This is a genomic window from Anaerolinea thermophila, assembly GCF_020723905.1.
GTDB classification, from domain to species: Bacteria; Chloroflexota; Anaerolineae; order Anaerolineales; family Anaerolineaceae; genus Anaerolinea; species Anaerolinea thermophila_A.
This window is the reverse complement of sequence record NZ_DYHZ01000002.1, coordinates 230,686-288,356: the sequence shown is the minus strand read 5'-3', so window position 1 is coordinate 288,356 and position 57,671 is coordinate 230,686. Positions and strand designations below refer to the sequence as shown.

50 protein-coding genes and 2 tRNA genes (2 of these 52 only partly in view) are annotated in these 57,671 nt (G+C 56.9%); 23 read left to right on the top strand and 29 right to left on the bottom strand.

Features of this window, described 5'->3' with window-relative positions; all coding sequences use genetic code 11:
* From LHF31_RS03905 to icd, 9 genes are all read left to right on the top strand, one after another.
* Positions 1 to 867, top strand: the 3' portion of a protein-coding gene (locus LHF31_RS03905; RefSeq protein WP_298008434.1) for a sugar ABC transporter substrate-binding protein. Its footprint begins 414 nt before the window's first position; the window shows 867 of its 1,281 coding nt (coding positions 415-1,281); its start codon lies off the left edge, out of view; the stop codon is at positions 865 to 867.
* Between the two features lie 71 nt (positions 868 to 938).
* On the top strand, positions 939 to 1,826 hold the full coding sequence (locus LHF31_RS03900) for a carbohydrate ABC transporter permease (protein ID WP_298008431.1): 888 nt from the start codon (positions 939 to 941) through the stop codon (positions 1,824 to 1,826).
* A gap of 13 nt (positions 1,827 to 1,839) precedes the next feature.
* Complete coding sequence (locus LHF31_RS03895) at positions 1,840 to 2,682, top strand: carbohydrate ABC transporter permease (RefSeq protein WP_298008428.1); 843 nt, start codon at positions 1,840 to 1,842, stop codon at positions 2,680 to 2,682.
* 25 nt (positions 2,683 to 2,707) lie between these two features.
* On the top strand, positions 2,708 to 4,039 hold the full coding sequence (gene melA / locus LHF31_RS03890; RefSeq protein WP_298008425.1) for an alpha-galactosidase: 1,332 nt from the start codon (positions 2,708 to 2,710) through the stop codon (positions 4,037 to 4,039).
* Between the two features lie 109 nt (positions 4,040 to 4,148).
* Positions 4,149 to 4,904, top strand: coding sequence for an endo alpha-1,4 polygalactosaminidase (locus LHF31_RS03885; RefSeq protein ID WP_298008416.1), 756 nt, complete (start codon positions 4,149 to 4,151; stop codon positions 4,902 to 4,904).
* Between the two features lie 26 nt (positions 4,905 to 4,930).
* On the top strand, positions 4,931 to 5,878 hold the full coding sequence (locus LHF31_RS03880; RefSeq protein ID WP_303773610.1) for a tagatose 1,6-diphosphate aldolase: 948 nt from the start codon (positions 4,931 to 4,933) through the stop codon (positions 5,876 to 5,878).
* Positions 5,879 to 5,884: 6 nt separating this feature from the next.
* Positions 5,885 to 6,835, top strand: coding sequence for a carbohydrate kinase family protein (locus tag LHF31_RS03875; RefSeq protein ID WP_298010285.1), 951 nt, complete (start codon positions 5,885 to 5,887; stop codon positions 6,833 to 6,835).
* On the top strand, positions 6,832 to 8,154 hold the full coding sequence (locus LHF31_RS03870; RefSeq protein ID WP_298010288.1) for a class II D-tagatose-bisphosphate aldolase, non-catalytic subunit: 1,323 nt from the start codon (positions 6,832 to 6,834) through the stop codon (positions 8,152 to 8,154). Before LHF31_RS03875 ends, LHF31_RS03870 begins: the two co-directional genes overlap by 4 nt.
* Before the next feature lie 274 nt (positions 8,155 to 8,428).
* Positions 8,429 to 9,709: an NADP-dependent isocitrate dehydrogenase gene (gene icd / locus LHF31_RS03865; protein WP_298010290.1), complete on the top strand. Its 1,281-nt coding sequence runs from the start codon at positions 8,429 to 8,431 to the stop codon at positions 9,707 to 9,709.
* An 86-nt stretch (positions 9,710 to 9,795) separates the two neighbouring features.
* Here icd and cysE read toward each other — a convergent pair whose 3' ends face one another.
* The gene (cysE, locus tag LHF31_RS03860; RefSeq protein ID WP_363324801.1) at positions 9,796 to 10,626 is read right to left on the bottom strand and encodes a serine O-acetyltransferase; all 831 of its coding nucleotides are present in this window, start codon (positions 10,624 to 10,626) and stop codon (positions 9,796 to 9,798) included.
* A 21-nt stretch (positions 10,627 to 10,647) separates the two neighbouring features.
* Positions 10,648 to 11,586, bottom strand: a complete 939-nt coding sequence (gene cysK, locus LHF31_RS03855) for a cysteine synthase A (protein ID WP_298010293.1) — start codon at positions 11,584 to 11,586, stop codon at positions 10,648 to 10,650.
* Between the two features lie 375 nt (positions 11,587 to 11,961).
* Here cysK and LHF31_RS03850 point away from each other — a divergent pair, with 375 nt between their 5' ends.
* From LHF31_RS03850 to LHF31_RS03835, 4 genes are all read left to right on the top strand, one after another.
* A complete protein-coding gene (locus LHF31_RS03850; RefSeq protein WP_298010296.1) occupies positions 11,962 to 12,354 on the top strand; it encodes a nuclear transport factor 2 family protein in 393 nt (130 codons plus the stop codon).
* 31 nt (positions 12,355 to 12,385) lie between these two features.
* Complete coding sequence (locus LHF31_RS03845; RefSeq protein WP_298010298.1) at positions 12,386 to 13,243, top strand: ROK family protein; 858 nt, start codon at positions 12,386 to 12,388, stop codon at positions 13,241 to 13,243.
* A 126-nt stretch (positions 13,244 to 13,369) separates the two neighbouring features.
* Positions 13,370 to 14,551 carry a hypothetical protein gene (locus tag LHF31_RS03840; RefSeq protein ID WP_298010301.1) on the top strand — a complete coding sequence of 394 codons (1,182 nt, stop codon included), beginning with the start codon at positions 13,370 to 13,372 and terminating at the stop codon, positions 14,549 to 14,551.
* A 14-nt stretch (positions 14,552 to 14,565) separates the two neighbouring features.
* Positions 14,566 to 15,081, top strand: coding sequence for a CopD family protein (locus LHF31_RS03835; RefSeq protein ID WP_298010304.1), 516 nt, complete (start codon positions 14,566 to 14,568; stop codon positions 15,079 to 15,081).
* A gap of 1 nt (position 15,082) precedes the next feature.
* On the opposite strand, the gene LHF31_RS03830 is transcribed toward LHF31_RS03835, so the two are convergent.
* From LHF31_RS03830 to LHF31_RS03810, 5 genes are all read right to left on the bottom strand, one after another.
* On the bottom strand, positions 15,083 to 16,621 hold the full coding sequence (locus LHF31_RS03830; protein ID WP_298010306.1) for a glycosyltransferase family 39 protein: 1,539 nt from the start codon (positions 16,619 to 16,621) through the stop codon (positions 15,083 to 15,085).
* Between the two features lie 12 nt (positions 16,622 to 16,633).
* Positions 16,634 to 17,968, bottom strand: coding sequence for a 30S ribosomal protein S12 methylthiotransferase RimO (gene rimO / locus LHF31_RS03825; RefSeq protein WP_298010308.1), 1,335 nt, complete (start codon positions 17,966 to 17,968; stop codon positions 16,634 to 16,636).
* A 16-nt stretch (positions 17,969 to 17,984) separates the two neighbouring features.
* Positions 17,985 to 19,349, bottom strand: coding sequence for a RodZ domain-containing protein (locus LHF31_RS03820; protein ID WP_298010311.1), 1,365 nt, complete (start codon positions 19,347 to 19,349; stop codon positions 17,985 to 17,987).
* 123 nt (positions 19,350 to 19,472) lie between these two features.
* Positions 19,473 to 19,973, bottom strand: a complete 501-nt coding sequence (rplI, locus tag LHF31_RS03815; RefSeq protein WP_298010313.1) for a 50S ribosomal protein L9 — start codon at positions 19,971 to 19,973, stop codon at positions 19,473 to 19,475.
* Positions 19,974 to 20,336: 363 nt separating this feature from the next.
* Positions 20,337 to 20,409: transfer RNA gene (locus tag LHF31_RS03810), tRNA-Asn, on the bottom strand.
* 458 nt (positions 20,410 to 20,867) lie between these two features.
* Here LHF31_RS03810 and LHF31_RS03805 point away from each other — a divergent pair.
* From LHF31_RS03805 to LHF31_RS03785, 5 genes are all read left to right on the top strand, one after another.
* Positions 20,868 to 23,576, top strand: coding sequence for a valine--tRNA ligase (locus LHF31_RS03805; RefSeq protein WP_303773602.1), 2,709 nt, complete (start codon positions 20,868 to 20,870; stop codon positions 23,574 to 23,576).
* Positions 23,577 to 23,792: 216 nt separating this feature from the next.
* On the top strand, positions 23,793 to 24,713 hold the full coding sequence (locus LHF31_RS03800; RefSeq protein WP_298004198.1) for a CPBP family intramembrane glutamic endopeptidase: 921 nt from the start codon (positions 23,793 to 23,795) through the stop codon (positions 24,711 to 24,713).
* A gap of 153 nt (positions 24,714 to 24,866) precedes the next feature.
* A complete protein-coding gene (locus tag LHF31_RS03795; protein WP_298004201.1) occupies positions 24,867 to 25,202 on the top strand; it encodes an STAS domain-containing protein in 336 nt (111 codons plus the stop codon).
* A gap of 6 nt (positions 25,203 to 25,208) precedes the next feature.
* Complete coding sequence (locus LHF31_RS03790) at positions 25,209 to 25,649, top strand: ATP-binding protein (RefSeq protein WP_298004204.1); 441 nt, start codon at positions 25,209 to 25,211, stop codon at positions 25,647 to 25,649.
* Positions 25,646 to 29,509 (top strand): GAF domain-containing protein, encoded by a 3,864-nt coding sequence (locus tag LHF31_RS03785; protein WP_303773599.1) that lies wholly within the window; start codon positions 25,646 to 25,648, stop codon positions 29,507 to 29,509. The genes LHF31_RS03790 and LHF31_RS03785 overlap by 4 nt, the downstream gene beginning before the upstream one ends.
* A 25-nt stretch (positions 29,510 to 29,534) precedes the next feature.
* Here LHF31_RS03785 and LHF31_RS03780 read toward each other — a convergent pair whose 3' ends face one another.
* Positions 29,535 to 29,999, bottom strand: a complete 465-nt coding sequence (locus tag LHF31_RS03780) for a septum formation initiator family protein (protein WP_303773597.1) — start codon at positions 29,997 to 29,999, stop codon at positions 29,535 to 29,537.
* Positions 30,000 to 30,062: 63 nt separating this feature from the next.
* Positions 30,063 to 30,146 (bottom strand) — tRNA-Leu (locus LHF31_RS03775).
* 332 nt (positions 30,147 to 30,478) lie between these two features.
* On the opposite strand from LHF31_RS03775, the gene LHF31_RS03770 reads away from it, so the two are divergent.
* Positions 30,479 to 32,941, top strand: a complete 2,463-nt coding sequence (locus LHF31_RS03770) for a GGDEF and EAL domain-containing protein (protein ID WP_298006227.1) — start codon at positions 30,479 to 30,481, stop codon at positions 32,939 to 32,941.
* Here the strand turns inward: LHF31_RS03770 and LHF31_RS03765 are convergent.
* The 17 genes from LHF31_RS03765 to LHF31_RS03685 form a co-directional block, all read right to left on the bottom strand.
* Positions 32,928 to 34,139, bottom strand: a complete 1,212-nt coding sequence (locus LHF31_RS03765; protein WP_298006230.1) for a hypothetical protein — start codon at positions 34,137 to 34,139, stop codon at positions 32,928 to 32,930. The two genes, LHF31_RS03770 and LHF31_RS03765, sit on opposite strands and share 14 nt — an antisense overlap.
* Positions 34,140 to 34,196: 57 nt before the next feature.
* Positions 34,197 to 37,013, bottom strand: a complete 2,817-nt coding sequence (locus tag LHF31_RS03760; protein ID WP_298006232.1) for a DEAD/DEAH box helicase — start codon at positions 37,011 to 37,013, stop codon at positions 34,197 to 34,199.
* Positions 37,013 to 38,938, bottom strand: coding sequence for a tetratricopeptide repeat protein (locus LHF31_RS03755; protein ID WP_298006235.1), 1,926 nt, complete (start codon positions 38,936 to 38,938; stop codon positions 37,013 to 37,015). The genes LHF31_RS03760 and LHF31_RS03755 overlap by 1 nt, the downstream gene beginning before the upstream one ends.
* Before the next feature lie 98 nt (positions 38,939 to 39,036).
* On the bottom strand, positions 39,037 to 39,423 hold the full coding sequence (locus LHF31_RS03750) for a hypothetical protein (RefSeq protein ID WP_303773595.1): 387 nt from the start codon (positions 39,421 to 39,423) through the stop codon (positions 39,037 to 39,039).
* 1 nt (position 39,424) lies between these two features.
* Complete coding sequence (locus tag LHF31_RS03745) at positions 39,425 to 39,997, bottom strand: hypothetical protein (protein WP_298003612.1); 573 nt, start codon at positions 39,995 to 39,997, stop codon at positions 39,425 to 39,427.
* A gap of 6 nt (positions 39,998 to 40,003) precedes the next feature.
* Positions 40,004 to 41,032 (bottom strand): homoserine dehydrogenase, encoded by a 1,029-nt coding sequence (locus LHF31_RS03740; protein ID WP_298003614.1) that lies wholly within the window; start codon positions 41,030 to 41,032, stop codon positions 40,004 to 40,006.
* Positions 41,033 to 41,106: 74 nt separating this feature from the next.
* Positions 41,107 to 41,826, bottom strand: a complete 720-nt coding sequence (locus tag LHF31_RS03735; RefSeq protein WP_298003616.1) for an SCO1664 family protein — start codon at positions 41,824 to 41,826, stop codon at positions 41,107 to 41,109.
* A gap of 72 nt (positions 41,827 to 41,898) precedes the next feature.
* Positions 41,899 to 42,174, bottom strand: coding sequence for a hypothetical protein (locus LHF31_RS03730; RefSeq protein ID WP_298003619.1), 276 nt, complete (start codon positions 42,172 to 42,174; stop codon positions 41,899 to 41,901).
* Positions 42,175 to 42,240: 66 nt separating this feature from the next.
* Positions 42,241 to 42,621, bottom strand: a complete 381-nt coding sequence (locus LHF31_RS03725) for a hypothetical protein (protein WP_298003622.1) — start codon at positions 42,619 to 42,621, stop codon at positions 42,241 to 42,243.
* 10 nt (positions 42,622 to 42,631) lie between these two features.
* On the bottom strand, positions 42,632 to 43,024 hold the full coding sequence (locus tag LHF31_RS03720) for a hypothetical protein (RefSeq protein WP_303773589.1): 393 nt from the start codon (positions 43,022 to 43,024) through the stop codon (positions 42,632 to 42,634).
* 17 nt (positions 43,025 to 43,041) lie between these two features.
* Complete coding sequence (locus LHF31_RS03715) at positions 43,042 to 43,791, bottom strand: succinate dehydrogenase/fumarate reductase iron-sulfur subunit (RefSeq protein ID WP_298010338.1); 750 nt, start codon at positions 43,789 to 43,791, stop codon at positions 43,042 to 43,044.
* A gap of 16 nt (positions 43,792 to 43,807) precedes the next feature.
* Positions 43,808 to 44,968, bottom strand: a complete 1,161-nt coding sequence (locus LHF31_RS03710; RefSeq protein WP_298010336.1) for an FAD-dependent oxidoreductase — start codon at positions 44,966 to 44,968, stop codon at positions 43,808 to 43,810.
* Positions 44,969 to 45,036: 68 nt separating this feature from the next.
* Positions 45,037 to 46,524 carry a glycerol kinase GlpK gene (gene glpK, locus LHF31_RS03705; RefSeq protein WP_298010333.1) on the bottom strand — a complete coding sequence of 496 codons (1,488 nt, stop codon included), beginning with the start codon at positions 46,522 to 46,524 and terminating at the stop codon, positions 45,037 to 45,039.
* A gap of 296 nt (positions 46,525 to 46,820) precedes the next feature.
* Positions 46,821 to 47,321 carry a DsrE/DsrF/DrsH-like family protein gene (locus LHF31_RS03700; RefSeq protein WP_298010330.1) on the bottom strand — a complete coding sequence of 167 codons (501 nt, stop codon included), beginning with the start codon at positions 47,319 to 47,321 and terminating at the stop codon, positions 46,821 to 46,823.
* Between the two features lie 82 nt (positions 47,322 to 47,403).
* Positions 47,404 to 47,721 carry a TusE/DsrC/DsvC family sulfur relay protein gene (locus tag LHF31_RS03695; RefSeq protein WP_298010327.1) on the bottom strand — a complete coding sequence of 106 codons (318 nt, stop codon included), beginning with the start codon at positions 47,719 to 47,721 and terminating at the stop codon, positions 47,404 to 47,406.
* 54 nt (positions 47,722 to 47,775) lie between these two features.
* Positions 47,776 to 49,014, bottom strand: coding sequence for an NAD(P)/FAD-dependent oxidoreductase (locus tag LHF31_RS03690; protein WP_298010324.1), 1,239 nt, complete (start codon positions 49,012 to 49,014; stop codon positions 47,776 to 47,778).
* Between the two features lie 26 nt (positions 49,015 to 49,040).
* A complete protein-coding gene (locus tag LHF31_RS03685) occupies positions 49,041 to 49,391 on the bottom strand; it encodes a helix-turn-helix transcriptional regulator (protein ID WP_298010321.1) in 351 nt (116 codons plus the stop codon).
* A gap of 147 nt (positions 49,392 to 49,538) precedes the next feature.
* Between LHF31_RS03685 and LHF31_RS03680 the strand changes: the two genes are divergently transcribed.
* Both LHF31_RS03680 and LHF31_RS03675 read left to right on the top strand, forming a co-directional pair.
* Complete coding sequence (locus LHF31_RS03680) at positions 49,539 to 50,048, top strand: GNAT family N-acetyltransferase (RefSeq protein ID WP_303773587.1); 510 nt, start codon at positions 49,539 to 49,541, stop codon at positions 50,046 to 50,048.
* 9 nt (positions 50,049 to 50,057) lie between these two features.
* The gene (locus LHF31_RS03675; protein WP_298010380.1) at positions 50,058 to 51,905 is read left to right on the top strand and encodes a DUF2142 domain-containing protein; all 1,848 of its coding nucleotides are present in this window, start codon (positions 50,058 to 50,060) and stop codon (positions 51,903 to 51,905) included.
* On the opposite strand, the gene LHF31_RS03670 is transcribed toward LHF31_RS03675, so the two are convergent.
* From LHF31_RS03670 to LHF31_RS03660, 3 genes are all read right to left on the bottom strand, one after another.
* Complete coding sequence (locus LHF31_RS03670) at positions 51,883 to 52,884, bottom strand: lysylphosphatidylglycerol synthase transmembrane domain-containing protein (RefSeq protein ID WP_298010382.1); 1,002 nt, start codon at positions 52,882 to 52,884, stop codon at positions 51,883 to 51,885. The two genes, LHF31_RS03675 and LHF31_RS03670, sit on opposite strands and share 23 nt — an antisense overlap.
* Entirely contained in the window at positions 52,881 to 53,798 is a 918-nt protein-coding gene (locus tag LHF31_RS03665) for a glycosyltransferase family 2 protein (protein WP_303773584.1), read from the bottom strand. Before LHF31_RS03665 ends, LHF31_RS03670 begins: the two co-directional genes overlap by 4 nt.
* Positions 53,799 to 53,902: 104 nt before the next feature.
* A complete protein-coding gene (locus tag LHF31_RS03660; RefSeq protein ID WP_298009767.1) occupies positions 53,903 to 54,586 on the bottom strand; it encodes a metal-dependent hydrolase in 684 nt (227 codons plus the stop codon).
* Between the two features lie 147 nt (positions 54,587 to 54,733).
* On the opposite strand from LHF31_RS03660, the gene LHF31_RS03655 reads away from it, so the two are divergent.
* Both LHF31_RS03655 and LHF31_RS03650 read left to right on the top strand, forming a co-directional pair.
* Positions 54,734 to 56,797 carry a cytochrome D1 domain-containing protein gene (locus tag LHF31_RS03655; protein ID WP_298009770.1) on the top strand — a complete coding sequence of 688 codons (2,064 nt, stop codon included), beginning with the start codon at positions 54,734 to 54,736 and terminating at the stop codon, positions 56,795 to 56,797.
* A 192-nt stretch (positions 56,798 to 56,989) separates the two neighbouring features.
* Positions 56,990 to 57,671: the 5' portion of a PstS family phosphate ABC transporter substrate-binding protein gene (locus LHF31_RS03650; protein ID WP_298009772.1), read on the top strand. Its footprint extends 386 nt past the window's final position; 682 of the gene's 1,068 nt are visible here — the first part of the coding sequence; it begins with the start codon at positions 56,990 to 56,992; its stop codon lies off the right edge, out of view.

Genomic DNA, 57,671 nt, shown 5'->3' with positions numbered 1-57,671 from the left:
TACTTCGGCTTGCCGCGTGACTTTCAGACCATCGTGGTCTTCTACAACAAGGATATGTTCGACGCCGCCGGCGTCCCATACCCACAACAGGGCTGGACATATGACGACCTGCGCGAAATTGCCAGGAAACTGACCAGAGACACCAATGGCGATGGCAAAGTGGATCAGTACGGCTTCTATGCCGACCTGTGGGACATGGAATTGATCTGGAGCGAAGGCATCTGGGCATATGGCGGTGATGTAATCAATGCGGACGCTACCAGGACCCTCATCGGCACGCCGGAAGCCCGCAAAGCCTGGAAACTCTTCCATGACATGATTTTCGTGGATGGTTCCTGGCCCGATGCCAATACGGCTGCGCAGTACGGCGGTGATCCCTTCCTGGCTGGCGTTGCCGCCATGACCACCATCGGTCACTGGGCAATTCCAGGATATGCGGAAGCGTCCTTCAAGTGGGATGTGGCGCCCATGCCTGCCGGACCTGCCGGACAAGCCACCAGCGTCAACAGCGCCGGATTTGTGGTTGCCAAAGCCACCAAATACCCGCAGGAAAGTTTCAACTTCATCAAGTTTGTGTTGAGCGAGAAGGGTCAGACCCGCCTGGCGGAACTGGGGTTTGCCTGCCCGGTGCTTAAATCGGTTGCCGAAAGCCCCGCCTTCCTCGAGCAGGAAGTTAAGGTGAACCATCAGGTCTTCCTGGATTCGCTGGCGTTCGCCCGCATGAAGCCATCCTTCAAGGGCTACGAGGAATGGTCCTCGGTGATCGGCGACGGGATGAGCGTGGTATGGACCGGCGAAGCCGACCTGGACGCCACGCTGGATGAAGTCGTCAAACAGGCTGACGAAGTGCTGGCGAAGAACAAGTAACCCTTTCCAGTTTCCCTGCCCCCCGCACTGGCGCACCTGAGCCTGCGGGGGGCAGGCTTGGAGCAACTTTTATGGAAGCCGGTCTCAAACCTCTGGGTCGGGAAAAATTCTGGCTGTGGGCAATGCTCACCCCCACACTGTTTGGGCTCTTTTTCAGCGCTTTTGGATCGCTGCTGGCAACGCTTGCGCTCTCCTTTACCCGTTGGGATTTGCTCACCCCACCGCAATGGGCTGGCTTTGCCAACTACGTAGCCCTGTTCAAGGATCCCAAGTACCTTACAGCGCTGATCAACACGGTGCGGTTTACCGCCATGTACGTTCCGGGAGTGGTGATCGTCTCCCTGCTGGTGGCAGTGCTGATGAACCGTGGACTGAAGGGCATTTCTTTTTTCCGCACGGCTTACTATTTGCCCGCGGTAACCTCGGCAGTCGCCACCGCACTGGTCTGGCAGATGATTTACGGCAAGGATACCGGTATACTCAACTATCTTCTAGAAAGCATGGGACTGCAACCGGTGTGCTGGTTATGCACCGATATGGCGCTGTACTCGGTCACCATCGTGAATATCTGGGGTGCCATCGGTGAGGGTATGATCATCTTTCTGGCGGGTCTGACGGCCATCCCCAAAGAGTACTATGAAGCCGCCGAAATGGATGGCGCAAAGGGCATTCAAAAATTCTTTCGCATTACCCTGCCGTTGATCACGCCAAGTATTTTCTTTCAGACCCTCATCTCGACCATCAACGCCTTTCAGGCGTACGACTATATTTATATGCTCACCCGCCGCGGTCAGGGCGATAGTTCTGTGCCGGTGGTGGTGTTTTCCATCTACCGCAATGCCTGGCATTTTTCCAATTACGGCGGCGCCAGCGCCCAAGCCATCGAACTGACCCTCATTGTGGCAGTCTTGATGGGACTGTATCTGTGGCTGGAAAAGCGTTTTGTGGTGTATGAGTAGGGAGGAGACCTTTATGGGAAAACGCGCACAAACCCGAATGATAGACGCCCTGACCTACCTCATTCTGCTCATCGGCGCGGTAGGTATGGTCACCCCCTTCCTGTGGATGGTCTCCACGTCCTTTAAACTGCCCGCCGATCAGTTCACGAAAACGTTTATTCCGCCCACCTTTACCCTCAAAAATTTTCAGGCGCTCTTTGCTTACCGCGACATCAGTTTCCCGCTGTTGTTCCTCAACAGCACAGTGATTGCTCTCCTTACCACCATCGGGCAACTGCTCACCTGCTCTATGGCGGCATTTTGCTTTGCCGTGGTGCGCTTTAAAGGCAGGGAAGTGCTTTTCACCCTGCTTTTGCTCACCCTGCTGATTCCGTTTCATGTCACCCTGATTCCCAACTTCATCATTTTCTCATGGCTGGGACTGGTAGGAACCAGCGTACCGCTGTGGTTGCCTGCTTTCTGGGGAGGTGCCTTCGGTACCTTCCTTTTACGGCAGTACTTCCTCACCATCCCACGGGATCTGGTGGATGCGGCGCGGGTAGATGGTGCCACCCTGCCGCAAATCTACTGGCAGGTGTACCTGCCGCTTGCCAAACCCGCCCTGGCGGCGCTGGCAATCTTTTCCTTTCAGGGGGCGTGGAACGATCTGTTAAGACCTCTGGTGTACATGCCCGCTGCTCCCAACACCACCCTGACCGTTGGGCTGGCGTTGTTCCAGACTCAGATGACCCGCGGCGGCAACTTTACCGTGCTGATGGCAGGCGCGCTGATCAGCATCCTGCCTCTGCTCATCGTCTTCTTCTTTGCACAGCGCTTCTTCATCGAGGGCATTGCCCTGACCGGCGTCAAACGCTAAATTCATTTTCATCACAGGAGAGGTTATGACCAAGATCACCTTTATTGGCGCAGGCAGTCTGGGATTTACCAGTGAACTGGTGCGCGACATCCTCACCTTCCCCCTGCTGGAAGATGCCCACATCGCCCTGATGGACATTCACCCCGAACGGCTGGAATGGGCAAAGCGACAGGTGGAAAAACTCATCGCCGCAGGCAACCGCCCTGCCACCGTCTCTGCCACCCTTGACCGCGCCGAAGCCCTGAAAGGCGCCGACGTGGTGCTGACAACCATCCTGGCAGGCAGTACCGAGGTCTGGCGGCACGATATTGAAATCCCCAAGAAATACGGCGTAGATATCAATGTGGGCGATACCCGCGGACCCAGCGGCATTTTCCGCTTCCTGCGCACCATCAACCCGATGATGGACATCGTCCGCGACATGGAAAAGTACTGCCCCAATGCCGTCTTGCTCAACTACACGAACCCCATGGCAATGCTGGTCTCTGCCATTCAAAAGCAGTCTTTCATTACCGTCACCGGCCTGTGCCATTCGGTGCAGGGCACTGCCATGATGCTGGCGCGCTGGATTGGCGCCCCTTACGAAGAAATTGATTACCTGTGCGCGGGCATCAACCATCAGGCGTGGTATCTGGAGTTTAAATGGAACGGACAGGACGCCTATCCGCTCATCCGTAAAGCCGTGACCGAACGCCCCGAAGTGTACAACGAAGAAATTGTGCGCAACGAGATGTTCCTGGCACTGGGCTATTACGTGACCGAATCCAGCGGACACAACTCAGAATACAACTGGTGGTTCCGCAAACGCCCCGACCTGATCGAGAAGTACTGCACGCACGGCACCGGCTGGAACCCGGGCGAGTATGCCTACATCCTCAAAGAATACCAGCGCAACGAAGCCACCTGGCAGGATCAGGTGCGCCAGCGTCTGGAAACCCCGCTCACCCCCGAAGATTTGAAACGCGGCGAGGAATATGCGGCGTACATAATTAACGCGCTGAAAGGCGGCGAGCCGTTCAAGTTCAACGGCAATGTGCGTAACACCCACCTCATCACCAACCTGCCCGAAGGCGCCTGTGTGGAAGTGCCGGTGTATGTGGATCGCGCCGGCTTCCATCCCATCCACGTGGGGGCGCTCCCGCCCGAATGTGCCCTGCTTACTCAACTCTCCAGCGGTATCGAAGAAATGGCAGTTCAGGCGTCCATCGCCGGGGATCCCACCATGGTGTACCGCGCTATCTGTCACGACCCGCTGACGGCATCGGTGCTTTCTCTGGCGGAAATCCGCGCAATGACCAATGAACTGTTTGCCGTACATAAGGACTACCTGCCGCAGTTCAAAGTTCATCGTGTGTAAGGGCATCTTCCACCCCGCCATATGGGGATTGAGCCTCTGCTTTCTTCTGGCTGGATGCGCGCTGGCTTTCCCCCATCCTGCCAGCCCTGACTTAACGGAGATACCAGACATGGCATCCTCTACCCGATCCGAAAACAGCGCTCCCTCTACCGACTGGTGGCATCCCACCGCAGGGTTGACCTGGCAGTGGCAAATCGGGAATAACGACATTGATACCACCATCGAAGCCGATGTGTATGACATTGACCTGTATGTGGATCAAGTCATCATTGACGAACTGCACGCCAGAGGGCGGAAGGTCATCTGTTACATCAGCGTGGGCTCGTGGGAAGACTGGAGACCCGACAGAGACCGCTTTCCTCCAGAAGTACTGGGGAAGGATTACGAGGGCTGGCAGGGTGAAAAATGGCTGGACATTCGCCAGATGGACAAACTGGCGCCGATTTTGCGCGCCCGACTGGATCTGTGCAAAGCCAAAGGATTCGATGCGGTCGAACCCGATAACATGGAAATATACACCAACGACACCGGTTTCCCGCTGACTTACGCCGATCAGTTAAAGTTTGCCCTGTGGCTTGCCGAAGAAGCCCATAAACGCGGGCTTGCCATTGGACAGAAGAACGCCGCCGACATGGTAGGGGATCTGGTGAACGCCTTTGATTTTGCCATCACCGAGGATTACTTTTACTACGGCATTGCCGAAACCATGCTCCCCTATATTCAGGCGGGAAAACCGGTATTTGCAGCCGAGTACACCGACCTGCCCGGCGATTTTGATTCTTTCTGCCGCCAGTCCAGACAACTGGGCTTCAGCACCATTCTGAAGCACCGGGAACTGGATGCCTGGGTAAAGTTCTGTCCTTAGTCCTGCACGTCATGGAAAGGATTTTTATGAAAGCATTGAGTATTGCCAAATTCCGTTCTTTCCAAACCTGTGCCTCTGCACGCGGCACGTTTACCTTTCTGGCACTGGATCACCGCCAGAATCTGCGCCGCGCCAACCCACGCTTTCAGGATGACGGCGAACTGAGCCGTTTCAAACTGGATGTGACCACCGAACTGGCACCCTATGCCACCGGCGTGCTGCTCGACCCGGAAGTCTCAGCGGCGCAGGCAATAGCCAGCGGCGCCCTGCCTGGAAATCGCGGTCTGGTGGTGGCACTGGAAGCCACCGGCTACACCGGCGATCCCCATGCGCGCCGTTCTCAAATTCTGCCCGGCTGGAGCGTGGAAAAAGCCAAACGCATGGGCGCCAGCATGGTAAAACTGCTGGTGTACTACCATCCGGATGCGCCCACGTCCGGGGAAATTGAGGACTTTGTTGCGCAGGTTGCCGCCGAATGTCAGCAGGTTGACCTGGCGCTGATGCTCGAACCCCTGTCCTACCCCTTAAAGGGGGAGCGCCTTTCCGGCGAGGAAAAGCGCCGGGTGGTCATTGAGACGGCGCGCCGCCTCACCGCCATTTCCGGGGTGGATTTACTCAAAGCCGAACTGCCTCAGGCAACCGATGACGCCGACATGGCTCGCCTTGCCGATGCCTGCGCCGAACTGCATGAGGCAAGCCAGGCGCCGTGGATTTTGCTCTCCGCTGCTGTGTCTTTTGAAACCTACCTGCAACAGGTAGAGGTTGCCTGCCGCGCCGGAGCCAGTGGCATTGCCGTAGGACGAGCCGTCTGGCAGGAAGCCGTCCCTCTTGAGGGAAGCGCGCGACTGGATTTTTTGCGCCATACGGCTCGCCCGCGTCTGGAACGCCTGACCGCCCTGTGCCTGGCACTGGCACGACCATTTACCGAAGTGTACACTTCCAGCGCGCCGTTCGACTGGTACCGCCACTACTGAAAGCCTATGCTTGACGGAACTGCATCTTCCAGACCATTTGACCTTCTGGTTGCCGGTGAGATCAACCCCGACCTGATTCTCACCGGCAATGTGGAACCGGTGTTTGGACAGGTGGAAAAGTGCGTGGAGTCCGCCCACCTGACCATCGGCTCTTCATCGGTCATCTTCGCCTGCGGCGCGGCGCGCCTTGGCTTGCGGGTAGCCTTTGTGGGCAAGTGCGGGGACGACCTGTTTGGGCGCTTCATGCTGGAAGCCATGCAGGCATACGGTATTGACACCCGCGCCGTAAAGATGATGCAAGGCGGAAAAACCGGTTTGAGCGTCATCCTCAACCGTGGGAACGACCGCGCCATCCTCACCTTTCCTGGATTAATTGCCGCTCTTACCGCCGGGGATGTCACCGATGACCTGCTCCAGCAGGCACGTCATCTGCACATTGCCTCGTATTTTCTGCAAACCGCTCTGCAATCGGGCTTGCCCGACCTCTTCCGCCGCGCCCGCCGCTTCGGGCTGACCACCTCGCTCGACCCCAACTATGACCCCGGACAATCCTGGCAGGGTATCCGCGAGTTGCTGGCATGGACAGACGTGTTTCTGCCCAATCAAACCGAAGCCTGTTCGCTCACCGGCATGAACGACCCTGTAGAAGCCGCCCGGGCGCTGGGAAGACAGGTACATACCCTGGCGATGAAATGGGGGGCGCAGGGAGCCGCTGGTGTACAACATGAGCAGATGGTGCTGGTGCCTGCGCTATCTGTGGATGTGGTGGATACCGTTGGCGCGGGCGATTCCTTCGACGCGGGATTCCTGTACGGGTACCTGCACGGCTGGACTCTGGAAGACTGCCTGCGCATGGGCGTGATTTGCGGAAGTCTGTCCACCCGCGCAGCAGGGGGAACGGGGGCTCAGCCCACCCTTGCTGAGGCGCTGGATGTTCTTCAAAGAGGGAAGGCATGATCTTCAGCACGCCCGCACCACTTCAAGAGATGGTTGCCGCTCAGAAACAGGGAGAGGCGCGGGGAATGCCGTCCATCTGCTCCGCCCATCCTGTTGTGCTGAGCGCCGCCTGCCACCTTGCCCGCCAGACCGGCGTACCCCTGCTGGTGGAAACCACCTGCAACCAGGTCAACCCGGAAGGCGGTTACAGCGGAATGACCCCCGCCATCTTTGTTGCCTTCCTGCAAAATCTGCTGGCGCAGGAAGGTATGTCCCCTGCGCAGGTCATCCTGGGCGGCGATCATCTGGGACCGTACCCGTGGCGGGAACACCCCGCCGAAAAAGCCATGGCAAAAGCCGTGGAGATGGTGCAGGCGTATGTGCGTGCAGGCTACACCAAGATCCATCTGGACGCTTCCATGCCCTGCGCCGATGATGATCTCAGTCAACCGCTTCCGCTGGAACGCATTGCCCGGCGGGCGGCGCAGTTGTGCGCCGCCGCCGAAGCCGCCGCCGGGGCGGTCAAGCCCGTGTATGTCATCGGCAGCGAAGTACCCGCACCGGGCGGGACGCAGGTGCAGGAAGAGGAAGTACGCGTAACCTCCCCACAGGAAGCACAGTCCACCCTGGAGGCTTTCCGCCGGGCATTTGCGCAGGCAGGGCTTACCTCTGCCTGGGAGCGCGTTATCGCCCTGGTGGTACAACCGGGGGTGGAATTCGGCGTTGCCAGCATCCACGATTACCGGCGGGAAGCGGCTTTTCCGCTGAAATCCTTCATCGAAACTGTGCCCGGCATGGTGTACGAAGCCCACTCCACCGATTATCAAACCCGTACTTCTTTGCGTGCGCTGGTGGAAGATCACTTTGCCATCCTCAAAGTGGGTCCGGCGTTGACTTTTGCCTACCGCGAAGCCCTGTTTGCGCTGGAACACATCGAACGGGAAACGCTGAGCGCAAAAGGCGTGCCCCTTTCCCACCTGACAGAAGTCCTTGAGCAGGTCATGACAAACGATCCGCGTCACTGGCAGGGGTACTACCCCGGCACTCCTGCCGAACAGGTCCTGGCGCGCCGCTACAGTTTCAGCGACCGCATCCGCTACTACTGGCACCAGACCGCCGTGCAGGAAGCCGTGCAGAGACTGCTCGCCAACCTGAAAGCATACCCGCCCCCGTTGAGTCTGCTCAGCCAGTATCTGCCATCCATCTACCGCAGGGTGCGCGCAGGGGAAATCTTCAGCCACCCGCAGGACCTGATTCGGGCGCGCATTCTGGAAACGCTGGAAGATTACGCCTCTGCCTGCGGAACGCTTCAGAACAGGTTGCCCCTATCCCCGCTCTGAAACCCCGCAAGGGGTGAAGGGGAACCAGTCAGAAATTTTAGAGACTTTCTCAAGTTCAACTGGCTGTTGACCTCTGGGTGACTTCCTTCAGTCTCCCCTTCTCCCTGAAGGTGAAGGAGAAAACCGGTTTTGTCTCTTCGCAAAAGAAGTCAGTGCGAAGGCAGTTCTTATCCTTTCTCTGGCAGGGCAAGAAAAATATTCCCCAACCGCTCATTATCCCGCATTTAGATGAAAAAAGGTAAAATAACCCTACAACAGGAGGTACTGGAGTCGTATGAGCGAAACTGGCGAACGCATTACCATGCAAAACGGACAACTGCACGTCCCGTCTCACCCCATCATTCCCTTTATCATCGGCGATGGCACCGGACCGGACATCTGGCGCGCGGCGGTGCGCGTCTTTGATGCCGCGGTGGAAAAAGCCTACCGCGGTGAACGCCGTATTGTCTGGAAGGAAGTACTGGCAGGGGAGAAAGCCTTTAACACGCTGGGTACGTGGCTTCCCGATGAAACCCTGCAGGCATTTCGGGAATATCTGGTGGGCATTAAAGGTCCCCTGACCACGCCCATCGGCGGGGGTATCCGCTCACTCAACGTTGCCCTGCGCAAGGAACTGGATTTATACGTCTGCCTGCGCCCTGTGCGCTACTTTTCGGGCGTCCCCAGTCCGGTGCGACACCCCGAACTGGTGGACATGGTCATCTTCCGCGAGAACACCGAGGACATTTACACCGGCATTGAATACGAATACGGCACGGAAGAAAACGTCCGCTTCAAGCAACTGCTCAAAGAGCATTTTCCCAAAGATTACGCCAAAATTCGTTTCCCCGAGACGGCGGGCATCGGCATCAAACCGGTTTCGCGGGAAGGTACGGCGCGGCTGGTGCGGGCGGCGATTCGCTACGCACTGGAAAACCGGCGTCGCAGCGTCACCCTGGTGCATAAGGGCAACATCATGAAGTACACCGAAGGCGCTTTCCGCAACTGGGGCTATGAGGTTGCGGAGCAGGAATTTGGCGATCAGACCTACACATGGGCACAGTGGGAGCGCACCAGAGCCGAAAAAGGCGAGGAAGCCGCCAATGCTGAGCAGGAAGCCGCTTTGAAAGCCGGCAAACTGCTCGTCAAAGATGTAATTGCCGATATCGTCTTCCAGCAGACCCTCCTGCGTCCGCGCGAGTTTGACGTGCTGGCAACCATGAACCTGAACGGCGATTACCTGTCTGATGCGCTGGCGGCGCAGGTCGGGGGCATTGGCATCGCACCGGGGGGCAACATCAACTACGTCACCGGGCATGCCGTTTTTGAAGCCACCCACGGCACGGCTCCCAAATACGCCGATAAGGACATGGTCAACCCCGGCTCAGTCATCCTCTCCGGCGAGATGATGCTGCGTTACATGGGCTGGACAGAAGCCGCCGACCTGATCATCCGCGGTATGGAAGGGGCAATTGCAGCCAAGACGGTGACCTATGACTTCCACCGCCTGATGGAAGGTGCCAGCCTGCTCAAATGTTCCGAGTTTGGCGACGCGGTCATTCGCCACATGGATTAATGCACTTTCCATTTCGACAAAAAAACAGGGTAGAAGCGCGGGAAAGAACGCTTCTACCCTGTTTGATGTTCAGGGATGGCGGGGACTCAGATAGTGAAATCTTCCTCATGCCACACACCGGAGGCATCCGGATGCGGCAGGCGAGTGTGATGCAGGTGCTCTTTGCCGTTGCCCGGCACCAGATGCGGGTGCTCCAGTACATGGGAGCGCAGGACGGCTTCGAGACGTTCCAGGCGGTCGCTGGAGCCAATCAACGCGGGTTGAACCTGCTGGCGGGCTTCTTCCAGACGTTTCTCCAGCGATTCAACCCGCTCAATGAGCGCCGCCACCGTGGTGCCGATGGTATCAGGCAGGATGTTGTGATTCAAATCGGGAGCGGCGGTCTGCGGGCGGTTGCGCACCACCACCTGACCGGGAACGCCTACCACCACCGAGTTGGGCGGTACGCTCTTCACCACCACGGCATTGGCGCCGATGCGGCTTCCCGTGCCCACGGTGATGGCTCCCAGAATCTTTGCCCCTGCCCCCACCACCACATGGTCTTCCAGGGTGGGATGGCGTTTGCCCTTCTGCAGACTGGTGCCGCCCAGCGTGACCCCATGATACAGGGTAACATCGTTACCAATCTCGGCAGTTTCGCCAATAACTACACCCATTCCGTGATCAATGAAGAAACGCCGTCCAATGGTCGCTCCGGGGTGAATTTCAATGCCGGTCAGGAAACGCATGACGTGCGACAGCCAGCGCGCCAGCGTCTTGAACCCGCGTCCCCACAGCCAGTGGGCAATACGGTGTCCCCATACGGCGTGCAGTCCCGGATAAGCCACCAGAATCTCGAGTACACTGCGCGCCGCGGGGTCGCGCTCAAATACCGAGGCAATATCCTCGCGCATCATCTGGAAAAATTTCCCCACCATACAATCACCTCTGAAAACAAACTAATCCGCTAAATCGGCGAACAGCGCTGTACTGAGATAGCGTTCGCCGAACGAAGGAATGATGACCACAATGAGTTTACCGGCGTTCTCGGGACGAGCCGCCACCTGAAGCGCCGCCCACGTCGCCGCGCCCGAAGAAATGCCCACCAGCAAACCTTCCATCTTTGCCATCTTGCGCGCCGTAGCAAAGGCATCTTCGGCTTTGACGCGCACAATTTCATCGTAGATTTGCGTGTTCAGCACGTCAGGAATGAACCCTGCGCCAATCCCCTGAATGGGATGCGGACCCTTCTGCCCGCCGGAAAGCACCGGACTGGCATCAGGCTCAACGGCAATCATGCGCACTGAGGGCTTGCGCGCTTTGAGCACCTCGCCCACGCCGGTGATGGTTCCGCCTGTGCCGACACCCGCCACCACCATATCCACCTGACCATCGGTATCACGCCAGATTTCCTCAGCGGTGGTTTTGCGGTGAATCTCCGGGTTGGCAGGATTCTTGAACTGTTGCGGCATAAAGTAACGCGGGTCGCTGGCAGCAATCTCTTCGGCTTTGCGGATGGCACCTGCCATCCCCTCACTCCCGGGAGTGAGGATGAGTTCGGCGCCGTAAGCGCGCAAAAGCATACGGCGTTCTTTGCTCATCGTCTCGGGCATCACCAGCACACAGCGATAGCCGCGCGCCGCGCAGACGAATGCCAGCGCTATGCCCGTGTTGCCGCTGGTCGGCTCGATGATGATCGTGTCGGGCTTGATCAGCCCTGCCTGCTCGGCGGCGTTAATCATTGCCACGCCAATGCGGTCTTTGACGCTTTTGGCGGGGTTGTAGTACTCCAGTTTTGCCACCACAGTGGCGACGGCACCGGCTTCCTGAGCGATGCGGTTCAGGCGCACCAGCGGGGTATTGCCGATCAGTTCGGTTGCGTCGTTTGCAATGCGCATGGTTTAGTACTCCTTCGATAATGTGGTTTGGTTTGTTCCGGTATTCATAACATTCCTGTAAAAAAATGGACAGCCAGCAGAAAGAAAACGAAAAGACAGCGGAGAACCGCTCAAACATACTTGCGTATGCGGGGCTGTTCTCCGCTGCCTTCGCTCTGCTGGCTGTCTCTCAGGGATTAACGGCTCTAGCGAGGCAGGGATCCCACGCCCCGCCTCGGACACATGCACGCCAGAACCATCAATCCACCTTCATTGACCATCTTACTCGAATTATAGAACGGTTTGGGAGATTGTCAAGGGAATTTTTTGGATTCGTATAAGAAAAAATGCTAAATTTTCCTATAATGAGAGAGGACATTCACCGGGAGGGCAGCGATGAAACTGGGAAAAATTGAAGCACCGGTGCGCCTGGCGCTGGCATTCTTTCAAGCCTGCAACCGGCAGGCAGTGGAAGACCTCACGGCACTTTTGAGTGAAGATTGCCGCTTTGAAAGCCCCACTTCGCCTTGCGGAGAGGTACTGTGCGGGCGGGAAAGTATTGGCTCGTACTGGCGGGAATTTTTCATGACTCACCCTGGCGCACGGTTTGAGGTGCAGGAAGCCTTTGGGATGGGGTTGCACAGTGTGGCGCGCTGGAAATGCCTGTGGCAGGATCCAAACGGCGGGACACACACCCTGTGTGGGATGGACATGTTCCGGATAGCCGGAGAAGTCATCTGTGAGCAGGTCTCATTTGGAAAATCCGGAAAGGCAACCGAAACGGTATAAACCGGCACCATTAGACTTTTTGAGAGGCAACATGGGCGTTTATATCGGGCTGGACGTTGGCGGGACAAAATTCATGGCGGCTTCGGCAACCCGGGATGGACGCATCCTCCGGCGGATGCGCGCCGATACTCCCCCGGCACTGGAAGAAGGTCTGGAATTGCTTCACGCCATGGTGGCAGAGGTGGCAAACGGCGAAACCATTCAGGCAATTGGCGCCGCTGTCGGCGGACCGCTGGAGTGGCGCACGGGAGTTGTTTCCCCGCTGCATCAACCTGCATGGCGTCAGGTTCCACTGAAGGCAATCATGGAAGAGCGCTGGCAGTGCCCTTTCCGGGTGGATGTGGATACCAATATTGCCGCTCTGGGGGAATATCACTTCGGCGGGGTGCGCGCCAGCCGCTTCCTTTACCTGACGTTAAGCACAGGGATGGGGGGCGGTTTTCTGGTGGATGGTAAAATCTACCGCGGGGCAAACGAGATTCATCCCGAAGTGGCACATCAATCCATCCCCTATCGCTGTTCCAACCCTGCCGGGGTGCAGTGCGAGTGCGGCTTGCCCGACTGTCTGGAAGGGTTGATCTCCGGCAATGCCATTCGGCGCATCTATGGCAAACCTGCCGAAGCGCTTTCGCCTTCTGAGTGGTCGGAGGTGGCTTACAATCTGGGCATGGGGCTGCGCAATCTTGCCGCCATTCTTGCTCCTGACCTGATCCGCCTGGGAGGTGGAGTGGCTCTGGGCGGCGGGCAAGCCTTCCTGGAACAGGCAGTACAGGTGATGCAGGAACACCTGAAGATCGTCGCCGCCCCGCAGGTGGAGTTAAGTCCATTAGGATATGATACGGCACTGTACGGCGCTATTGCCGCCGCAATCTACGGACTGGAAGATTGAACCGTACCTGCAGAGGCAGGATGATGAGGTTTTTGTTTGCAGTCATCCAATTCGCCTGACCTTTATACAAAACCAGAAGAACTCCAGCCCCGATTTTGACCTGATTCCTGCGGTATAATGTACCCCATGTCGGAAATGGATCTAGAGAACACTCAGCCCTCGCGCTCTCGCGAGTCGCTGGAAGATACACAACCGAATCGCCCTCCGGTTGCGCCGGAATCGCCCGCTTCCCCGCAGGAAGAGGGCATGCCTCAACACGAACCCGAAACCCAGCCGCGCCGCCGCTCTCTGCGCGGGTGGGTGATTGCCGGAGGAATTCTTTTGATTCTCTTACTGGGTGGTCTGGGAACCTATCTGGGATACCGTGCCGCTCAGGCTGCCCGTTCGCAAATGTCGCGCGAACAAATCGTCACCCTGGCGACCGAGCAGATGATGCTGGCTCAGCAGGATCTCGAGCAGGGACGTTTTCAGAATGCCCGCCGACGCCTGGAGTACGTTATCCAGCTCGACCCGAACTTCCCCGGGGTGCAGGAAAAACTGGCGGAAGTGATGATTCAGGAAGCCTTTTCGCTGACCCCCACTGCCACGATTGCCCTGGCGACCAGCACACCCACCCCCACGCCTGATTTCCGCGGCGAGGAAGAAATTTTCAATAACGCCCGGCAACTGCTGGCGCAAAAAGAATGGTTTGCGGTGCTGGATATGCTCGATGCCCTGCGCAATAAAAACCTGACCTACCGCGCCGTAGAAGTGGATGGCATGTACTACATTGCCCTGCGCAACCGCGGGCTGGCGAAGATTAACAACGGCAATCTGGAAGGCGGTTTGTACGATCTGGCGCTGGTAGAGCGCTTTGGCCCGCTGGATGTGGATGCTCAGGGCGTACGCAACTGGGCGCGCCTGTACCTCACCGGCGCGGCATACTGGGGGGTACGCTGGGATCAGGTCATCTTCTACTTTTCTCAAATCGTTCCTGCCTACCCCGGTTTACGCGATGTCAACGGCGTAACCGCATTGGAGCGCTACCGCATGGCATTGATTAAATACGGCGATCAACTTGCCACTGAAGGCAAGTACTGCGAGGCTCTCAAACAGTATGAAGCCGCCCAGCAGGTGGCGCCGGATGGTATGCTGGAACCAACCATGACGGCTGTGTACAACCTGTGCTACGTCCAGCCCACCGAGACGCCTACCCTGCCCTTTACTCTGACGCCTACTCCCAGTACGACCGGCGTGATTCTTCCGCCTACCGAGACTCCCACGCCTCCGGCTCCCACCGAGACACCCACAGACACTCCTGCACCCTGACGGAAGAGGAACGGATGCAGACGCCTACCTTTGCCCTGGCTCTGGCTTACTGGTTGCACATGCTCGCCACGGTGCTCTGGCTGGGCAGTTTGAGTGCGCTGGCGGTTCTGGTCATCCCTGCGGCGCGGCGCACACTGGATGCGTCTGCATATGCCGCCCTGCTGGGTACCTTGCAGGAACGCCTGCAACCGCTGGGATGGCTTTCGCTGGCGGTGCTGATTGCCACCGGCATGTTTCAGATGAGCGCTCATCCGCGCTACACCGGTTTTCTCGCCATCGAAAACTCATGGGCGGTTGCCATTCTCATCAAGCATCTGGTCATCGGGGGAATGGTTCTGCTCAGCGCATACAATACCTGGGGACTCCTTCCACGCCTGCGCCGCATGGCAATCCTGCGCGCTTCGGGAAAACCCCTCGATGAAGCACAGCAGGCACAGGTTCAGCGGCAGGAACGCCTTTTACTCGCCCTTTTGCTGATTTTTTCGGTGCTGGTGCTGGCGTTGACGGCGCTGGCGCGGGCTGTGTCGTGAATCAGGGCGTCTCTTCAGGGACAGGCACAAGGGTGGTTTCTCCGGGGATGTAATGCCACACCAGCCTGCCGGGGAAGAACTGCATCACCTCCCGGTTAAGGATTTCCCCGCGGTCAATGATGAAAATAAACTGCGAATCGAACAGGGGACTGCTCAAATCCAGCAGGCGCCCGTACTCAATCCATTTCTTTTGGGGGTAAACAATCACCAGCGCAGGCGGTAACTTTTGCGCCTCGGGAGAAAGGAAAGGGGCTAAATCGGAGGCATGAACATCGTACAGTCCCACCAGCATGGACAGACGGATGGGCAGGTAGAGGGTCACGTTGGCGGCGCACAGGAACAGCACGGCAAACGTCACCGCAAATAACCCCAGTCGATTCCGCCACCGCCGGCGAACGGCACGTCCAATTCCACCTGCCCGACCGATCAACCAGCACACCCCGGAAGCGTTTAACAGCATGGCTGCTGGCAGTCCCTCGTAATAATAGCGCGGTCCGTACAGCCAGGCAGGAGTCCAGTACAGGTTGTACACCCCCACCAGCGCCAGCAGAACCCCTACCGGCAGAAATGCCTGTGGGCGTTTGCGCAGGGCAATCAGCCCAAAGGGGAAGAACAGGTATGAGAGGTAGGGCCAGCCCATCAGGTCATGACTGCCCACACCCACGCTGAAGCGGGTATGGAACCATGCCTGCGCCAGGGTATGACCGCCTTCCTTCACGCCAACACCGGGACCAAAGCCGATTTTGTCATACTCCCACCAGAGCAGGTAAGGATTCAGGAAGGGATCGCCGGTCACTGCGTACTGCCAGACGAAGTAGAGCAGAGAGACTACACCGGCAATCATGCCAAAGATCAGCAGGCGCCAGCGCAACCGCGCTCCGCCGCGCCACAGCACCATCAGGGCATGCACCCCAAACGGCAGAGCCACGCCCACCGCGGTCAACGGGCGGGTGAGCGCCAGCAGTCCCATGCTCAACCCGGCAACAGGCAGAGAGAGCCACGCGGGGATGCGCGAAGGAAAAAACGCATCCAGCCAGGCATGCGTGAACGCCAGAGTCAAAAAGAGCGACCAGGGGTGGTTGAGCAGAGAACCGCTGTTCATCAGGAAGAAAGGCGAAATGACCGTGAAAAGCGCCGCCAACACGCCCACGGGCGCGCCTGCCAGGCGCTTTCCCAGACGGTAGATGAGCCACACACTCAACCCTGCCAGAAACGGGTTGACCCATGCCCGGGCATTCATCCGTTCGCCCAGCGCCAGCACCACCGACCACGCCGGTGGATACTTGCTGGAACGCTGACCGTGCGCGTCTACCACAAAAGGAACCAGAAAGCAGGTGGGGCAGGGCGGGGTGGGCGTGGTCAGCGTGAATCCACGGGCAATCAGACGGGCCTGCCAGGTGTACGCCATCTCATCTTCAATGTGTGGAATGGCTTCAAAAATGCGAAAAGTGACCTGCGAACTGGCGAAAAATCCTGCCAGCGCCAGGAAAAGGGCTAATCCATCCCAGAGAAGTTCGCGGCGAAGAGAGGATGTACTCATAAGACTTTTGGATTAAGATCGCACCAGTACTCCCGTCAAATCGTGAGTCATTGCGCCGGTGATGCGCACCGGTACAATCTCGCCGACAGGGGCTTCACCTTCCAAAAAAACCAGCCCGTCAATCTCGGGGGCATCGTGCGGCGCCCGTCCGATGGCAATGCCTCTGTCAAAACCTTCGATCAGCACCGGTTGAATCTGTCCCACGTAAGACTGGTTGCGCGCCAGCGAGATGCGTTCCTGCACCTCAGCCAGACGGGCAAGCCGTTCCTGCTTAACCTCGGCAGGGATGGGGTCGCCCAGTGGCTCGCTGGCAGTGCCTTTTTCAAAGGAGAAGGTGAAGATGCCTACATGATCAAACTGGATTTCCTGAACGAAATCCAGCAGGGTTTGAAATTCCTCTTCGGTTTCGCCGGGGTAACCGACGATAAAGGTGGTGCGCAGTGCCAGTTGAGGGATGGCGGCGCGCATCTTTGCCAGCGTCTGATACACCCATTCCATGTTAGCAGGACGGCGCATACGCCGCAGGGTTTGCGGGTGAGCATGCTGGAGCGGCATATCCAGATACGGCACAATTTGCGGGTGTGTTGCCATCACCTCGATCAGGCGGTCGGTGACATAACCGGGATAGGCGTAGAGGATGCGGATCCAGGGAATTTCCGGGGCTTCTCGCAGAATGCCTTCCAGCAGGGTTGCCAGCCCGTCTTTCATACCCAGGTCGTGCCCATAATCGGTGGTGTCCTGAGCAATCAGCAAAAGTTCTTTGACGCCCAGTTCCTGCAACATGCGGGCTTCTCCCAGAATAACCTCAGGGGGACGGCTGACGGCTGTACCTTTGATGAGCGGGATGGCGCAAAAGGCACAGGGACGCCGGCATCCATCGGCAATTTTCAGGTACGCGCTGGCGCCCTGAATGGCGGCGCGCAGGACGCCCTTCTCGTCTGTGCCGACGGTGGGGACATCGGGCAGATGGTACAGCGGCTCGGGATATTTCCGTCCGGGGCGTAACTGCTGAACCAGATCGACAATGTCCATCCAGCGGCGCGTGCCCAGAATGCCGTCAATGCCCGGTACTTCCTGCGCCACCTGCTGACGGTAGCGTTCGGTCAGACATCCTGCCGCCACCAGCAGTTGATGCTTCTTTTTGTGCCGCGCCAGATCCTTGAGAGTTTCCAGCGACTCCTGCCGGGCAGGACCGATAAACCCGCAGGTATTGACGATCAGCAAATCGGCTTCTTTTTGCCGATCCGTTGGCTCAAAGCCTGCCTGCTCCAGCAAACTCGCCATGGATTCTGAATCAACCGTGTTTTTGGCACAACCTAAAGAGATGAGATAAAAACGTTTGCTCATAACATACCTGTAAGTCTTATGGGATGAACGGTGTAATGGTGGGCGTTGCCAGCATAGGGGTAGGCGTGGGTGTCGGCGTGACCTGTGGCGTGGCGGTGGGAGTAGCGGTGGGCAAAGGCGTGGGAGTAAGGATGCCCTGCTGGGTGAAAGAAAGACGCAAAGGCTGACCTCTCTCGCCCAAAACGCCCAGGTCCTGCTGGTTGTAGAAGATCTGAAGTGCGGCGGCGTTTCCGCAAATGACTTCAATGCTCTTCTCAGCAGAAAAGGGATAGGCGTTACCGGGGATGGTTCTGCCGTTGAATGTCACTTTTCCGTCCACAATAACCCGCAAAAATGCCCGCTGGCGCGCAATCAGGTACACCTGCACCGGTGCATTGCTGATGGGCGCGACCGTAGGGTTGGATGTACCGGCAGGGGCATTCACCGGCTCCGGGATAGGAGTGCTTTCGCCCTCACCAAGGGTCTCCTGCGGGACAGGCGTAGCGGGAAGGGCAGGCGCGCCTGGCGTGGGGCTGGGAGTGGTAAGCAAAACCTCGCTGATGGATGGCAGAGTGGCTTGCGCTGTGCGGGTGCGCTCAGCAGTGATCCGACTTGCCGTCCATGCCACAAAAAAGAAGAGCGCCAGAATCAAACCGCCGCCGATGAGTAAATCGGGAGTCACCCAGCGTTTGACGTTGCTGATGGGTTTTGCACGTGGCGCACTGGGACTGGCGGTGCGAATGGTCTGCTCAATCCGCCGCTGCTGCAGGGCTTCAGCAAAGCGATTGAGTAGATCTTCGCTATCGAGGCGCAGGAATTCAGCATAGTTCTGAAGCATACCCCGTCCCTGCACCGGTGAAGGCAACTGCTCCAGTTGTCCGTTCTCCAGCGCTTCCAGGTAACGGGCGCGGATGTGAGTAAATTCCTCGACATTGGCAATGGAAAAGCCCAGCATTTCCCGCTTGCGACGCAGGTCTTGACCAATCTCTTTCAATAAAATGGCGGATGAGGAAGCACCCGCAGAAGAGACGGCAGGGGCGATCCCGGTGGGCGCTGACGGTTCCGGCTCGAGGTGCGGTGGAGACGGTTCGACAGGGGCAGGCATGGGCTCAGGGGCTTGTACCGGCTCAGCTTTGGTTGGGGGAGGAACCGCTTCGGCTGACATGGGGAGTGGTTTTCCTTCCCACTGCGCCAGCACTTCCTCAACGGGCAAGCCCAGGAAATCGGCATAGAGGCGTAAAAAGCCCTTAGCCTGCACCCGAGAGGGGAGGGCTTCGAGGTCATCCCGTTCGAGGGCTTCGAGGTAATGAACGCGCACACGCGTTGCCTGAGAAGCCTGTTCGAGGGTGAGGTTCTTTTCCAGCCGGTTTTGCCGGAGTCGTTCACCAACCGAAAGCATCATACCCAAATCGTCCTGAACATTCAAATTATAACCGGCTGGGCGTTCCTCTGCGCCCCCTTTTTATGGGGCAGTGCGGGAACCGCACCCAGCCGGTCTGTTCATTTCTGCAAGAGCAGCGGAAAATCAGGCGGTTTCGCCCTCACCGGAAGGAGTTTCTTCCACCGGCACGTTGGGGGTCTCGCCTTCGCGGTGAACGATGATGTTGATTTCGGGGACAAGATCCACCGTCAGGCGCACATGGGCTTTGTACTCGCCCAGATTGCGGATGGACTGCGCTTCGATCTGATGGCGGTCAACGGTAACGCCCAGTTTTTTGGAGAGCGCTTCGGCAATCATTGCAGGGGTGATGGAGCCGTACAGTTTACCCGTCTCGCCAGCGCGAGCGCCAAAGGTGAGGTACTGCCCCTGAATGCGCTGAGCCAGACCGCTCATTTCCTCATTGAGCGCTTCGCGCTGTTTGGCGGCACGGGTGCGGATGCTTTCTGCCATCTTCAGCGCGCCAGGGGTAGCCAGCACAGCCAGTCCCTGCGGAATCAGGTAGTTGCGTCCATACCCATCGGCAACCTTTTTCACGTCACCAGCGCGACCTAACTTGTACACATCTTTGATCAGTAAAACCTTCATCTCACAAGCCCTTTCTGTTTTTGAAGTGTCCCGGGGCGAAGGGTACAACGCCCTGAGCCGAGCCAGTATACCAGCGAAGCGCGTTTCCGTCAACGAATTTGCTTAATCGGTGGAGGTTTATGACCGAAAAGGCGAGTTGTTATCGGGGTACCACGGTTTTTCTGTGGTCGGTAGAGAGTGCCGCCGCAACCGCAGTCCAATCTTCACCAGACACGGTACCCGGAGGTCAACTCTCTGATTTGTACAGTTAAGTCGTGGATTGATCCTGCTGTAGTGTTATCACAGGATGACGATCAACCGAGGACTCGAATGGTATCCCCTCAATGGGGACCGAGAACCTTCAGGGAGACTTAAATAAAAAGGCTCCTCGTCGAGGACTCGAACCTCGAACCTAGCGGTTAACAGCCGCCCGCTCTGCCGATTGAGCTAACGAGGAATGCGCTTATATTATAGTCAAGTGTCCCATACTGGTCAAGGTACTGCGGCGTTTTTTTAGAAAATTTTTAAGCCAGATTCCCCCTTTTCTTTCGCCTGTAACCCGGATATAATCAAATCACAACTGGATAGCCGAGCCGCCGGAAGGAGTAGGTTCGGGAGCGTCTGACAGAGAAGGAGGAGAAGGTGCGAGCCTCCGCAGATTGTCCGAACTGAAGTCGTCCGGCAAGAACGCCGAAGAAACTCGCCTTCTGCGAGGAGTAGACCGGTGCGGGAAAGCCCGTTACAGCCCAACCGGATGTTGGTCCGGGAAGTGCGTCCCGCTTCAAACGGGGCGAAGCGAGGTGGTACCGCGGAAGATGCCTTTCGTCCTCAAGCAAGACGAAAGGTTTTTTCTATTTTGTTCATGTTCAATCTCAGGGCGTTCCCGCCCTCATCTCTACAGGAAAGGGTAATACTATGCCAGAAACGAGCCTGCCGAAAACCTACGACTTTAAAGCCACCGAAGAGCGGATTTATGCCTGGTGGGAAAAAGAGGGATTCTTCAAACCCTCCAACGACCCGCACAAACCAGATTTCGACCCCACAAAGAAACCTTTTGTCATCTCCATCCCGCCTCCCAATGTCACCGGTGAACTGCACCTCGGACACGCCATGTTCGTTTCCATGGAAGACTTGATGATTCGCTACCACCGCATGAAAGGCATTCCCACCCTGTGGGTCCCCGGAACCGATCATGCCGGCATCGCCACTCAAGTGCAGGTTGAGAAAATGCTTGCCAGCGAAGGCTTGACCCGCGACATGCTCGGGCGGGAGGGTTTCCTCAAACGCGCCTGGGAGTGGAAGCAAAAGTACGGTGGAATCATCACCCGGCAGATCCGCCGCCTGGGCGCCTCGTGCGACTGGGACCGTGAACGCTTCACTCTCGATGAGGGTCTCTCACGCGCTGTTCGTGAAGCCTTTGTGCGTCTGTATGAAAAGGGCTTGATCTATCGCGGACCGCGCATGATTAACTGGTCGCCAGGGCTACGCACGGCGGTGTCGGATCTGGAAGTGGAATACACCCAGGAACAGGGGACGCTGTATTACTTCAAGTACATGCTGGCAGATGGCAGCGGTGAGTACATCCCGGTCGCCACTACCCGCCCCGAAACCATTCTGGGCGATACCGCCGTGGCGGTGCATCCAGAAGACGAGCGTTACCAGCGCTTCATCGGCAAGATGGTGGTCGTGCCCATTCTCAACCGTCAGATTCCCGTTATTGCCGATCCCTACGTGGATCGTTCATTCGGCACTGGCGGGCTGAAGATCACCCCCGGACATGACCCCAATGACTACGCCATCGGTCAGCGGCACGGATTGCCCATCATCAGCGTGATGGATGAAGCCGCACGCATCAACCAGAACGGTGGTCCTTATGCCGGCATGGATCGCTTTGAGTGCCGTAAGAAAATCTGGGCAGACATGGAAGCCCTCGGGCTGACCATCAAGACCGAGCCGTACCTGATGAATGTGCCGCGCTCCCAACGCGGCGGCGAACCGGTTGAACCGATGGTTTCTACCCAGTGGTTCGTGCGCATCCAACCCCTGGCAGAAGCCGCGCTTCAAGCCGTGCGCGACGGACGCATCAAAATCGTGCCCGAGCGCTTTACCAAAGTGTATTACAACTGGCTGGAGAACATTCAGGACTGGTGTATCAGCCGGCAGTTATGGTGGGGTCACCGCATCCCTGTGTGGTACTGCGCCGATTGCGGTGAAATGACCGTGAGTCGTCAGGATCCCGATCGCTGCGCCCATTGCGGCAGTCCGCGCATTGAACAGGACCCCGATGTACTGGATACCTGGTTCTCTTCCGGACTCTGGCCCTTCTCCACACTGGGCTGGCCCGAAGACACCCCCGACCTGCGCTATTTCTACCCCACCTCGGTGCTGGAAACCGGTTACGACATTCTGTTCTTCTGGGTGGCGCGCATGATCATGATGGGGCTGGAATTTACCGGCGAAGTGCCCTTCCACACCGTGTACCTGCACGGTTTGATTCGCGATGAGCATGGTCAAAAAATGAGTAAAAGCAAGGGAAATGTGGTGGATCCGCTCATCGTGATGAACGAAATGGGTACTGACGCCCTGCGCTTCACCTTGCTGGTCGGCTCCACGCCCGGCAATGACGTCAACCTGAGCCTGAAGAAGGTGGAAGCCAACCGCAACTTTGCCAACAAACTGTGGAACATCGGGCGCTTCGTGCTTGGCGCGCTGGATCAAGCCCCGGCACAGGCAGAAAAACCCGCCGAATGGACGCTTGCCGACTCGTGGATCTGGGCACGCCTGCAGAACCTCATTCGCGAAGTGGAGCGGCTTTTCCAGTCGTATCAGTATGGCGAAGCCGGACGGCAAATTTATGATTTCACCTGGGGCGAATTCGCCGACTGGTATCTAGAAATAGCCAAACAGCAACTGGCTCAGGGCGGCGACCGCGCCTACTGGACGGCGTACACCCTCACACGCGTGCTGGATGCCTGTCTGCGCCTGCTCCACCCCTTCACCCCCTTCGTTACCGAAGAACTGTGGGGCTACCTGAAGCGCGCCTGTGAAGAAAAGCCCATCTACACCCCGGTGGGCGGGTGGGAAAAAGCCCTCATCGTGGCAAAATTCCCCGAACCGCGCGAGCCAGAAGACTGGGAAGAACCCCGCGTGAACGAATTCACCCTCGTTCAGGAAATCGTCCGCGCCATCCGCAACCTGCGCGCCGAGAAGAAGGTGGAACCCGGGCGGCGCATCCCCACCGTCCTGATCTGTGGGGAACGCCTTGCCCTGCTGGAAAACCAGCGCGAAGTGATCGCCCATCTGGCCGGCGTGGATCTCCATCAATTTACCCTGCTGAGCGAAACCGGCGAAAAACCCGCCCCGGCTGTCTCGCAGGTGGTGATGGGGGTGGAAATTTACCTGCCGCTTTCAGGGCTGGTGGATGCAGAAGAAGAGCGCAAGCGCCTCGAGAAAGAACTCGCTGAAGCCCAAAGCCAGATTGAACGGCTGGAAAAACTGCTGAACAGTTCCTTTGCCGAAAAGGCTCCGGCGCCAGTGGTGGAAAAGGAACGCCAGAAATTAGCCACCTTCCGCGAAACCGCAGATCGTCTGCGCGAAGCCATCCGCGCTCTGGGTGGAGAGTAACCACACGAACGTCTCATCAGCCCGGGGGCGCCGGTCGGCGCCCCCTGTTTTTTTTTCATTGTTATATCCGGCGTGTTTGCCTCTTTTCCTCTCATCCCGGAAGCAATCACAGCGTAGAGACGGCTTTTTAACACTGAGAAAACCCATTCTCTTCCCATCAGTATCCTTACATCCGTGATGATACAATGATACAATATTGACGGAGAGGAGAATACAATGAACACTTCTGTAGATCGCAAACGAATTAGCATCTTTCTGGCTTTTGCCTTTGGCATTGCCTGGTTTTTTGGCGGGCTTCTCTACCTGCTGGTCACTCGCCCTTCCGGTGGACAGGCGCTGACCCCCGTACAGCAAACCCTGAGTTTAATCTTCCTGACGGTGGGATACATGGGTGCCCCCGCGCTGGCAAATGTGCTCACCCGCATCATTACCCGCGAAGGGTGGGGAAACTTATGGCTGGCACCGCGCCTGAAGCAGGGCTGGGTGTACTGGGTCATCGCCTGGGTAGCGCCGGGATTGCTCACGCTGGCGGGGGTAGCGGCATTCTTCCTGCTCTTCCCCCGGTACTACGACCCCAGCATGCCCTTCGTGCAGGAACAACTGCAGAAATCCGGCGTTACCCTGCCTTTCTCCACCTGGGCATTGTTCTGGCTGCAAACTGTCCAAGCCATCCTGATTGCCCCGTTGATTAACAGCCTGTTCACCTTTGGGGAGGAATTTGGCTGGCGCGCTTACCTGCTCCAGAAACTTCTCCCACTGGGCAAGCGCCGCGCATTGCTTTTGCTGGGAGTTATCTGGGGCATCTGGCACGCGCCCATCATTGCTCAGGGACACAATTATGGCACCCAGTACCCCGGTTATCCATGGCTGGGCATTCTCGCCATGACCATTTTCACCATCGGAGCAGGCACTTTTCTGGGATGGGCTACCCTGAAAGCAGGCAGTGTCTGGCCCGCCGTCATTGGACATGCCGCCATCAACGGGATTGCCGGTCTGGGCATCATCTTAAGCACCGGAGAACCCAACCCCGTGCTTGGACCGACTGTGGCAGGCGTGGTGGGCGGTGCAGGCTTCCTGGTGGCAGGGCTGATTCTGTTACTGGTGCCGTGGAAAGTTCCCTTACCGGAAGAAAGTTAATCCAGATTGTCTTCAATCACAGGCAATGTGGGCGTAAACCGCCACACCTTTATCTTCCTTCGCAAAACTGAACGATCTTCATCGGATGAAGGATTTGAGAGCCTTTTGATTTATAATTGAGGGTATCACGTCCATAGTGGAACGGAGGTTTTCATGGAAATCGAGCACATTCAGTACAAGCACTGCGATCTGGTGAAAGCCAAAGGGCGCATTGATAGTTACACCGCGCCGCAATTGAGCGAAGCCCTGAACAAGATTACCGAGAGTGGGCGATACAAAATCGCTCTGGATTTGAGCGGGGTGGAATTCATGTCCAGCGCCGGTTTGCGCGCGCTGATCAACACTCAGAAAGTATGCAAACGATACAATCGCGGTGAACTGGTGCTGGTCAACGTTCCGGAAAACATCCGCGCCGCGCTGGACCTGGCCGGGTTCATTCCCCTGTTCAAAATCTACGACGACGTGGTTGCCGCGATTGGGAATCTCTAATCACCTGTGTCCGACCATTCGATAAAACGTCGGTTTGCAGGGCGTTATGCCAGCCTTGCGGAAATTGGAGAGTTCATCCGCAGGGAAGCCCAGAAAGCAGGCTTCAGCGATTTCAACATTTACACCATTGAAATGGCAGTAGATGAAGCCTGTTCCAATATTATTGAACATGCCTATCAGGGTGAAGATAAAGGCGAGATTCTCCTGAGCGTCCATACCGACGAGAAAGGGCTGACCGTAGTGCTGGAAGATTACGGTCAGCCTTTTGATCCCCGCACCATTCCCCCACCCAGACCTGACGCACCGCTGGAAGAACAGCGAGAACACGGCTGGGGGCTGTACTTTATGCAACAGTGGATGGATGAGGTGCATTTTGAGTTCACTCCCACTGGCAACCGGTTAAGGCTGGTCAAATATCGCCACACCCCCACGCGGGATGACAGATGAGCCCCATGAACCCGCAAATGGATATGGATGCCATGACGGTGAAGACACCCCACTGGAAAGCCTTTTCCGAACTCGGCGAAGAGATCATTGCGCTGAAAGAAATTGAAACCCAGCGCCCGCATATCGAACGCGCCGCGGCGGCATTTTTCCACGCCCGTGCCACGCTGTGGCTGTCATCCCACGCCTATCCACTGCCGGGAGAGCGGGAAATTCCCACCCTGCCCGACGCACCCGCCCCCGATCTGGTTCAACGAGCGCATCTGGAGCGGACTATTCTCTATGGGGAAGACACCTGTGCAGAATGCCCTGCTGCAGAGAACACCGCTCACGCGGCGGCAATTCCGCTCATCACCAACAAGACCCTGCTGGGGGTGCTTCAAATCGAACGAAGTGAAGGCGAACCCTTCTCTCCGGAAGAACAAGCCCTCATGGAAGACTGCGCTGCGCACATTGCCGCGGCACTGGAAATCTCCCGGCAGGAACGCCTGAAAGCCTGGAGGCTTCAGCAACTGGAACTGGTGCGTCAGGTCAGCGCACAGGTTGCCAGCGTGCTCAATCTGGATGAATTGTGCCAGCGGGTCACCCGCCTGATCCGCGAGACCTTCAATTACTACTACGTGGCGCTTTTCAGTTACGAGCCTTCTCAGCAAACCCTGTATTTCCGGGCTGATTCATCCCTGTACGATACCCATCCATTCACAACCGGATACACCATCTCCCCAGGAGAAGGGTTAATCGGCACCTGTGCACTCAAACGCGAGCAAATTATCGTTCCGGATGTGTTTTCCAGCCCTCATTACCGCCCGATTGACCTGCTCCCCGAAACGCTCTCCGAAGCCTGTTTCCCGCTCAAAGTTGAAGGGGAACTGCTGGGTGTGATGGATGTGCAAAGCGATGTGTATGAGGCGTTCAGCGAGACCGACATACTGGTGCTGAACGCGCTTGCCGATAACATTGCCATCGCCATGCAGGCGGCGCGCCTGTATTCCGGACTGGAACAGCGGGTGCAGGAAATTTCCTCGGTGTTCGAGATCAGTCATGCGCTGAACTCCATTCTGGAACTGGATGAATTACTGGATGAAGTGGTTCATCTGATTCAGCGGCGTTTCGGCTATCCGCACATATCCATTTTTACCGTTCATCCGGGAAGAAGACTGGTGATCTTTCAAGCCGGAAGCGGCGAACGCAGCGCCATAATGCGCGAACAGGGTTTTGCCTACCCGCTGGATGCCGAAAAGGGCATCATTCCCTGGGTAGCGCGCAACGGCAAAACCCTGCTGGCAAACGACGTCAACCGGGAGCCCCTCTACCTGCCTTCTCCTCTCCCCCCGGAAAATACTGGCTCCGAACTGGCGATCCCGGTGTGTCTTGGAGAGGAAGTGCTGGCGGTGCTGGACCTGCAAAGCGACGAACCAAACGCCTTCAGCGAACAGCATGTCCATCTGTTTGAGGCAATTGCCGCCAGCCTCGCCATTGCCTACCGCAACGCCATCCTGTACCGCTCGGAAAAATGGCGGCGCCAGGTGGCAGAAAGTTTCCGCGATATTGCCTATCAAATTTCCAGCGATGTCAGTTTGCCGGAATTGCTCGATAACATCCTGACCCGTCTGGAACAAAACCTGCCCTGTGATGCTTCAGCCATCTTTCTCATCGAAGATGAAATGGAAGACTCCATCGGAACGGCGAATCACCCTTTGAGGCTGGCGGCGCTGCACGGCACAGAACCGGAACGCATTGAAGAGGTGCTTCGGGAGCACCCGGAAGTGCAGGAACGGTTGAAAGCCCTGCTGGAACACCCCGAACCCTACATCCGCACTCCGGGTGAGCCCTACGGTCCCCTGGGATACGCACTCAACCTGCCGGAAGATTACTCCTCCATTGTGGCACCCCTGCGCGCAGGCAACACCCCACTGGGATTGCTCATCCTCGTGCACGGCACCTATGGACGCTACGGGAGCGAAGCCCGCAGTATGACCGCCACTTTTGCCGGGTATGCGGCAGTTGCCATTCAAAACTCCCGCCTGTATCTGGAAGCCCAGCAGGAAGCGCTGATCTCCACCATGCTGTTGCAGATTGCGGAAGCCAGCCAGAGCATCCTCTCCATGGATGAGTTGCTCGAAACCATGCTGAGGTTAACGCGCCTGCTGGTGGGAGTGCGCAAGTGCGCTTTCCTGTTCAAGGATGAAGATGAGTCTTTCTTCAACCTGCGCGCCTGGCACGGATTTGATATCCCCGCAGGAACGACTGTGCGCATTCCTGCCAGCCAGCCGGCGTTGATGCAGTTGAATGAAAGCCGCGCTCCCATGTTCCTCACCGACCCGGCAAAAGACCTGGGACTGCCCGAAGCCGGGCTTCCCGAGGGCAACGGCGCACTTCTCATGCTCCCTTTACTGGTACGCGGCGAGTTGCTTGGCATCTATCTGGTCACGCTGCAAACCCAGCGCAGCGCGCTGGGAGAACGCGCTTTCGACCCCAAATCGCTGGCAATTCTGCAGGGCATTGCCCATCAGACCTCCATCACAGTCGAAAATTTGCGCCTGCTGGAAGCCCGTCAGGAAGAGGCTTACGTGACGGCAGTACTGTTGCAGGCGGCGCAGGCGGTGGTTTCGGCAAGTTCGCTGGATGAATTGCTGGACTCGGTAGTCCATCTGCTGCCGGTACTGGTAGGCATTGATGTGTGCGTCATCTACCTCTGGGACAGTGAAGGGCAAACCTTCCGTCCCGCCGCAGTGCATGGCGAAAATCGGGCTCAGGAACGTTCTCTGCGCAGTGAGCATTACCCCTATGGTGAGCACCGCTTGCTGGATGCCCTGCTGGTGACCGGCATGGTGCATGTTGTGCCCATCCCTTCCGATGAGATTGTGGAAGCGGAAGACTGGGCGCTCCTGCGGGCATATCCGCTGGAGCCGGGTGCTTCGATCGCCGACCTTCCGCAGGGCGACTGGCTGCTGGGTTTTCCCCTGATCGTGCAGGGAAGGGTGCTGGGCGCTTTACTGGCACGGGAGCGCCGTACCTCACTGCGGTTGCGGGAAAGACGGCTGGAAATCATCCATGGAATTGCCCGCCAGACCAGCCTTGCCATTCACAATGAGATCCTGCGGCGGGAGATGGTGCAAAATGAACGCATGGAGCAGGAAATCCGCCTGGCGCGCCAGATTCAGGAGACCTTCCTGCCCGGCAATCTGCCCTCACCGGAGGGCTGGGAAATAGATGTTCGCTGGGAAACCGCGCGGACTGTGGGCGGCGATTTTTACGACTGTTTCATGTTAGGGGAGAATCGCATCGGGCTGGTCGTGGCAGATGTCTCCGACAAGGGCTTGCCTGCGGCGCTGTACATGACGGTAACACGCACGCTGATTCGCTCCCATCTGGACGAACACGAAGATCCTGCCAGAGTGCTGAAGCAGGTCAATGCGCTGTTATTCAGCGAATCCCCCGAGTCCATGTTCATCACAGCAGTGTACGCCATTCTGGACACGGCAAGCGGCGAAGTGGTATACGCAAACGCAGGGCACAACCGCCCGCTGGTATACCGTCAAGCCACGCGCGAAGTTGAGGAATCTGCCAAAGGGGGAATGGCGCTGGGCGTTTTACCCGATCTGGAACTGGAAAATCACACCCTGAAACTTGACCCCGGTGATGCCATGTTGATGTTCACCGACGGTGCTTTCGATACGCTCTCCCCCACCGGGGAGGACTTTGGCGAAGAACGCCTGCGCGAAGCCTTCCGCAATGCCGGGAACCTGCCTGCCATTGGCATTCTGGCGCTGGTGGACCGCGCCCTGATGGATTTCCGTCAGGGCACACCGCTCAGCGACGACATCACCTTGCTGGTGGTGCGCCGAACCCCACAGGAATAATCCACAGTTTATCTGGTTCGGGAAATCAGTCCCCGAAAAACAACGCCCACCAGACTTCCCAGTTTTGAGGGGTAGGGTGCGGGGTGGGAAAACCCGACGGCGTAGGGGTAGGATTGCCCGGCGGCGTAAGAGGGACAACCAGCACCTCACCTTCTCGAATCATGCGGCGCTCGCGGGCGAACTCTTCCACAGCGGCTTCTGAGGTGATATAGGCTTTGCGGGTTTCCAGCGCCTGCACCGTAGCGGTCAGTTGCATCACCTCCGTGCTGAGTTGATCGCGTTGAGTGGTCAGGCGGATATTCTGGCTGATGCGCTGATTGAGGCTGGCAAAGACCAGTGCCAGCAGGAGAAGCACGACAACCAGAATGACTTGCTGTCGCAAACGAGAATCCACCCGCGGGCGGGGCTTTCCATCAGAGGATTTGCGCTGAAGGAAAGAAAGATTCAAGCGGGGGAGGGAAATACGCGCGCGTTTTTTCCGTTCGGGCATGACTTTATTATAACCCGTAATGAAAACAGGAACGAAAAAACCCCCGAACTTTCGGGGGTCGAGTGCCGAAGGTGGGATTTGAACCCACATGAGAGTGCTCTCACTACGCCCTGAACGTAGCGCGTCTGCCAATTCCGCCACTTCGGCTTACCTGCTTTGTATTTTATCCCAAACTGATGATTTGTCAAGGAAGGCGCGCGCTTCTTGATTGGACCCGGGATTCCAGGCGGCAACCCGGGGGTATCAAATGAATGACGTGAACAACCCACCAGGCAGATGCGTTTTGCCCCGCGCGTGGAGTATGCATCACCACAGGAGTCCGGGGGTGAAAATTTTCGCCCGGCGGCTCCTGCTTTTCCACACGCTAATGATGCCATTACCCAAGTTGTAATGAAACTGTTAGGAGAGGATATACAGAAACCCTGATAAAATGAATTACAGAATACAGTGCTCATTCATCGGGGACATTCGAGCCACACATGCCAACCCACCTGCTCTATCTCAAGGATACCAGCCCGCTCGCTGGAGCGATTCAACGCCAGTTGAGTCGGACGAAACTGTACGAGTTGCATCCGGTGCATTCGCTTCAAGAAGCCCTGCGCATCGCCCGAACGGTTTCCCCGGCGCTGGTGCTGTGGAAGGCAACTCCCGCCGACCCGATAGCCCTGATCAGCCACCGGCTCAAAGAGAGCATTCGCGTGCCCATTCTGGTTTTACTGGAAAAGCCTCACAGTGAGAGTCTGGAAGGCATTCTGGTGGCGCAGGGACTGCGGGGAGTGGAAGTTCCCGTTTCTACCGTGCAATTGGTAGCGCATATCGAAAACCTGCTGAGCCGTCACGAAATTCTGCATCAACAACGTCAGAGTGATATCACCTTCCGCCTTTTACTGGAAAACTCACTGGAAGTGATCTTCGTGCTGGATGCCGACTACCGCATCCGCTTTGCCAGCCCCTCGCTGCGCACAGCGCTGGGTTATCCCCCCGATCAGGTCATCGAGCGTAATTTTCTGGAATGGCTTCATCCCGAAGATGCCGCCCAGGCAAAAGATACCCTGCAGTGGGCGGTGGATCATCCCGAATCCATCCAGGCTTTTCGGGTGCGTCTTCAGCATCTGGATGGCTCGTGGCATATCTTTGAAGTCTTTGGCAAGAGCCGCCTGCAGGATGAGCAGGTTCGCGGCATCATCCTCAACTCCCGCGACATCACCGAACAGCAACTGGTCTATAATGCCCTGCGTGAAAGTCAGGAGCGCTTCATGCTGGCAACGCTGGCGGCAAACGACGGCATCTGGGACTGGAACCTGCAATCGGGACGGGTGTACTACTCCCCACGCTGGAAAGAGATTCTTGGCTTTACCGAGGGAGAAATCGGTAACCGTATGGAGGACTGGTTTGCGCACATCCTGCCGGAAGATCTGGATAGTTTCCAGAGCGCCCTTCATTCTCACCTGAGCGGGGCAACCTCGCGGCTGGAGTGCGAATTCCGCATGGTGCACAAGAATGGCGGTATCGTGTGGGTTCTGGTCCGCGGGCTTGCCATGCGCAACCGTGAGGGTGAAGCCCACCGCATTGCCGGTTCAATGTCCGACATTACCGAACGCAAACAAGCCATGGAGCAGTTGATCCGCGCGGCGCTTTACGATACATTGACCGGTCTTCCCAACCGTACCCTGCTGCTCGACCGGCTGGGCATGGCAATTGAACGCAGCCGCCGCGCCAGCAATTTTATGGGCGCAGTCATCTTCCTTGATCTGGATCAATTCAAAGTAATCAACGATAGCCTGGGGCATCCTGCCGGAGATGAGATGCTGATTCAGGTCGGACAACGTTTATTGAAATGCCTGCGCTCCAGCGACACCCTGGCGCGTTTTGGCGGCGATGAGTTCGTCATCCTGCTGGAAAGCGTTTCTTCCCGCCGCGATGTGGTCCAGGTCGCCGACCGGGTACAGCATGCTCTCAGCGAACCCTTCGAGATTGCCGGCAGGAAGGTGTTCACCACCGTCAGCATGGGCATTGTGATCGGGTTGAAGCAGTACAGCAACCGCGAAGAAGTCCTGCAGGACGCCGATATCGCCATGTACCGCGCCAAATCTGCCGGTAAAGCCCGATATGTCATCTTCGATGCCACCATGCGCAAACGCGCCGTTAATCGTCTTTCGCTGGAAATGGACTTGCGCCACGCCATCGAGCAAAACCATCTTTTTCTGGTGTATCAACCCATCATGAACCTGGAAACCCATACGCTGGTGGGGTTTGAGGCGCTGGCACGCTGGCAACACCCCGAGCACGGGGTAATTCTCCCCTCCGATTTCATCCCCATTGCCGAGGAAACCAGTTTAATCCGTGAACTGGGCAAGTGGGTTCTTCGGGAAGCCTGCCGTGAATTTGCGCCCATTTATTTCCGTATGAAAACCACCCAGCCGCTGGTGCTCAGCGTCAACGTATCCAGCCGTCAGATTACCGAAAACGGCTTTGTGGAGAACATCCGCGAAACGCTGGAGAGTTACCGCCTGCCCCCCACCTGTTTGAAACTGGAGATCACCGAGAGCGCGCTGATCGAATCGGTGGACATTGCGCGCCACGTCTTCCATCAATTGCGGCAGATGGGCGTGGACATTCACGTGGACGATTTCGGTACCGGCTATTCCTCGCTCAGTTACATTCACCGCCTGCCGGTGGATTTGATTAAGATTGACCAGGCTTTCATTCAGAAACTGGGCGAGGATGAGCAAAGTGTGGAAATCACCCGCTCAATTCTGCAGATGGCGCGCAGCCTGGGGATTAAAACCGTCGCCGAAGGCATTGAATCGCAACAGCAGTATCTTTTCCTGCGACAAATGGCATGCGAACTCGGGCAGGGCTATTTCCTTTCAATGCCATTGACCATCCAGCAACTGGAGGATTTTCTGAACAGCCAGAACCACTTCCTCACCGCTGAATGAAAGGCAAAAATACCCGTTTCGTACAGGAAAGGGTAACCGGTAAGTCCTGCCATGTGGGCGGCGCGCCATACAACGGCGAGTACCACACTTCGCAATCCTCTTTTTCCACGCGCACAAAATAACACCCCCGCTCCAACTGCAGTGAAAACGTCCCATCCTGCGCGGTGATCCCGGGATCGAAAAAGGGCGGTTCGGCATATCCCGGCGCGAGCAAAGAGGTTTCCTGCACCGCCACCTGACGGATATCTTCCGCAACCGGCGGTAAATTCGCCCATCCGGTGGTGTCACAGCCCGGCGCTCCATCGGGGTATCGATTCGCCACCCGATACAGCGTCACCTGCGCAGACGGCACCGGCTGGCTGGAAGCATCCCTCACCTGCAGGGCAGGCTGATGGCGGTACATGCAAAACAGCACCCTGCGGGCACGTTCCCCTCCATCCAGAATCACATCTGCCTGCACGCAGTTGTACGCCCAGGTATAAGGGGAACGCAAATGGATGGGAGAAAGGATGCCCTCAAATCTATTCTCTCCCAGGGGAGTCAGTGGAAACGTCTGCCCGCCCTGGAGCAAATCCACCCCCAGACACTGCCTGCCCTCAGGACACTGCACCCGTACCTGTACCGGCACACTGTCTTCGGATGGCAAAAGCGGCAACGAGGGCGGTTCGGTTCCCACAGGGGCATACGCCGCGCTGACCTGCCACTCCACCGGCAGACTGGCATCGTTGAAAATCACAGGCGCGGCTTCTTCCAGCACCACCGGCAGGAAACCGGAAGAAGTCTGTTCCTCTACACGCCACTCGCTACTGTAAATTCCCCCGCGATGATTTGCATCCACCTGCAACCACAGGGTGGCACTGACAGACGCGCCCGGGTTGAGGGTGCGGGTCATAAGCCAGAGCAGGCGCGTGCGCCCGTTTTCCTGACTGGACTGAGGACTCCCCGATAAAAATCCGCCAGACCCCACCAGGGTCATTCCCTCAGGCAACAGCACAGAGGGATTGCGAAAGGTCACACTGGCGGAGGACGGATTTTCCACCCGAAAGGTGAAGGACGGGACACTTCCCCGCTGGGGGAAGCGCGCCTGGGGAGCGGCGCGTAAGATCAGCGACGCAGATGGCTCTGCCCGCACAGGGAGATCGCCCATGCCCAACACAATTCCCAAAGACAGGATCACGAAAAGAAAGCGTGCTCGCACCGCACACCTCCCGGCAGATTGTTTGGCTCAGCAAACCCGAGGGAACACCCTCGACCCTTATCCAGAGAGAGAGAAGAGGTAATCCCGCAGGGAATCCACGCCGGTCAGCAAGGATGAATCGGGCGGTGGGGCAGTCTGCCCTACCGATAGACGCTGAAGCAGTAGAGAAACATCGGGCGGGGGCAACAACATCCCTTCTTCTGCCGACAGTTCCACCATCTCCACCGGGGCGGGTTCAATCGTCTGAGTGACCGGATCGTACCAGCCAATCTGCGATTCCCCGGGAATTTCCGCCACGTCAATCACCTGCGGCATGCTCGAAGCGGCGCTCGCCGCCATGGATGCCGGTACGCCTTCGTAACATAAATTCCCCCCAAAGGTCACCAGACGCTGAACCAGAAATTCCTCATGGGTGCGCATGAGCAGGCCTTTGCTCCCCGGCAAAATGATGCGCTCTTTACCGGCAGGGGTTGGTGTCTCCCGTCGAATCAGACGGAGCCATTGCAGAGGGGTAAGCCATGCTTCAGCAGTGATATGCGCCAGCACCTTGCGGGTGGCAAGCAAGTCCTCAGGGAGGGCGTCTTCTGCCGTCAACAGGCAGGCTTCCAGCAGGACCCGCGGGAGCACTTCCGGAGCAAGCAGGCGCGAGGAAAGGCGTAAACTGCCGTACACCTGATCATATACCGCCAGGAAAGGCTGCCCCGGTTGAATGAAGGGCTTCAAAGCATGGCGGAACGTGTCGGCGCTAAAGCCGATTTCCTGGCGCTCCATCGGCAAAATCACAAAGAAGGCTTCATAAAGCCAGCCCGCCAGAGCCTGATGATTCACGCCTTCCTGCTGGAGCAGGGGATGGGTAAGCAACACCCCGCTGGTAAAGTAATTGTGGCTGAAGAAGGGCTGATCGTGGCTGAACCCCAACTCGCGCGGCAGGGGATAGGAGTAAAAGGTCTCTTTGCCGCCGCGCTGTTCGTACAGTCCATTAATGGACTCGCGCACCATCGTCTGGGTTTCAAGGGCAATCAACCCACCGCGCTGTTGAACCTGCAAAACCCCTTCCGCCGTGAGACGGGGAAAGAGCGTTTCGGGCAGGCGTCCGGGCCGGGTGGTGTAGTGCTTTTCGCGGCGCACCTGTACAGTGTGCTGTTTGATGTTGACACGCACCACGCGGTATGGCACCGAAGCGTAATAGTACACCGCACCCGGATAGGCTTCGCGCATCAACTGGCTGAAAGAGAGCGAGCCCAGCGAGGCTGAAGTGGGACCCTGAGCGCGCTCCACTTTAAATTGACTGCCCACTTCCCGCAATGGGAAGACGTAATTGGGACGGTCTCTGGCTTCGTTCTTCATGCTGAGCAGTTCGCGGGGGGTATTGCCGGTATATTCTGCGCGGCACAGTTCCATGAAGCCGGGGGGCCATTCAATCACGCTGTTGAAGGTATCGGAGGTGCGGTGGGTCGCCATCAGCACCTGGGTATGCTCACCGCCGGGACGCGCCAGACACAGCGCGTGAATGTACTGCATGTAGGGATTTTCCAGATACAGGGTGCTTTCGGCAAAAGGACGGTGAAACAGCGAGGGCGGATCGGCAAATACCAGATGATCCACCACATCCCCGCCGTGCACCAGAATGACCGTGCCAGGTTTGTGGCGCCCGATGCGCCCAATCCGCTGTTGTAAACTGGTTGCCGAGTCAGGGACGCCAATCAGGACGCACAAATCCAGATGGGGAATGTCCAGCCCCAGTTCCAGCGCACTGGTACTGATTACTCCTTTAAGGTTTCCAGAAGACAGGCGTTCCTGAATGAAAGCGCGGTCGTGCTCTTCATACCCCGCGCGGTAAGGCAACACCTGCAACTGTTCCAGCACCGCCCGCGCTGCGCTGACGCTTTCATCATCCTCCTCTTCCACTTCTTCTCTGGCTTTTTCCTTGCTTTCTCTGGCTGGCTTGTTTTCCTCACGGTGCATGCGGGAAAGCAGGGAGGAAATCAATTCCACCTGTTTCCGGCTGTTGACAAAAGCAATGAAGCGGGAATCGGTTTCCTGTGCCAGATGATGAAGAAGGCTCACCACAGGATCCAGGGAGCGCATCATGGGCGGACGGGTAAACAGCACTTCCAGAGGAAAGCGCGGCGAGGTATCCAGTTCAGGACCCACCACCTGAAACGGCACGCCAAACAACGCCTGGAGATGTTCCTGAGGGCGTGCGATGGTCGCCGAAGCAGCAATAAAGCGTGGATGAGCATCCAGCAAGCCCATCAGGTGGCGCAGACGACGGAACAGGAACGCACTGTTCGAGCCAAACACCCCCGAGTAGGTATGCACCTCATCCACCACCATCAGGCGGACACGCCGCAGAAAACGGATAACTGCTGGCTGGTTGAGATTGGAGAGTAACCACGCATGGAGAATATCGGGGGTGAAGATGAGCAAGCGAGATTTTTCCAGGATGCCCAGCCGGAGAGCGGGGGCAACATTCCCATCAATGCGCCCCACGGAGACATCCATCCCCGCCAGTTGAAAGGCTTGCTCCCAGCGGTCTTTCTGCTCGGTGCCCAGCGCCTTCATCGGGTAGATTGCCATCACACACGCCGCCGAGTCGCGGGTCAGACAGTCCAGCGCGGCGCTCTGAAACACCAGGCTCTTGCCCGAGGCAGTCCCCGTGGTCAGGCACACCGATTCGCCCTTCAGATAGGCATTCAGGGCGACTTTTTGATGCTGAAAAATCCCCTGAGGATAGGCACGGCGCAGAAAAGTCAGCACAGTGGGGGCAAATTCCAGGTCATCGAAAGGCAGGCGCTGTGCTTCCCGCCCCGGCACTTCCAGACGATGATGAATCTCCCAACCGTTTTGGGTAAAGAAGTCCAGATTCTCCATTAACTTAACTTTACACCCGATTCGGGATTCGACCCGCTGGAAAGGTCAGCGAGTTCGTTGCGAATGGACTGAATGCGGGGATGATGCGGCGGAAGGAACTGCTGAAGGATGGACAGCGCGCGCAGATAAGCAGAGCGGGCGCGTTCCATTTCGCCCATGGCGCGGTATCGTGCCGCCACCACCGCCAACCGCGAACCCACCCGGGCATGGTCAGGACCCCAGCCCTGCTCTTCAATGCGCACGGCTTGATGATAGGCTTCCAGCGCCCTGTGCGTTTCACCCAGCGCTTGCAGGACAATACCCAGATTGGTCTGCACGTTTGCCAGTTCAGTGGGCTGATCCTGCATGGTCATGGCGGCGAGATAGAGGGCTTCTTCGAGGGTCTGACGGGCTTCTTCCAGTTTGCCCTGCTGATACAGCACCAGCCCCAGGCTGTTCAGTCGGCTGGCAAGACGGGCATCCGGTGAGGGAAGGGCATTGCGTTCAATTTCCAGCGCCCGGCGGAGCATGGCTTCGGCTTGCGGCAAATCGCCGCGGGCAGAATCAATGCGGGCAAGGCTGGCATAGCGCAGGGCAATGTTGGGGTGATTCTCTCCCAGCGTCTTGCGGTCAATGGTCAAAGCGCGCTCCACTGCCATGCGGGCGCCGTCCAGGTCACCACTCTGGCGGAGCACTTCACCCAGATTATGCACCAGCACCGCCACCGTGGGATGCTCATGCCCAAGGGCTTGCTCCACCACCCGCACGGCGTGATCCAGAGAAAGGCGCGCCGCCATCCATTTCCCCTGCATTTGCATAATCGCGCCCATATTGCCATAGACCATCCCCACACGCACATCGCTGGCGCCGAAGTTCTTTTGCAGATTGGTCATGGCTTGCTGAAAGGCGTTCAGGGCATCATCCAGGCGGTTCATGCGGTGCAGAATGTGCCCCAGGTTGTTCCACATTGCCCCCACCAGCGGATGATGCTTCCCAAAGGCATCGACAAAAATCTCCAGTGCCTGTCGGGTTGCCTGATGCGCCTCGATGAGTGCATTGCGGGCGCGGAAGACCTCTCCCAGGTGGGCAAGGTCACGTCCTACCGCCGGGTGACGCTCGCCAAAGCAGGCGCGGTCTATCTGTAAAGCGCGCTCGACAAGGTCGCGGGCTTCGTGAATCTGTCCCAGTTGTAAAAGCGTGCCAGAAAGTTCAACAGCATCGCGGGCAGTGGCAGGATGCTCCATGCCGCGCCAGCGCTCATCCAGCGCCAGCGCTCGACGGTGAGCCTGTTCGGCATCGGCAAGGCGCTCCATCTCGCGAAGCGCCGTGCCATGATTCAGCCACACGGCTGCCAGCAGGGCATCCTCTTCGGGCAAAACGTCCTGCGCCGCAGACAGGGCTTGCTGAGACCACGACAGGGCGTCTTCCCGTCTGCCGCGCTCCAGCGCCAGCAGTGCCAGCCCGTCCAGGTCGCGAACTACCGCACGGGGAGTTCCGGTTTGACGATCTTCAGCAAGAGCCTGCTCCAGCAACAGATGGGCATCCTCAAACAGTCCCAGTTCGCGCAGGAGATTGCCCAGCAGAAAGCGCGCCTCTGCCGAAGGAGCCAGATCCAGAGCGCGTTCCAGAGCGGTGCGGGCGGGGTCAAAAGCAGCGCAAGCCTGGAAGAGCAAGCCCACGCTCATCCACAGGGCACCCGCCAGAGATGGATCGCTGGTTTCCAGGCTCTCGGCGGCATCCTCCAGCCGGGCAACATCTTCACACAGGGTAGCAGGAGGTTGAGAATCGAGCAACTGGCGCACCAGTGCGGCAACAAGGAGCCAGCGCATTTTCCCGGCAGGTTCTTCCCACGGCAGGGAGAGTTGATCTGCCAGCGCCTGCTGATCAGAGGAGGCAAGGGTGCCTATTAACAGGGCATGCAACATTTCCCGCGCATGTGCGTCCATACAGGTATTCTCTCACATTTTTCGCACAGCGCAAAACGAAAGCACAGCCCTGTTGGGTCATGGCATTCGAACCAAAATGTACCACTGCAGAACCTGCTTTATTTTTCAATGGCTAATCGCCATGCACAGACTGCCAGAAACACAGTCACCGGAGCAAAAATCAGGTTTTCAAAGGAAACACCCGAGGCAAGATTTCCCACGGTGTTCAGCACAAGGTAGGCAAAAATCACCCAGACCCCCACATTTGCCGCCTTCCTGAAACCGCCTGCCCGGACGTATTCCATCTTGACCGCCACAATGCCCATAAAGAGAAGGGTGAGAACCAGAGCAATGATTTCCAGCGTGAACAATCTTTCTGTGGAGGTGCCAATTTGTCCACCCCAGACAATACCGGCTGGTACGACCCCCAGCAAGATGAGAAGATGAAGCACAACCAGTGCTCCAAATGCCGCTAAGAGAACGTTTCCTGAAAATTTTGCGCTCACCTTACACCACCTCTATCAGGGTTGCCAGTCCGCTCCAGGTATCCCGGGAGAGCAAAATAACCGGCTGAGACAACTGGCGGGCCTGCTCCAGACCGCGCCATACACCCCGGAGCAATCCTTCTTCAGGAGAAAGGAAGACCCCCTCACCTGCAGAGGCCTCCTCTCCCAGAACCGCCTGCGCCCGCTGGCGGGCAATCTTTTCTACAACCTCAGGTAAGCCACCGCCCAGGGGGGTCAGGCGGGCATGAGGGGGCAAATTCCAGCGTCCCACCGCCTGAGGGGATCCCAGCGCCATCGCCACCATTCCCCCGGAAGTCAATTCCATCAAAAGACAGAAATCCACCTCCCCCTCACGTAGAGAACGCAGAACGGCATGCAGGGCAAGATGCGCCTGTTGCAGTTCCCCGCCCCAGGTGAAGTGCGGAACTGCCTCCAGACCCTCAGGGGCGGGGGTTCCCAGCCAGTGCACGGACTGAAGCCAGGCGGAGCGGGCAAAGGCTTGCTTCAAAGCCCCTTCCCAAGCCAGTCGGGGCGTCTCCGCCTGCGCCCATCCGAACCCATAGGCTTCGCTCATTGTCGATCAGGCTCCCCGCAGGGCATTGATGAAATCCGCCAGCAAGCCATACGCGGTAGTCTCGGGTCCGGGATCACTCTCCACAATGCCCAATCCGGGTAGAACATCCATCTCGAATTGCACAAACGAACTCGAGCCGCTGATACTGTACAGAGGTGAGTCAGGAGAAACGCGCTGGGGAGCAACCTTCCCGACCACGCGGTCGCCATCGCGGCGGGCGGTGCACACCAGTTTCCAGCGCTCCCCTGCAGCGCGGGCTTCGGCAATCATCTGCGGCGTGATGCCGCGGATACCGGTACGATCCACTTCCTGCGGGGTAAGCGGTACGCCCATCAACACTGTGGAAAGCGCCGCAACTTTGATGGAAGCGTCCCAGCCGTCAATATCACCACTGGGATCGGTCTCTGCCAGTCCCAGTTCCTGAGTAATCTTGACCGCCTCATCGAAGGTTTTGCCGTTTTCCATCAATTCCAGAATCAGGTTGGTAGTGGAATTGAGAATCCCGCGAAAACCGCGCAGTTCGGCGGCAGGGAGAGGACCGCGGAAAAGCGAGAAGATGGGCGCCCCATCCATGACTGCCGACTCAAAAAGGAAGCGTCTGCCCACCCGCTCCGCCAGCGCCTTCAGAGAAGCGTAACCATGCACTACCGGGCCCTTGTTGGCGGTAATGGCGTGCATGCCCTGCTCCAGCGCGGTGCGCAGATGAGCAATAGCGGGCTGTCCATCCACCACGTTGACGGGGGTGTTTTCGAAAAGCACATCCGCCGGGCAGGCACGGATGAACTCGACGCTGCCGGACGGCACCGGCACGGTGGAAAGTTCGTCCAACCGTCCGCCGCCTTCTACCAGCGCCAGAGCGCGCTCCACATCCAAACCATCGGGGTTAATGCACCCACCGCGCCTGCCGGTGAGAATGCCATTGACCTGAAAAGTAATGCCATACTCACGCGCCAGTGTTTCGCGCTTGCGCAGCAACAGGCGCGCCAGCGCTTTGCCTACATTGCCAAATCCCACCAGAACCAGACGAACATGCATGCGTACACCTCCAGAAGCGGAAATGAATTGAACCGATTATAGCCCAAAGGAAGAAAAAGGAAAGGTAAAACTCCTCACACGGGGGGCCAGGGATATGGACGACGGGTGGGCGGCGGCGCGGGGAAGAATCCTTCCTGAAGCAGCCGTCTGCCCCGGCGGTGCAGAGCGCGAATCTCGGCACGGCTCAAATGCTCCCCCAGCGCAGCCGTCAGGGCTTCATCGCTTTCCAGGCGAGTCACAAACGCCTGCAGGTCTGCCAGCAGGTCTTCAGGGATGGGCTCTCCGGCAAAATCCCACACCACCGTACGGAGTTTTTCCTCCACATGAAAGCACAGGCCCTGATCAATCAGCCAGATATGCCCCTGCGGGTCCATAAGGATATGCCCGCCTTTGCGGTCGGCGTTGTTGGTGAGCAGGTCAAACAGCACCACCGGACGCAGGCGTTGCTTTTCCTCAGGGGTAAAGTGGAAAAAGTGGTGTTCGGGGTCATGCTCAACAAACCACTGCAAAGACCCCGCTCCCAGTGGCGCGCGGCGGCGGTACACCGTCGGCGGTACCAGGTCCCAGCCCAGCGCCTCACTGACCAGATAAGCCGCCACTTCGCGGTGCGCCAGGGTGCGCTCGGGAAAATCCCACAACGGCTGTTCGCCGCGCACAGGTTTGTACACAGCGGGGTATTCTTCGCCCTCCCGGCGAACCACTACCAGAAAAGTGTAGTTAGAGCCCGCCAGAAACTGCCCCTGTACTTCAACTTCACCTTCCCTTAAGAGGGTCAAGATGGCGTATTTGTCCATAAGGTCTGCTTTTAATGAGTATACCAGCAGGCTTACCCGCTTTGTAGAGAATGGTAGAAGGTAAAGGGAGGGTTAATGCGCGCCCGTGACGAGAATGTCCCCCGTGTCGGTTGTCAGGATGAGTTTACCGGGCAGTATCGCACCCCCCAGATCTCCCTGACGGATGGCGTTCAGGGTTTGGGAGTAAAGCGACCACACCGAAGGGGGATTGGGATCCAGCCTGCCGCCGAAGGGACCGCTTGCCTGAACCAGTCGCCCGGCAAGCACGGCATAAACAAATCCGCCGGCATGGGCTACCAGCAAAATCAGTGGCAGAATCAACAGCCGACGGAAAAGAAAACGGGGCATGCAAGCCTCAATGAATCATACGCAGGGAAGAAGGCAGTATCACAGTTCGGGGAAAATCCCCCGAGCCTATCCTCCCCAGCCGGTGACCCGAATCAACAACCAGATGCCGTAACCGCTGGCAATCAAGCCGATGGCGAGCAAGAGAACGTCCAATCCGCGCAGGACGCGGGGCGCAGGGCGCAAATCCAGCGCAATCGAGCGCACCCCCAGCAGAGAATGCACAACCACAAAAATCAGGAAAAAGCCCTCCATGAACGGCACAATGGGGTAGTTCTGGTAATACGCCACCACCTCGGCATGGCTGAGCAATCCATTGGGCGCCCAGTAATGGTTCACCAGAAAATGCAGAATGAGAATGAGCAGAATCAACACCCCACTGAAGATTTTCAGCGTCCAGAGCAGGGCGCCTTCGCCGGGTTTAGGGGCAGAAAGGGGAGCGTTTTGCATGGAGACCTCCTCAATGGATGCTGAGCATGCGAATGGCGAAGAAAAGCGAGCCTGCCGCCGTCAACAGCACCACAGCGATTAACAGGGCGCGCTGATAGCGTACTGCCACGCCAAAACTGGTCAGGGCAATGCGGATGCCGTTCAAACCGTGATACAAACCGGCAATGATCACCAGCAGTTCGCCAAAGAGGATGAGCGGCTGTTTGGCAGTAGCGATAAAGGCGTCAAAGGCTTCCGGGCCCTGCGCCAGTTTGCCCAGCATAACCAGATGCAGGTACAGGTAAATGGTGAGTCCAATGGCACTGATGCGGTTGATGATAAAGCCCCAACCGCCCACCTGCCTGCCGCGCGGGTCAAACCAGTCCAGCACACCGCGAGAATGCAGTTTTTTCGGTTCGTTCATGGGCAAATCCTCCCAGATTAGCGTTGGCCCAACAGGGCTTTGATGCGCTGTGCCACCACCTGACGGCGCAGATCCATGATGCGCCAGCCGGGCTGGACATTTGAGGGACACACCGCGGTACACTCATAGGCGCTGTGGCAGCGCCATACCCCTTCGGCACAGTCCACCACCGAAAGCAGATCGGGATTGCGGGCAATGCTCTGCAGTTGTGCGCCCGCCAGCGCCGCCGGGCCCAGATACGCCGGGTCGGTACCTGCTACCGGACAGGCGCTCACGCACAAACCGCACTCGATGCAGTCGGCAAGGCGCAAAAATTCGCCTTCCTCTTCCGGTTGAGGCACCTGGCGGGGCGGACGAATGCCATCGCCCTCCAGCGGCGCCGCATCCAGTGGATGCACCGCCTGTGCGTGCACGACATCCATCGCCTGATAGAGACGGCTCATGTCCACCGCCAGGTCGCTGACCACGGGGAAGTTGCGCAATGGCTCCACGCGCACTGTACCACCGTTGCGGGTCACCTCACGGATGGGAGTAATGCAGGTCAGGCGTTCCACCCCGTTGACGCGCATGCCGCAGGCGCCACAGGTAGAATGGTGGCAGGCATGGGCAAACACCAGCGAACGATCATGGAATGCCCAGATGCGCTCAACCGCATCCAGGACATATTCATTCGGGCTAACTTCAAGGGTAAAGGTATCGTACCGCACCGGTTGTTCATCCTTCTTGCGGAATACGATAAAGGTCACCGTCCATTTTTCATCACTCATGGTGCGCTCCACGATCTCACAGATAAAACTTGCGGTAAGAAAGCAAAGGCGTCTCTGCCGTTCGGCAGGGGACATCCATGCCAAACTTGCGGCAGATGACATCCACGGTTTTTTCTGCCATCAGACGCAAGGTGGTGGCTTTCCCGCCGGTGATCGTCACCAGCCCGTCAATGCCGTCGGTCTCGGCATGGTCATAGGCTTTGAAGGTGCGCGAGATGCTCCGCCCGGGGGCAGTTCCGCCAATCAGCGGGCGGGTTGCCATGTAAGCGCCGCGCTCGCGGGTCTGGCGCAACGCGGGGATGAGTGCTGAACCACGTTCCATCATCAGCGCCACGTGATCCTCGTAAACGGGCACATAATCGGGGTCTTCGATGGTAAAAGAGGTAGTGCCCACCACCATCATGCGCCGCTGAGGCAGGACGATATCGCCGTCGCCGGGTTCATTCAGCAGGTTAATGGCGCGCTGGGTCAGACGCCTGTCATACGCCACCATCACTCCGGGAGTAGGAGCAATGGGCACCTGAATGCCCGCCATGGCAGTAATTTGCCCCACCCAGGCGCCGGTGGCATTGACCACCACCTCGGCGAGCAGATCAAAACGCCGGTCGGCAGCGCGATTCCAGGCTTTCACCCCGCAGACATTGCCGCGTCCATCGCGAAGCAAATCTACCACATCTGTGTAAAGGTAGAACTGCGCACCACCCGCTTTTGCCGAGGCGGCAAACGCCAGCGCAAGGCGCAGAGGGTCAAACGTGGCATCGGGCACGGTAAACGCGGTCAGCAACCGCGGGTTGAGGTTCGGTTCCAGACGCAGGGCTTCCTGCGGGGTCAACTCACGGATGGGGATTCCACAGGCGGCACAGCCTTCAATGAATTTATCCCGATATGCCAGGTCCTCTTCCTGCACGGCGACAAACAGCCCCCCGTTGGGTTCGATGGCATCGGGGACAATGCGCCGCAGAATGATGTTTTCCTGAATGCACTCAATGGCAGATTCCTGATCGTTGACGGCATAACGGGCACCAGAATGGAGCAAGCCATGGGTGCGCCCGGATGTGCCGTTAGCGATGGGACCGCGCTCTACCACGCTGACCCGGAATCCGCGCTGTGCCAGATCATAGGCAATGGCAACGCCAGTAAATCCCGCGCCGATGACAATGGCATGCGGTTTGGTCATACACCTTCTCCTGTGAGGGTAGTCTTACTGCCTAATTGTACTCTTTTTCACAAACTTTCCGCGCAAAATCACCCTTCCACCCAGCCAAAGGTGCGCTCCACGGCTTTCTTCCATCCGGCGTAGAGTTTTTCCCGCTGTTCGGGGCTCATCTGGGGATGCCATTCGGTATCTTTGCCCCAGTTAGCGCGCAGTTCATCAAAGGTCTGCCAGAAGCCCACCGCCAGCCCGGCGGCATACGCCGCTCCCAGAGAGGTGGTCTCTGCCACTTTGGGACGAATGACCGGTACACCCAGAATATCTGCCTGGAACTGCATGAGCAACTGGTTGTAAACCATGCCGCCATCCACCTTGAGAGCGGTGAGGGTGATGCCCGAATCGCGATTCATGGCATCCAGCACCTCACGAGTCTGGTAAGCAGTGGCTTCCAGCGCGGCGCGGGCAATGTGTCCGCGGTTGATATAGCGGGTCAACCCGACGATGACGCCGCGGGCGTCACTGCGCCAGTAGGGTGCAAACAAACCGGAAAATGCCGGGACGAAGTAAATGCCGCCATTATCCTCCACAGTGCGCGCCAGCCCTTCGATATCGCGGGAGTTTTCGATTATCTTCAGGTTATCGCGAAGCCACTGCACCAGCGCGCCGGTGATGGCAATCGAGCCTTCCAGCGCATACACCGCAGGGGTATTGCCAATTTTGTACCCCAGCGTGGTCAGCAAGCCACTTCGACTGGGCACCGGTGTGGTGCCGGTATTGAGCAACATGAAGCAACCGGTGCCATAGGTGTTCTTGGCTTCACCGGGGTCGTAACAGGCTTGCCCAAACAGCGCCGCCTGCTGATCGCCCAGATCGCCCGCAACCGGCACGCCATCCAGCGCACCGCGGGCGTAGCCATACACCTCGGAGGAGGAACGGATCTGAGGCAGGATGGCGCGGGGGATACCCAGCAGATTGAGCAGTTCATCGTCCCAGTCAAGCGTTTCCAGGTTCATCAACAGGGTGCGCGAGGCATTGGTCACATCGGTTACATGCACCCCGCCGGTCAGATTCCAGATGATCCAGGTATCCATGGTTCCGAAGAGAATCTCGCCGCGTTCGGCGCGCTCACGGACCCCGGGGACATTATCCAGAATCCAGCGAATTTTGGGACCGGAGAAGTAGGTTGCCAGCGGGAGCCCGGTTTTGGGACGCAGGCGGTCCTGTCCGCCCTGTGCCGCCAGATCATTACAGATTTTATCGGTGCGGGTGTCCTGCCAGACAATGGCGTTATATACGGGTTTGCCAGTGGCTTTTTCCCACAGCAGGGTAGTCTCGCGCTGGTTGGTGATGCCCACAGCGGCAATCTCTCTGGGGGAAATCCCGCTCTTGCGCAGAGCGCCTTCAATAACCTCCTGAGTGCGCTCCCAGATTTCCAGCGGGTTATGCTCCACCCAGCCGGGTTTGGGATAAATCTGCTCATGTTCTTTCTGATCCATCGCCACCACCTGCCCGTAATAATCGAAAATCATGAAACGGGTGCTGGTGGTACCCTGATCCAGTGCCGCGGCGTATTTTGCCATATTCATGCCTCCCAAGATGAGATGCAAATTTCTGAGGGGTGATTCCTGCATTCATTTTACAATCAATTGCCGGAGCAGATGGGAAGAAAAAACGATCTTCCAGAAGTTTAAGGCAACTCGACACCGGGAAGATATTCACACACCATCCTGCCTGTGGACAGCCGAAGATCGCCCTGCTTACTGCCTCCATAATGAGAAGTTTTTGGGGAAGGGTGTGTATTGTAGAAAAAGAAAGCAACCCCCTGCCGGGGGTTGCTTTTCGGATACCCACATTCTTTAGCGAAAAGCGGCAAAGTTTAGATGAAAATGATCTGCGCGCCTTCGGTCATATCCATAAAATCGCCCGCAGTGACGATATCAATCACGCCGTCAATAAAGTCTTCCTTCTTCAAGCCCATCATGTCCACCGACATCTTGCAGGCGTACAGTTTGGCACCGGCATCCACCAGCATTTCCAGATACTCGCGCACCGTGGGCACACCCATTTCTTTCATTTTGTCTTTCATCAGTTTGGTGGCGAAGGCGGTCATGCCGGGCAAAACACCCACCAGATTGGGGATGCCCAGATAGCCGGGTACGCCCATCATGTTCATCTTCATGCTGGTATTGGCGACCGGCGGGATCTCCAGATGATCCACGCGATGCTTGTTAATCAAATCCATGCCCCAGAAGGTGAAGAAGATGGTGACATCAATGCCGTTGCCGAGCGCCGCCCAGCCCATCACCAGCGCAGGGTAAGCCATATCCAGGTTGCCTTTTGAGCAGATAAATGCGATTTTGCGAGTTTCTTCAGCCATTGCCGTTCCTCCGAAAGAATTATTGATGAATTGAAAAAATATGGGGATGGGGTCACCCCCGACGCCCATCCCCCCGAATCAACTAGACACAACCTTCCGGCTTGCCCAGCCCCGAAATACGCGCCACTTTCTTGGCAGGTCCCTTGGGGAACAGCGCAAACAGTTCTTTGGTGGACAGTCCGGTGCCGGTGGTAATCTGCCGCAGGGTAGGTGCTTTGCCACTGCTCATCCCCGCCTGACGGCAGAAATCAATCACCTTCCAGTGCTGTTCGGTGAGTTCTTCAATGCCCTCTTCTTTAGCCAGTTCCACGGCAATTTCTTTGGTCCATTCAGCCGGGTTGGTCATGAAGCCTTCGTCGTTGACCTGAACGGTCTTGCCTGCAATCGTGCGAGTTGCCATATCAAATCCTCCTTATGTTTTTCCAAAGCATGCGGTATCAGCGCCGCATTTTTCCTAATTAACTTTTTGCTTTCCAACCATGCTCATCTGAGCAGGCAGGAAGGGGATGGGCAATCCCTTCATCAGGATGTTCCAGTACATCCAGCGGAAGCCCAGTTTGCCCCAGTGGTTAATGACCGACTCCTTGAGCAGAGAGAAAGGTCCAACAAACGGCAGGGGATACGTACCGGGGAGCGGCTCGGTGTTGTAGTTGAAATCAAGTAACATGCCTTTGCCGAAGCCGGTCTCCACAAAGCAGTTGGCATGTCCGTCAAAGAGCGGCTCCAGCGGTTTGCCCTGAACGTAACGCGGGAAGTTCTCCGCCAGGGTATCGACCTCATAGTGAGCCGTAGCGCCGGCTTTCGAGGCAGGAACGTTGGTGGCATCGCCCAGGACAAAGATGTTGTCATAGCCTTCGGCAAGCAGGGTATGCTTATCGGTGGGCACATAGTTGAGTTCATCGCCTAAACCCGAGCGTCCGATGACTTCAGCACCTTTGTTGAGCGGGATGCTCACCAGCAGGTCGTACTCCACCTCGCGCTCGTCGTACGAGACAATCTTCTTCGCATCGGGGTTGACTTCCATAATCATAAATTCCGGTTCCACCCGGATACGGCGTTTTTCCAGTGTATCCCCCAATAGACGAGAGGCGATAGGTTTCGTGAATGCGCCGGGCAGAGGGGTAGCATAGATGAGTTCCACGCGGTCGCGGATGCCGCGCTGCGTGAAGTACCAGTCGGCAAGGAAGAGGAATTCCAGCGGTGCCACCGGGCATTTGATGGGGTTTTCCACCACATTGACCACCAGACGCCCACCCTTCCAGTTGCGCAGGGCATCGGCAAGGGCAACGGCACTATCCAGCGAGTAAAAAGTGTGGATGGATTTGCCCCATTCATGCTCCGCCAGTCCGGGGGTTTCCTCAGGATAAATATCCGTGCCGGTGGCAATGATCAGGTAGTCGTAGGAAAGTGTTTCGCCATTCGCCAGGCGCACCCTGTTCTGAGTGGGAAGAATTTCTTCCACTGCCGTTTGAATCAGTTTGCCGCCCCGCGGAATGAACGCCTGTTTGGGTTTAAACGCATCTTCTTTCTTATAAATCCCAAAGGGGATGAAGAGAAAACCGGGCTGATAGTAATGCACCGGATTGGGATCCACCAGGGTAATTTCCCATTCGCTGGTGTTGAGGACGCGGCTTAATCGGTTTGCCGCCATCGTCCCGGCTGTGCCGGCGCCCAGGATAACGAGTTTCTTCATAGGTTTACTCCCGTACCAAAATAAGATTACTCCGTTTCGGAGGGTTCAATTGTTTCGGCAAGCGCCGCCTGATTCTTCAATTTGCTGGTTAACACCGCGCGCAGCAGATCCAGCGCCTGAATGACACGCGAATCGGCGAGCATGTTAACCACCGACTGCCCATCCCGCTGGGAAATCACCAGCCCGCGTTCGCGCAGGACGTTCAAATGGCGCGATGCCGCCGACTGGGTAATGCCCAGTTCCTCTGCCAGCGCGCTGACGTTGCTGGGCTTCTCATTCAGGGCATACAGGATGAGAATACGCACCGGATCCGCCAGCGCCGAGCAAATATCGGCGTGCAGGGCAGTAATTTCTTGCGAAAGAGAGGAGGATATCATTTCAGCCTTACCATGTATGCAGATATACGCATAAATTCAACCATGCAAAATTCTAACCCAAAACAGGGATAAAAACAATAGTGATAAATGTCACAAAATTAGGCGGGATTCAACCGATGAGAATCTTTGCGCGTATAATGAGAGCGTATGACGGACGGTATTCTCATTCGCCCTGTTCAAACGGGAGATCTTCCCCGGTTAGAACGTCTCTTTCCGCAGGGCGGCGCCGACAAACACGCCCGCCGTCTTCTGCGTCAGCAAAACGGTACCGCCGTCTACCTTATCGCATTTCTTGAGGAGATGCCAGTGGGACACGTGCTGTTAAAATGGGACGGCGCACAGGATGAAGCCGTGGTGTCGCACCGCACAGTTCCCTGCCCCGACCTGGAAGATCTGTTTGTGCGAGAAGGGTTCCGTCAGCGCGGCATCGGCACAGGGTTATTGAGGTACGCCGAGCAGATGGCACAACGGCGCGGCTTTCCTTACATCGGGCTGGCGGTAGGGTTGAAAAATGCCTCAGCACGACGCCTGTATGAACGTCTGGGGTACCGGCACGCCGGTATTGAACCGTACACCATTCGAGGAATAGACTTCGACGAACAGGGACAAATGCACACCCGGGAAGAGACGTGTGTGTATCTCATCAAGAGGATATGATTGAAAAAAATGAAAGGGCTTCTTTTGGTCTTGGACAAACCTGAAAGATTTTTCCTGCTACTTGCTACCCTTTATGGCGTGGTATTTTCCGTATTTATCCCTTACGGCGCAGGGTTTGACGAGGAGCAACACGTTATCCGAATTTATGATTTGTCTCAGGCAAACTGGATACCCAAACCAGATGATCCTAACCGGGGAACTTTATTTACCCTACATGATTTCTTCAAGTATTCATATCAACGTCGCTTTTTTCAAAGCCCTTCTTTTGATCTCTTGCTTGGAAGAGGAATGCGGTGGTCCATAAACACTTCAGATTTATCAGAAGTAAAACCGCGTTCTTTTTACTCCCCCTTTAACTACATCCCGCAAGCATTAACTTCTTATTTATTCTGGCGAAAATATGATTTTCCCGTCGTACCGGTTGCCATCCTGTGCCGGATCGCAGGGCTGTTAATGTATATTGGGCTTTCGTTCCTTGCCATTCGACTGCTGCCCGTGGGAAAGTGGATTCTGGTGGCGCTGGCACTGGCGCCTTCCGCTTTGTTTCAGGCGTCAACCCTCAATGCAGATGGCTTTACCAATGGGATAAGTTTTTTCTTCACAGCCATCGTCCTGAATATTGCCCTGGAACAGGCTCCAGCCATTTCCCGCCCGAAAATGTTCCTGCTCATCCTGGCTATTCTGCTGGTGGGCACTGCCAAACCGGGAATGTTTGTGCTCTTCCCCCTTCTTCTTCTCCTGCCTTTCCGGCGTTTTCCGGGACGAGGGTGGGGAATCGCCACAGGAATTGCCGTTCTGGTGGCAATCGCTTTTGCAGTACAGTATAATGCACTGGCTGTTCAAGCCTCAACCTTTGCCGGTTCGGATGAAGGCAGTCTTAGCCAGCAGATCGAACGTATCCTTGCACATCCCTGGGATTTTCTCTATACCCTTACCTGGGGGAATTTACGCGCTCTCGGGAATTACTTTGCCGAATGGGTAGCAGTATATGGCCACTGGGTGGGCGTGGTGCCTGCACCTGTCTATATCCTCTTTGCCACTGCGCTGGTGCTTGCCCTTGGCACAGAATTGCCCCCCATCAGTCTTACCCCTCTCCAACGTCTGATTCTGGGAGCCACTTTTCTTATCTCTTCGGGAACTTTTGCGCTTTTATATACGATCAACAACTATGTACCGGGAAGTCTGGCAGGGTTTGGACATCAGGGACGCTATTACATTCCAACCGCCCCCCTGCTCTGGCTGGCTCTGAGCGGTCTGGTATCTTTTCGAGGTGCGTTGCTGAAAAAGTTCCCCGTCCTTTTTCCAACAGTTATGGCACTTACCCTGGCGCTATATACACTGGGACTGTATGCCACCTACTACACCTACTGCGGAACCTCCTGGTACACCTTTCAGGGGTGTGTCCAGCCCGTTTATAAAAATATCGAGTGGACACAAACCCCGGGATTGCCCCTCTCGTCCTCTATTGTGCGCCAGGAATTCCCCAACCGCTGTGGCTCCATCGAACAAATAAAGGTGTATGTTCGCTCAAAACCGGATACCTCAGACACCACCCTCGACTTTATCTTAAGGGATTCCAGCAACCAGATTCTCGCTGAGGATCACCTCCCGGTAAACATGCTGCCGTCTGAAGCGTTCTTTACATGGAATCTCCCTGAAGAGGCAGAGAAAACACCTGCCACTGCCCTCGAGATCAGTGTGTCCGGGAATGGACAGGTCGAACTTGCCCTAAACGGTGGAGATTATTTCCGCGAGGCGCACCTTTTTGTAAATGAACAGGAAATCTCAGACGACCTGGTGTTCCAGTATATCTGCACGCCCTTCTGGAAACAAATCATTCAGAACGTGACCCGGTAAAAAACACATAACTTATCCACGCCAGTGTGCCAAAAAAGGCAATATATGCCAGTGTGAGAATGTGGGTGGAAAACGCGGTAGTAATCGCCATTTGCCTGTCCACCTGCACCAGCAGAAGCGCGGCAGTCCAACCGGCTTCCTGCGAGCCAAAACTGCCCACGGCATTCACGGGCAAAGCACTGGCAATCGCCGCAAAGGTTACCGCTGTGGCAGTCTGGAAAAACGATACCGGAACATCCATTCCCAGTAACAGCAGATGAAACATGCTGTAATTGGCAACCCATTCGAGCAGCGCCAGTCCCATCCATTGGGCAAACTGCACCGGACGATAGGCTTGAAAATACAGGAAAAACTTTTCCAAACCGCCAGTGAGGCGTGCACCGATCTTTCCTTGTGGAAAGGTTTTTGTCCTTAACTTCCGAAAAAATGGCGGGGCGTAGTGAGAAAGTGCCATGAGAACTCCCAACCCTGCACCCAACACCCCCACAAAAGCCAGCGCTTCATCCATCTGCACACCCGATTGGGGTGTACGCAGAGAAAGGGCTACCGCCAGGTAAAGCACGCCGATTGCCATCAAATCCATCAGGCGGATGACCACCAGCGCCGATAATCCCTGTGCTGTTGAAGTGCTTTTTTCCTGCTTCAGCAGGTACACATAACTGAACTCGCCCAGTTTGAACGGCAGAATCTGGGTTGCCAGCGAAGTCGCCAGCGAAAGGCGGAGGGTGCGTCCGTAAGGCAAAACGAGATCCGTGCTGATTCGGTTCAAGCGCACTGCCCGCAAACAGGCTTTCAGAAAATACACCATACCACCTGCCAGAAAATACCCCCAATGCACCCCCACAATTTGATCACGCAATTCCCTCAAATCTATCTGACGAAGAAGAAAAAATAAGAGCAACACCCCCAGCAGGAAAAAGCCAAGGTTTTTTACGCTCAACACTCGAGGTAGGGAAGGGAAAAGCGAATGCTGGCTCACCCCCAGCGCTCCCGGCGCAGTGCACTGATTTGATCGCACAACAAGCCAAAGAAAAAGGATTGGATGCCCAGCAGGATAATCAGCGTGCCAAACACCGGAAAACCCAGATGCACGGTAAAGGCTTTATAAAATCCGTAAATCAGCCCCACAAGGATAAGAAACGTACCCATCCAGCCAAAAAACTGCAACGGCTTGAACAGGATTACAATGTGCAGGATGATTTGCAGAGTGCGCAATCCATCCCGCAACTGCCGAACCGTGCTTTTGCCCATGCGTGGCTGGGCAATAATCGGAATCGTCCCGCCAAAATGTTCGTTCTCAATCATCAGTAAAGTAGTGAGGGTTGAAGCGCCAAACCGCTTGGGAAGCAGAGGAAGATAGCGCAAGAGCACTTCCCGCTTGAAACCACGCAGTCCGGAATTAAAATCTGGAACAGATTTCCCCACAGCAAAACGGACAACCAGACGTAACAGCCACTTTCCCACAATTCGCTCCGGGTCTTGATAAGACCCGCTGGCACGCACGCCTATACAGTAATCCAGCCCCTCGCTGATCAACTTCTGCGCCAGCGCAACCAGGTCCTGTGGGCGATGCTGTCCGTCAGCATCGTACCAGATAACAAAAGGTCTTTGCGCTACCCTGGCACCACTACGGATGGCAGTGCCATACCCGCGGTTGGCAAGATGTTCAATTAAACGCACTGTGGGGAATTGCCGCACAATCTGGCTGGTTTCATCAGACGATCCATCGTTAATGACGATAATCTCTGCGCCTTGCAATTCTGGCTGTTCCAGCAAACCCCGTAACACCCCGGCGATGCTCAACGTTTCGTTATACGCCGGGATGAGAATACTCAATGATTCCCCTAAAGAGGTCTGAGAAAGGGAATTTTCCTGCTCTGTGTTTGCCGTCATGCCCCGATTATACACCTGCCCCCTGTCCATCACTGCAATGAGTACAGGATAAACCGCAGGCTGGGGTGCACCAGCCTGCGGCAATCATAAAAATCTGCCTGTGCTTAAAGTTGGAAACTTTCGCCGGGCTTGAGTACATGCACTCTGGCGGAGGTGGCTTTTTCCACCCGTTCTGCCCAGGCATGCGCATCCTGCTGGATCATCTCAAAAGTATTGTAGTGGATGGGGATCACATGTTTGGGGCGCAGAAGTTCCACTGCCCGCAGGGCATCATCGGGACCCATGGTGAAATTGTCGCCAATGGGGAGCGCCGCCAGGTCCAAGCCTTCGTCGCCAATGAGTTTCATATCGCCAAACAAGCCGGTGTCCTGCGCCAGGTACACCTTCTCGCCGGTAGTTGTGATCAACAGAAAGCCTGCCGGATTGCCGCCATACGAGCCATCGGGGAGCGCCGAGCCGTGAATGGCAAAGGTCAGTTTGAGATACCCAAAGGGATAGCGATAGCCGCCGCCAAGGTGCTGTCCGTGGGTTTTCAACCCTTTGCGCCCCAACCAGGTGGCAATTTCAAAATTGCTGATAACCAGCGCGCCGGTGCGTCTGGCAATTGCCTCGGTATCGCCAATGTGATCGCCGTGCCCATGGCTGACCAGAATGAAATCGGCGCGCACATCGCCGGGCTTGACGGTTGCCGCCGGGTTGCCGCTGAAGAAGGGATCCACCAGAATACGGTAGCCGCCGGTTTCCAGCCCGATGGTGGCATGCCCGTACCATGTAAGAGTAATAGCCATACGAATCCTCCTCTGGACAAAATTCATCCGTTTTTTTCATTATACAACAGAGCCACTGCAGGAGGATCTTTGCGCTGGCACAAATTCAAACCAGATAAATATGGGTATATTGATTTTAATACTCAAAGTACAGAGGAGGATTCCACCATGCGACGCCCACTTTTCATTTCGTTGGTTGTGTTTTTTGCGCTGGGACTTACCGCCTGCGCAGCGAAAAGCACTCCCACTACTGCACCCGAAAATGCTTCCGCCCCGCCGCCCGCCCTGTACAGCACTGAACTGGCACGGCAAGCCTTTCAGAAAGGAGGATGCGGCGCCTGTCACGTCATACCAGGAGTAGAAGGCGCGACTGGCACAATTGGACCAGACCTGACCAACATTGCCCGGAAGGTTCAGGAACGGCTGGAGCGGGGAGAGTACAAAGGAAAAGCCACAGGCGTTGCCGAATTTCTGAAGGAGTCGCTTCGTCAGCCAGACGCCTTTATCGCACCCGACTGCAACGGGACACCCTGTCAGAAAGGGTTGATGCCCGCCACCCTCAACGATCTGTACACTGATGCCGAGATCGAATCGATGATAAATTTCATGATGAACCCGCCTAAGGAGGAAACCGGAATAGAGGACAAACGCACCCCAACTGCCGAGGTTGCAGCCTCAGCAGGTACCGCTCCCGCCCTGAGCGACGAAGAATTTGCCTGGGCAAAGCAGGTTTATTTTGAGCGCTGTGCGGGTTGTCACGGCACCTTGCGCAAAGGCGCTACCGGACCGGCATTAACCCCCGATAAAACTCAACCCAAAGGCACACTGGCGCTGGCGGCGATCATCTTCAACGGTACGCCCCGCGGAATGCCCGACTGGGGCAAACAGGGCTTCATGACTCAGGAACAGACCGAATTGATGGCAAAATTCCTGCAGAACGAACCGCCTGCCCCACCAGAGATGGCGCTGGAACAGATGAAAGCCTCGTGGAAACTGCTTGTCCCACCCGAAAAACGCCCCACCAGCCCCCAAACGAAACGGGATTGGGAAAACTACTTCGTCGTCACCCTGCGCGATGCCGGACAGGTGGCTGTGATTGACGGTGACACCTACGAAGTGGTCAGCACAGTGGGTACGGGGTATGCCGTACACATTACCCGCATGTCTGCCAGCGGGCGCTATGCTTACGTCATCGGGCGCGACGGAAAACTTGCCATGGTGGACCTGTGGACCGAAACCCCCACCAAAGTTGCCGAGGTGCAGGTATGTTACGATGCTCGCTCGGTGGAAGTGAGTAAGTACAACGGAGAACTGGGCAACTTCTCGGACAAATACGCTGTGGTAGGGTGCTACTGGCCTCCACACTTCGTCATTCTGGACGGGCAAACCCTGGAACCCTTCAAAGTGGTCAGCACCCGCAGTTACACCTTCGACACGGAAGAATACCACCCTGAGCCGCGGGTTGCCAGCATTGTGGCTTCCACCTATAAACCCGAATGGATTATCAACGTGAAGGAAACCGGGCTGATCTGGCTGGTCAATTACACCGATCCCAACAATCCCACCATCAAGATGATTGAAGCAGCGCGCTTCCTGCATGACGGAGGATGGGACGCTTCGAAACGATACTTCCTGGTAGCGGCTAATCAGTCCAATAAAATCGCTGTAGTGGATGCGCTGGAAGGAAAACTGGTAGCGCTGGTGGACACCCCGGCTGTCCCACATCCCGGACGTGGCGCCAACTGGACAGACCCTGAGTTCGGACCGGTCTGGAGCACATCCCACCTGGGTGAAGGCGCCATCGTATCCATTGGCACCGATCCCCAGGGACATCCCGATTCAGCGTGGAAAGCCGTGAGGGTCACCCCACTGCCGGGGGCAGGCAGTCTGTTCATCAAAACCCACCCCAACAGTCAGTGGATCTGGGTAGATATGGCGCTGAACTCCGACCCGACGCTAGCGCGCACGGTGTGTGTGGTGGCAAAGAGCGACCCTACCAGGGTACATAAGTGTTGGGAAATTGCCACTTATGGACGCGCCGTTCACATGGAATACAACAAACAGGGCACAGAGGTATGGATCAGCGTGTGGGGTGACGCCTCCAAGCCCGGCGAAACCGGAGAAATCGTGGTATACGATGATGCTACCCTGCAAGAAAAGGCACGCATTCCTAATCTGATTACCCCCACCGGTAAATTCAACGTTTACAACACTGTAAACGATATCTACTGATCTTTTCTCCCCTGTGACTTTTGCTCCCCTTCCAACCACCATGGAAGGGGAGTTTGATTTAAAAACCGGGTGGTTAACCCTTTCTTTGGGTAATTTTTACAATCTGTTAACCTGGTGATGCTCTGAACTTAAACTTCACCTGTTACACTGATGGCGCATTAGCAAACAATACTTTTTGGAGGAGAATTTTTTATGTCTCGTAAACTCTGGTCTGTTTTTTCTGTGCTGATCGTCCTGGCGCTGGCACTGGCGGCGTGCGCTCCGTCGGCAACCCCGACCGCCACTCAGCCTCCCGCTCAGGCAGAACAGCCTACCCCAACCACCAAGGTAGAACCCACCGCCACCGAAGTCCCCGCCCCCACCCCCACCGTGGATCCCTATGATCCGGCGGCAGTGAGTGGTGATATCTACATCGCGGGTTCTTCCACTGTCGGTCCTCTGACCGAAGCCATCATTGAAATGTTTGTTGAAGATGGTTTTACTGGCCAAATCAAGAATGATATTGTTGGTACGGGGGCAGGGTTTGAACGCTTCTGCAAGTCCGGCGAGACAGATATTTCCAACGCTTCCCGCAAAATTAAAGACGCGGAAGTGGAAAACTGCGGCAAACTCAACCCGCCGCGCACCCCCATTGGCTTTCTGGTTGGACTGGATGCCATTGCGGTGGTGGTCCACCCGCAAAATGACTGGGTAGACAATGTGACCAAAGAACAGCTCTATCAGTTGTTCACTACTGCAGAGAAGTGGTCGGATGTAGATCCTTCCTGGCCCAATGAGCCCATCCTGCGCTATACCCCCGGCACCGACAGCGGCACCTTTGACTTCTTCGTAGAGGTTGCCATTCAGAAAACTGCCAAGATTGAAAAATTTGACG

Bases quoted from the DNA above. Each gene is read 5' to 3' on its own strand.
- LHF31_RS03900 (WP_298008431.1), top strand. From the start codon at position 939: ATGGAAGCCGGTCTCAAACCTCTGGGTCGGGAAAAATTCTGGCTGTGG.
- LHF31_RS03895 (WP_298008428.1), top strand. From the start codon at position 1,840: ATGGGAAAACGCGCACAAACCCGAATGATAGACGCCCTGACCTACCTC.
- melA (WP_298008425.1), top strand. From the start codon at position 2,708: ATGACCAAGATCACCTTTATTGGCGCAGGCAGTCTGGGATTTACCAGT.
- LHF31_RS03885 (WP_298008416.1), top strand. From the start codon at position 4,149: ATGGCATCCTCTACCCGATCCGAAAACAGCGCTCCCTCTACCGACTGG.
- LHF31_RS03880 (WP_303773610.1), top strand. From the start codon at position 4,931: ATGAAAGCATTGAGTATTGCCAAATTCCGTTCTTTCCAAACCTGTGCC.
- LHF31_RS03875 (WP_298010285.1), top strand. From the start codon at position 5,885: ATGCTTGACGGAACTGCATCTTCCAGACCATTTGACCTTCTGGTTGCC.
- LHF31_RS03870 (WP_298010288.1), top strand. From the start codon at position 6,832: ATGATCTTCAGCACGCCCGCACCACTTCAAGAGATGGTTGCCGCTCAG.
- icd (WP_298010290.1), top strand. From the start codon at position 8,429: ATGAGCGAAACTGGCGAACGCATTACCATGCAAAACGGACAACTGCAC.
- cysE (WP_363324801.1), bottom strand. From the start codon at position 10,626: ATGGTGGGGAAATTTTTCCAGATGATGCGCGAGGATATTGCCTCGGTA.
- cysK (WP_298010293.1), bottom strand. From the start codon at position 11,586: ATGCGCATTGCAAACGACGCAACCGAACTGATCGGCAATACCCCGCTG.
- LHF31_RS03850 (WP_298010296.1), top strand. From the start codon at position 11,962: ATGAAACTGGGAAAAATTGAAGCACCGGTGCGCCTGGCGCTGGCATTC.
- LHF31_RS03845 (WP_298010298.1), top strand. From the start codon at position 12,386: ATGGGCGTTTATATCGGGCTGGACGTTGGCGGGACAAAATTCATGGCG.
- LHF31_RS03840 (WP_298010301.1), top strand. From the start codon at position 13,370: ATGTCGGAAATGGATCTAGAGAACACTCAGCCCTCGCGCTCTCGCGAG.
- LHF31_RS03835 (WP_298010304.1), top strand. From the start codon at position 14,566: ATGCAGACGCCTACCTTTGCCCTGGCTCTGGCTTACTGGTTGCACATG.
- LHF31_RS03830 (WP_298010306.1), bottom strand. From the start codon at position 16,621: ATGAGTACATCCTCTCTTCGCCGCGAACTTCTCTGGGATGGATTAGCC.
- rimO (WP_298010308.1), bottom strand. From the start codon at position 17,968: ATGAGCAAACGTTTTTATCTCATCTCTTTAGGTTGTGCCAAAAACACG.
- LHF31_RS03820 (WP_298010311.1), bottom strand. From the start codon at position 19,349: ATGATGCTTTCGGTTGGTGAACGACTCCGGCAAAACCGGCTGGAAAAG.
- rplI (WP_298010313.1), bottom strand. From the start codon at position 19,973: ATGAAGGTTTTACTGATCAAAGATGTGTACAAGTTAGGTCGCGCTGGT.
- LHF31_RS03805 (WP_303773602.1), top strand. From the start codon at position 20,868: ATGCCAGAAACGAGCCTGCCGAAAACCTACGACTTTAAAGCCACCGAA.
- LHF31_RS03800 (WP_298004198.1), top strand. From the start codon at position 23,793: ATGAACACTTCTGTAGATCGCAAACGAATTAGCATCTTTCTGGCTTTT.
- LHF31_RS03795 (WP_298004201.1), top strand. From the start codon at position 24,867: ATGGAAATCGAGCACATTCAGTACAAGCACTGCGATCTGGTGAAAGCC.
- LHF31_RS03785 (WP_303773599.1), top strand. From the start codon at position 25,646: ATGAGCCCCATGAACCCGCAAATGGATATGGATGCCATGACGGTGAAG.
- LHF31_RS03780 (WP_303773597.1), bottom strand. From the start codon at position 29,999: ATGCCCGAACGGAAAAAACGCGCGCGTATTTCCCTCCCCCGCTTGAAT.
- LHF31_RS03770 (WP_298006227.1), top strand. From the start codon at position 30,479: ATGCCAACCCACCTGCTCTATCTCAAGGATACCAGCCCGCTCGCTGGA.
- LHF31_RS03760 (WP_298006232.1), bottom strand. From the start codon at position 37,013: ATGGAGAATCTGGACTTCTTTACCCAAAACGGTTGGGAGATTCATCAT.
- LHF31_RS03755 (WP_298006235.1), bottom strand. From the start codon at position 38,938: ATGGACGCACATGCGCGGGAAATGTTGCATGCCCTGTTAATAGGCACC.
- LHF31_RS03745 (WP_298003612.1), bottom strand. From the start codon at position 39,997: ATGAGCGAAGCCTATGGGTTCGGATGGGCGCAGGCGGAGACGCCCCGA.
- LHF31_RS03740 (WP_298003614.1), bottom strand. From the start codon at position 41,032: ATGCATGTTCGTCTGGTTCTGGTGGGATTTGGCAATGTAGGCAAAGCG.
- LHF31_RS03735 (WP_298003616.1), bottom strand. From the start codon at position 41,826: ATGGACAAATACGCCATCTTGACCCTCTTAAGGGAAGGTGAAGTTGAA.
- LHF31_RS03730 (WP_298003619.1), bottom strand. From the start codon at position 42,174: ATGCCCCGTTTTCTTTTCCGTCGGCTGTTGATTCTGCCACTGATTTTG.
- LHF31_RS03725 (WP_298003622.1), bottom strand. From the start codon at position 42,621: ATGCAAAACGCTCCCCTTTCTGCCCCTAAACCCGGCGAAGGCGCCCTG.
- LHF31_RS03720 (WP_303773589.1), bottom strand. From the start codon at position 43,024: ATGAACGAACCGAAAAAACTGCATTCTCGCGGTGTGCTGGACTGGTTT.
- LHF31_RS03715 (WP_298010338.1), bottom strand. From the start codon at position 43,791: ATGAGTGATGAAAAATGGACGGTGACCTTTATCGTATTCCGCAAGAAG.
- LHF31_RS03710 (WP_298010336.1), bottom strand. From the start codon at position 44,968: ATGACCAAACCGCATGCCATTGTCATCGGCGCGGGATTTACTGGCGTT.
- glpK (WP_298010333.1), bottom strand. From the start codon at position 46,524: ATGGCAAAATACGCCGCGGCACTGGATCAGGGTACCACCAGCACCCGT.
- LHF31_RS03700 (WP_298010330.1), bottom strand. From the start codon at position 47,321: ATGGCTGAAGAAACTCGCAAAATCGCATTTATCTGCTCAAAAGGCAAC.
- LHF31_RS03695 (WP_298010327.1), bottom strand. From the start codon at position 47,721: ATGGCAACTCGCACGATTGCAGGCAAGACCGTTCAGGTCAACGACGAA.
- LHF31_RS03690 (WP_298010324.1), bottom strand. From the start codon at position 49,014: ATGAAGAAACTCGTTATCCTGGGCGCCGGCACAGCCGGGACGATGGCG.
- LHF31_RS03685 (WP_298010321.1), bottom strand. From the start codon at position 49,391: ATGATATCCTCCTCTCTTTCGCAAGAAATTACTGCCCTGCACGCCGAT.
- LHF31_RS03680 (WP_303773587.1), top strand. From the start codon at position 49,539: ATGACGGACGGTATTCTCATTCGCCCTGTTCAAACGGGAGATCTTCCC.
- LHF31_RS03675 (WP_298010380.1), top strand. From the start codon at position 50,058: ATGAAAGGGCTTCTTTTGGTCTTGGACAAACCTGAAAGATTTTTCCTG.
- LHF31_RS03665 (WP_303773584.1), bottom strand. From the start codon at position 53,798: ATGACGGCAAACACAGAGCAGGAAAATTCCCTTTCTCAGACCTCTTTA.
- LHF31_RS03660 (WP_298009767.1), bottom strand. From the start codon at position 54,586: ATGGCTATTACTCTTACATGGTACGGGCATGCCACCATCGGGCTGGAA.
- LHF31_RS03655 (WP_298009770.1), top strand. From the start codon at position 54,734: ATGCGACGCCCACTTTTCATTTCGTTGGTTGTGTTTTTTGCGCTGGGA.